The organism is Microvirga sp. GN3, from assembly GCF_055792825.1.
The window spans coordinates 56,117-113,787 of sequence record NZ_JBVVAK010000001.1 but is presented as its reverse complement, the minus strand read 5'-3'; the positions used below and the strand labels follow the sequence as shown (position 1 = coordinate 113,787).

At 59.7% G+C, this 57,671-nt stretch carries 47 protein-coding genes and 2 pseudogenes (2 of these 49 running past the window's edge); 19 read left to right on the top strand and 30 right to left on the bottom strand.

Features of this window, described 5'->3' with window-relative positions:
* Positions 1–739: the 5' portion of an endonuclease/exonuclease/phosphatase family protein gene (locus ACS5Q1_RS00500; RefSeq protein WP_473096355.1), read on the bottom strand. 35 nt of this gene lie to the left of the window's left edge; the window shows 739 of its 774 coding nt (coding positions 1–739); the start codon lies at positions 737–739; its stop codon lies off the left edge, out of view.
* Between the two features lie 147 nt (positions 740–886).
* Complete coding sequence (locus tag ACS5Q1_RS00495) at positions 887–2,023, bottom strand: O-antigen ligase family protein (RefSeq protein ID WP_473096354.1); 1,137 nt, start codon at positions 2,021–2,023, stop codon at positions 887–889.
* Positions 2,024–2,748: 725 nt separating this feature from the next.
* On the opposite strand from ACS5Q1_RS00495, the gene serA reads away from it, so the two are divergent.
* From serA to ACS5Q1_RS00480, 3 genes are all read left to right on the top strand, one after another.
* Positions 2,749–3,996 carry a phosphoglycerate dehydrogenase gene (gene serA / locus ACS5Q1_RS00490; RefSeq protein WP_473096353.1) on the top strand — a complete coding sequence of 416 codons (1,248 nt, stop codon included), beginning with the start codon at positions 2,749–2,751 and terminating at the stop codon, positions 3,994–3,996.
* 389 nt (positions 3,997–4,385) lie between these two features.
* Positions 4,386–4,691, top strand: a complete 306-nt coding sequence (locus ACS5Q1_RS00485; protein WP_203443199.1) for a hypothetical protein — start codon at positions 4,386–4,388, stop codon at positions 4,689–4,691.
* Between the two features lie 204 nt (positions 4,692–4,895).
* Positions 4,896–5,501, top strand: a complete 606-nt coding sequence (locus ACS5Q1_RS00480; protein ID WP_473096352.1) for a hypothetical protein — start codon at positions 4,896–4,898, stop codon at positions 5,499–5,501.
* A 15-nt stretch (positions 5,502–5,516) separates the two neighbouring features.
* On the opposite strand, the gene ACS5Q1_RS00475 is transcribed toward ACS5Q1_RS00480, so the two are convergent.
* The 6 genes and pseudogenes from ACS5Q1_RS00475 to ACS5Q1_RS00450 all read right to left on the bottom strand — a co-directional run.
* A complete protein-coding gene (locus ACS5Q1_RS00475; RefSeq protein ID WP_473096351.1) occupies positions 5,517–6,485 on the bottom strand; it encodes a Rossmann-fold NAD(P)-binding domain-containing protein in 969 nt (322 codons plus the stop codon).
* A 4-nt stretch (positions 6,486–6,489) separates the two neighbouring features.
* Entirely contained in the window at positions 6,490–7,452 is a 963-nt protein-coding gene (locus ACS5Q1_RS00470) for a pyridoxal-phosphate dependent enzyme (RefSeq protein ID WP_473096350.1), read from the bottom strand.
* The gene (locus ACS5Q1_RS00465) at positions 7,449–8,282 is read right to left on the bottom strand and encodes a M20/M25/M40 family metallo-hydrolase (RefSeq protein ID WP_473096349.1); all 834 of its coding nucleotides are present in this window, start codon (positions 8,280–8,282) and stop codon (positions 7,449–7,451) included. The genes ACS5Q1_RS00470 and ACS5Q1_RS00465 overlap by 4 nt, the downstream gene beginning before the upstream one ends.
* Positions 8,283–8,339: 57 nt before the next feature.
* Entirely contained in the window at positions 8,340–8,846 is a 507-nt protein-coding gene (locus ACS5Q1_RS00460; RefSeq protein WP_473096348.1) for a M20/M25/M40 family metallo-hydrolase, read from the bottom strand.
* 12 nt (positions 8,847–8,858) lie between these two features.
* On the bottom strand, positions 8,859–9,062 hold the full coding sequence (locus ACS5Q1_RS00455; RefSeq protein ID WP_473096347.1) for an aminotransferase class I/II-fold pyridoxal phosphate-dependent enzyme: 204 nt from the start codon (positions 9,060–9,062) through the stop codon (positions 8,859–8,861).
* A 122-nt stretch (positions 9,063–9,184) separates the two neighbouring features.
* Positions 9,185–9,949 (bottom strand): annotated as a pseudogene (locus ACS5Q1_RS00450) (pyridoxal phosphate-dependent aminotransferase); the annotation flags it as partial.
* A 203-nt stretch (positions 9,950–10,152) separates the two neighbouring features.
* Between ACS5Q1_RS00450 and ACS5Q1_RS00445 the strand changes: the two are divergent.
* Positions 10,153–11,268, top strand: coding sequence for an aminotransferase class I/II-fold pyridoxal phosphate-dependent enzyme (locus tag ACS5Q1_RS00445; RefSeq protein ID WP_473096346.1), 1,116 nt, complete (start codon positions 10,153–10,155; stop codon positions 11,266–11,268).
* Positions 11,265–11,906, top strand: a complete 642-nt coding sequence (locus ACS5Q1_RS00440; RefSeq protein ID WP_473096345.1) for a helix-turn-helix transcriptional regulator — start codon at positions 11,265–11,267, stop codon at positions 11,904–11,906. The genes ACS5Q1_RS00445 and ACS5Q1_RS00440 overlap by 4 nt, the downstream gene beginning before the upstream one ends.
* Here the strand turns inward: ACS5Q1_RS00440 and ACS5Q1_RS00435 are convergent.
* The 5 genes from ACS5Q1_RS00435 to ACS5Q1_RS00415 all read right to left on the bottom strand — a co-directional run bounded on the left by ACS5Q1_RS00435 (position 11,897) and on the right by ACS5Q1_RS00415 (position 16,673).
* The gene (locus tag ACS5Q1_RS00435; RefSeq protein WP_473096344.1) at positions 11,897–12,730 is read right to left on the bottom strand and encodes an inositol monophosphatase family protein; all 834 of its coding nucleotides are present in this window, start codon (positions 12,728–12,730) and stop codon (positions 11,897–11,899) included. The genes ACS5Q1_RS00440 and ACS5Q1_RS00435 overlap by 10 nt on opposite strands.
* A 31-nt stretch (positions 12,731–12,761) precedes the next feature.
* Positions 12,762–13,598, bottom strand: coding sequence for an aldo/keto reductase (locus ACS5Q1_RS00430; protein WP_473096343.1), 837 nt, complete (start codon positions 13,596–13,598; stop codon positions 12,762–12,764).
* Between the two features lie 105 nt (positions 13,599–13,703).
* The gene (locus ACS5Q1_RS00425) at positions 13,704–14,684 is read right to left on the bottom strand and encodes a S1C family serine protease (RefSeq protein WP_473096342.1); all 981 of its coding nucleotides are present in this window, start codon (positions 14,682–14,684) and stop codon (positions 13,704–13,706) included.
* A gap of 173 nt (positions 14,685–14,857) precedes the next feature.
* Positions 14,858–15,070 carry a hypothetical protein gene (locus ACS5Q1_RS00420; RefSeq protein ID WP_203443187.1) on the bottom strand — a complete coding sequence of 71 codons (213 nt, stop codon included), beginning with the start codon at positions 15,068–15,070 and terminating at the stop codon, positions 14,858–14,860.
* 268 nt (positions 15,071–15,338) lie between these two features.
* A complete protein-coding gene (locus tag ACS5Q1_RS00415) occupies positions 15,339–16,673 on the bottom strand; it encodes a protoglobin domain-containing protein (RefSeq protein WP_473096341.1) in 1,335 nt (444 codons plus the stop codon).
* A 283-nt stretch (positions 16,674–16,956) separates the two neighbouring features.
* Here ACS5Q1_RS00415 and ACS5Q1_RS00410 point away from each other — a divergent pair, with 283 nt between their 5' ends.
* A complete protein-coding gene (locus ACS5Q1_RS00410) occupies positions 16,957–17,142 on the top strand; it encodes a hypothetical protein (protein ID WP_473096340.1) in 186 nt (61 codons plus the stop codon).
* 546 nt (positions 17,143–17,688) lie between these two features.
* Here ACS5Q1_RS00410 and denD read toward each other — a convergent pair.
* The 4 genes from denD to ACS5Q1_RS00390 form a co-directional block, all read right to left on the bottom strand.
* The gene (gene denD, locus ACS5Q1_RS00405; protein WP_473096339.1) at positions 17,689–18,669 is read right to left on the bottom strand and encodes a D-erythronate dehydrogenase; all 981 of its coding nucleotides are present in this window, start codon (positions 18,667–18,669) and stop codon (positions 17,689–17,691) included.
* A gap of 117 nt (positions 18,670–18,786) precedes the next feature.
* Positions 18,787–19,797 (bottom strand): TRAP transporter substrate-binding protein, encoded by a 1,011-nt coding sequence (locus ACS5Q1_RS00400; RefSeq protein ID WP_473096338.1) that lies wholly within the window; start codon positions 19,795–19,797, stop codon positions 18,787–18,789.
* Between the two features lie 35 nt (positions 19,798–19,832).
* Positions 19,833–21,116, bottom strand: a complete 1,284-nt coding sequence (locus ACS5Q1_RS00395; protein WP_473096337.1) for a TRAP transporter large permease subunit — start codon at positions 21,114–21,116, stop codon at positions 19,833–19,835.
* Positions 21,113–21,655 carry a TRAP transporter small permease gene (locus ACS5Q1_RS00390; protein ID WP_203443182.1) on the bottom strand — a complete coding sequence of 181 codons (543 nt, stop codon included), beginning with the start codon at positions 21,653–21,655 and terminating at the stop codon, positions 21,113–21,115. Before ACS5Q1_RS00390 ends, ACS5Q1_RS00395 begins: the two co-directional genes overlap by 4 nt.
* A 441-nt stretch (positions 21,656–22,096) precedes the next feature.
* Here ACS5Q1_RS00390 and ACS5Q1_RS00385 point away from each other — a divergent pair, with 441 nt between their 5' ends.
* The 3 genes and pseudogenes from ACS5Q1_RS00385 to ACS5Q1_RS00375 form a co-directional block, all read left to right on the top strand.
* Entirely contained in the window at positions 22,097–23,296 is a 1,200-nt protein-coding gene (locus ACS5Q1_RS00385) for a mandelate racemase/muconate lactonizing enzyme family protein (protein WP_473096336.1), read from the top strand.
* A 37-nt stretch (positions 23,297–23,333) separates the two neighbouring features.
* On the top strand, positions 23,334–24,710 hold the full coding sequence (locus ACS5Q1_RS00380) for an FAD-binding oxidoreductase (RefSeq protein WP_473096335.1): 1,377 nt from the start codon (positions 23,334–23,336) through the stop codon (positions 24,708–24,710).
* Positions 24,711–24,740: 30 nt separating this feature from the next.
* Positions 24,741–24,965: pseudogene (locus tag ACS5Q1_RS00375) on the top strand (SDR family oxidoreductase); the annotation flags it as partial.
* Between the two features lie 605 nt (positions 24,966–25,570).
* On the opposite strand, the gene ACS5Q1_RS00370 reads toward ACS5Q1_RS00375, so the two are convergent.
* From ACS5Q1_RS00370 to ACS5Q1_RS00335, 8 genes are all read right to left on the bottom strand, one after another.
* Positions 25,571–27,679, bottom strand: a complete 2,109-nt coding sequence (locus ACS5Q1_RS00370) for a response regulator (protein ID WP_473096334.1) — start codon at positions 27,677–27,679, stop codon at positions 25,571–25,573.
* Positions 27,676–33,525 carry a hybrid sensor histidine kinase/response regulator gene (locus ACS5Q1_RS00365; protein ID WP_473096333.1) on the bottom strand — a complete coding sequence of 1,950 codons (5,850 nt, stop codon included), beginning with the start codon at positions 33,523–33,525 and terminating at the stop codon, positions 27,676–27,678. Before ACS5Q1_RS00365 ends, ACS5Q1_RS00370 begins: the two co-directional genes overlap by 4 nt.
* A gap of 362 nt (positions 33,526–33,887) precedes the next feature.
* Positions 33,888–34,238: a cupin domain-containing protein gene (locus ACS5Q1_RS00360; protein WP_473096332.1), complete on the bottom strand. Its 351-nt coding sequence runs from the start codon at positions 34,236–34,238 to the stop codon at positions 33,888–33,890.
* Between the two features lie 19 nt (positions 34,239–34,257).
* Positions 34,258–35,016, bottom strand: coding sequence for a 2-dehydro-3-deoxy-D-gluconate 5-dehydrogenase KduD (kduD, locus tag ACS5Q1_RS00355; RefSeq protein ID WP_473096331.1), 759 nt, complete (start codon positions 35,014–35,016; stop codon positions 34,258–34,260).
* 10 nt (positions 35,017–35,026) lie between these two features.
* A complete protein-coding gene (gene kduI, locus ACS5Q1_RS00350; RefSeq protein ID WP_473096330.1) occupies positions 35,027–35,863 on the bottom strand; it encodes a 5-dehydro-4-deoxy-D-glucuronate isomerase in 837 nt (278 codons plus the stop codon).
* 24 nt (positions 35,864–35,887) lie between these two features.
* On the bottom strand, positions 35,888–37,168 hold the full coding sequence (locus ACS5Q1_RS00345) for a TRAP transporter large permease (RefSeq protein ID WP_473096329.1): 1,281 nt from the start codon (positions 37,166–37,168) through the stop codon (positions 35,888–35,890).
* A 4-nt stretch (positions 37,169–37,172) separates the two neighbouring features.
* On the bottom strand, positions 37,173–37,712 hold the full coding sequence (locus tag ACS5Q1_RS00340) for a TRAP transporter small permease (RefSeq protein WP_473096328.1): 540 nt from the start codon (positions 37,710–37,712) through the stop codon (positions 37,173–37,175).
* Positions 37,713–37,785: 73 nt separating this feature from the next.
* A complete protein-coding gene (locus ACS5Q1_RS00335) occupies positions 37,786–38,766 on the bottom strand; it encodes a TRAP transporter substrate-binding protein (protein WP_473096327.1) in 981 nt (326 codons plus the stop codon).
* A gap of 190 nt (positions 38,767–38,956) precedes the next feature.
* On the opposite strand from ACS5Q1_RS00335, the gene ACS5Q1_RS00330 reads away from it, so the two are divergent.
* Positions 38,957–39,637, top strand: a complete 681-nt coding sequence (locus tag ACS5Q1_RS00330; protein ID WP_473096326.1) for a GntR family transcriptional regulator — start codon at positions 38,957–38,959, stop codon at positions 39,635–39,637.
* 15 nt (positions 39,638–39,652) lie between these two features.
* Here the strand turns inward: ACS5Q1_RS00330 and ACS5Q1_RS00325 are convergent, their stop codons facing one another.
* Positions 39,653–40,108, bottom strand: a complete 456-nt coding sequence (locus ACS5Q1_RS00325) for an Lrp/AsnC family transcriptional regulator (RefSeq protein WP_473096325.1) — start codon at positions 40,106–40,108, stop codon at positions 39,653–39,655.
* Between the two features lie 449 nt (positions 40,109–40,557).
* On the opposite strand from ACS5Q1_RS00325, the gene ACS5Q1_RS00320 reads away from it, so the two are divergent.
* The 4 genes from ACS5Q1_RS00320 to ACS5Q1_RS00305 are packed head-to-tail and all read left to right on the top strand — an operon-like array spanning position 40,558 to position 44,881.
* Positions 40,558–41,430, top strand: a complete 873-nt coding sequence (locus ACS5Q1_RS00320) for a MetQ/NlpA family ABC transporter substrate-binding protein (protein WP_473096324.1) — start codon at positions 40,558–40,560, stop codon at positions 41,428–41,430.
* 31 nt (positions 41,431–41,461) lie between these two features.
* Positions 41,462–42,862, top strand: coding sequence for an LLM class flavin-dependent oxidoreductase (locus ACS5Q1_RS00315; protein ID WP_473096323.1), 1,401 nt, complete (start codon positions 41,462–41,464; stop codon positions 42,860–42,862).
* Positions 42,863–42,896: 34 nt separating this feature from the next.
* The gene (locus tag ACS5Q1_RS00310; RefSeq protein WP_473096322.1) at positions 42,897–44,210 is read left to right on the top strand and encodes an acyl-CoA dehydrogenase family protein; all 1,314 of its coding nucleotides are present in this window, start codon (positions 42,897–42,899) and stop codon (positions 44,208–44,210) included.
* Between the two features lie 17 nt (positions 44,211–44,227).
* A complete protein-coding gene (locus tag ACS5Q1_RS00305) occupies positions 44,228–44,881 on the top strand; it encodes a methionine ABC transporter permease (RefSeq protein WP_473096321.1) in 654 nt (217 codons plus the stop codon).
* A gap of 49 nt (positions 44,882–44,930) precedes the next feature.
* Here the strand turns inward: ACS5Q1_RS00305 and ACS5Q1_RS00300 are convergent, their stop codons facing one another.
* Together ACS5Q1_RS00300 and ACS5Q1_RS00295 are read right to left on the bottom strand one after the other, a co-directional pair.
* Positions 44,931–49,232, bottom strand: coding sequence for a translocation/assembly module TamB domain-containing protein (locus ACS5Q1_RS00300; RefSeq protein WP_473096320.1), 4,302 nt, complete (start codon positions 49,230–49,232; stop codon positions 44,931–44,933).
* Complete coding sequence (locus tag ACS5Q1_RS00295) at positions 49,232–51,211, bottom strand: autotransporter assembly complex protein TamA (protein ID WP_473096319.1); 1,980 nt, start codon at positions 51,209–51,211, stop codon at positions 49,232–49,234. The genes ACS5Q1_RS00300 and ACS5Q1_RS00295 overlap by 1 nt, the downstream gene beginning before the upstream one ends.
* Positions 51,212–51,851: 640 nt before the next feature.
* Here ACS5Q1_RS00295 and coxB point away from each other — a divergent pair.
* Genes coxB through ACS5Q1_RS00270 form a run of 5 tightly spaced genes read left to right on the top strand, consistent with a single transcriptional unit; the run spans position 51,852 to position 56,280 of the window.
* Positions 51,852–52,658 (top strand): cytochrome c oxidase subunit II, encoded by an 807-nt coding sequence (coxB, locus tag ACS5Q1_RS00290; RefSeq protein WP_203443163.1) that lies wholly within the window; start codon positions 51,852–51,854, stop codon positions 52,656–52,658.
* A 60-nt stretch (positions 52,659–52,718) separates the two neighbouring features.
* Positions 52,719–54,500: a cytochrome c oxidase subunit I gene (gene ctaD / locus ACS5Q1_RS00285; protein WP_473096318.1), complete on the top strand. Its 1,782-nt coding sequence runs from the start codon at positions 52,719–52,721 to the stop codon at positions 54,498–54,500.
* Positions 54,493–55,197, top strand: a complete 705-nt coding sequence (locus ACS5Q1_RS00280; RefSeq protein ID WP_473096317.1) for a cytochrome c oxidase subunit 3 — start codon at positions 54,493–54,495, stop codon at positions 55,195–55,197. Before ctaD ends, ACS5Q1_RS00280 begins: the two co-directional genes overlap by 8 nt.
* Positions 55,198–55,211: 14 nt before the next feature.
* Complete coding sequence (locus ACS5Q1_RS00275; protein WP_473096316.1) at positions 55,212–55,934, top strand: heme-copper oxidase subunit III family protein; 723 nt, start codon at positions 55,212–55,214, stop codon at positions 55,932–55,934.
* A 10-nt stretch (positions 55,935–55,944) separates the two neighbouring features.
* Positions 55,945–56,280, top strand: coding sequence for a cytochrome C oxidase subunit IV family protein (locus tag ACS5Q1_RS00270; RefSeq protein ID WP_473096315.1), 336 nt, complete (start codon positions 55,945–55,947; stop codon positions 56,278–56,280).
* Positions 56,281–56,339: 59 nt separating this feature from the next.
* Here the strand turns inward: ACS5Q1_RS00270 and ACS5Q1_RS00265 are convergent, their stop codons facing one another.
* Positions 56,340–57,164, bottom strand: coding sequence for a DUF2189 domain-containing protein (locus tag ACS5Q1_RS00265; protein ID WP_473096314.1), 825 nt, complete (start codon positions 57,162–57,164; stop codon positions 56,340–56,342).
* Between the two features lie 187 nt (positions 57,165–57,351).
* On the bottom strand, positions 57,352–57,671 hold the final stretch of the coding sequence (locus tag ACS5Q1_RS00260) for a dipeptidase (protein ID WP_473096313.1). The gene runs 1,069 nt beyond the window's last position; only the last 320 of its 1,389 coding nucleotides appear in the window; its start codon lies beyond the right edge, outside the window — the gene reads right to left on this strand; its stop codon occupies positions 57,352–57,354.

Below are 57,671 nucleotides of genomic sequence, written 5' to 3'. Positions count from 1 at the left end.
CCGTGCCATGGGCGATCTGGAACTCGACCATGAGAGGCAGGTGATCCGAGGCAACCCGCGCGAGGGGTGTCCGCACGGTTTCCACACGCAGGACGCGGATCGAACGGCTGACGAAGACATGATCGATACGCACGAATGGCAGGCGGGAGGGAAAGGTTGCCTTGGGCCGCGGAAGCTGGGTCTGCACCTGCGCATCCAAGAGACATGAGGCGAGACGCCGATAGACCCTGGATCGAGGGGTGGCATTGAAATCGCCTGCCAGGATCACCGGTTCCCGGCAGGCCCGATGGCCGAGCCAGTGCGGGCCCAGCAGGGTATCGGTCTGCGCCAGCCGCTCGTGCCGGCGTAGGCCCAGGTGGGTGTTGATCACCTGCACCTCGCTCCCGCCCAGCTGGATCGAAGCCCAGAGGGCTCCCCTCGGCTCCAGCCGTGGCCTGCGGGCCCATCCTGGAAGCGCTTCCGCCTTCACCAGCTGCGATGGCCGGTGGGTCAGGATAGCATTGCCATATTCCTCTTCCAAAACCCGCAGGCTGGCATGGAAATGGACGTTCATCCCGAGCGCCTGCGCGATCGCATGGGCCTGATCGATCCCGCCGGTGCGGAGGCGTCCGACATCGAGTTCCTGAAGTGCAACCACATCCGGCTCATAGGCAGCGATCACATCCGCGATCCGTGAAGGGGAAAGCCGACCGTCCGTCCCGAGACAGCGGTGCACGTTGTAGGTCAGGATTCGCGGCACTTGGCCCCCTGTCTCATCCCTCCCCGCGCACGCGGTTTCTATCTGGAGGGTCCATTCAATCCGATTTGAAGCCAAACTCGGATTGGAGGGGATTGGATCCCACGAAGCCTGACAATTCAGGCAGAGAGGCCCTTCAATCGCTCGATGCTAATCCCGCGGCCTCGAATGGCCCGGATCGAGGGTCAGGAACGCAGTGGCAACGGCAATCGCGGCAATCCACCAGCCCTGCCAAGCGCCATGGCTGACAAGCGCGATCGCGCTTGTCGACATGAGAGTCATGAGGCCCGCGCGACGGATATCGGCTGGTGCGCCGGAAAGGCTCTTCAGCACCCAGAGGACGAGCGCGGACAAAAGGACAGCGCCGATTGCCCCCAGCTCGACCCATGCCTGCAGGAATGCGTTATGAGGATGACCGACTTTCAGCATTTGCCGGTAGGCGGGGTTGATTTCGGCTGCGACCGGATGGCTGCCCATATGCGGCGACGACGCGAAGCCGGTCCCAAAGATCGGGTAATGGCGGGCGACATCGCTGAAGGCCTGCCAGAGTTCGATGCGCTCCCGCGAGTGCCCTCCCTTGGTCGCCTCGATCGCCTTGTCGGGTACCAAGCTGGCGACGGCGTTTCCGAAGAAGGGCTGAATCCAGATTAGCCCGAGAAGGACGACCGCGAGAAAGCGTTTCACCCAGACGAAGGGAGCGTAGCTCAGCGCGAATGTCCCGGTAGCGGCCAGCAGGCCAAGCTTAGCAGCCTCGCTGTCGGAGACGATGATGGTGGCCACGATTCCGAGCAGGAGACCTAAGAAAAGCGCCCGCTGCCTGTGAAAGCCCACCAGGACGAGGACCGGCCCGAGCAGGAGAAACAGGGTCACGACCGGCCTGTTGTGAATGAAAGTACCGATACGCTCGGGGAGAAATCGTCTCAAAGGAAAGTCGAGCAGGAGTTCGGCGGCGATCAACCCTGCGGCGATCAGCATCGTCCTTGCAAGGGCTCCGACCATCCACCGGGGCGGGGGGGCTGCGCGCCAGCTCACGATAAGGATCGCGCTTGAGACGGCCGGGAGCACCGCTTCGCCCCAGGCAAACAGACCCAGGGCCGGCCTCATCGCCCAACTGAGTGAGATCAGAGGATAGGCAGCCGCACAAAGGACGAGAATGAGGACGCCTGTCCGCTGCCCTGCCAGCACCGCACGATAAGAGCCGATGGCGCCGGAGGCGAGACGCGAGGCAAGCACGAAAAGAGCGGCACAGGCCAGAAATAAAGGTGAGGAGCGATTGGCGACCGCCATCGCTATCGGCAGCAGAACAATCAACCCGTGGCCGATATTATCCAGATGAACGCTAAGATTTTTATGTTTATCAGAAGCCGAACAGAGAGATGTTTCTTCTGAATTTATATGATCAGGCACGCCGGCGGCATTTTTTTGCTTAAGACCTTCTCTATGCTCCGCGAACATGCACACTCTCGTTATTCAAAAGCCTAAAATCCGATAATCCCGTTTTCATGCGCATCTGACCGTCGCCAGACGAGCGGCGGCTATCAGTAAGCGAGACGCAACAATATTCATAGTCCAGCCAATCCTCCCTGAAACGGTGGAATGTCGCTCCTCGGCAGCATTCTACGATAACCGATCGGCCAAGTTCGCTGCAATGGAAGGGGGACCTGATGGAATACCAAGCAACGCTTGACATCTGTGGCATGTCGCCCCGGGACCGGGGCTCGCCCGCTGCAGGATCGATGATAGAGCCGACCGCGATGGCTGCGGCTCAGAAATGGAACGGGAGCCGTGCGTACATCCGGCAACGGCTCCCGCCTCCTTGACCGGTCGCCGCTGCAACCGGATTGGCTCATCATATCCCAGACCGACCCGGGCGGGACGGTGCATAGGAGGTATGGGAGTCCCTCGCCCGAGGGCGCCCTCCCCTCCGGGGCATAGGCACGATGCGCCAAAAGGGGCTTGCACCACCGCTCCCGCGCGGTATGGCATGCCAGCGCACGCCAAACGGAGCCGACATGTCCGAGATGTTCTCTCTGCAGAAAGACAAGATCCGCGTTCTTTTGCTCGAAGGAGTGAACGACAGCGCTGTCGAACTGATCAGAGGCGCCGGTTACACGAACCTGACCTATCTCAAGACTGCCCTCGACGAGGATCAGCTGATCGAAGCGTTGCAGGGTATCCATCTGCTGGGCATTCGCTCGCGCACGCAGCTGACGGCCAAGGTTCTGGAAGCCGCGAACAGGCTGATCGCCGTCGGCTGCTTCAGCGTCGGCACGAACCAAGTCGACCTGGAAGCCGCCCGGCATGCAGGCATTCCGGTCTTCAACGCCCCCTTCTCCAATACCCGAAGCGTTGCCGAACTCGTGATCGGCGAGATCGTCATGCTGCTGCGACGCACCTTTCCCAAATCCACCGCAGCTCACGTGGGACAATGGGACAAGTCCGCCGCCGACAGCCACGAGGTGCGGGGCAAGACGCTCGGCATCGTCGGCTACGGCAATATCGGTTCGCAACTCTCGTACCTGGCCGAGGCCATGGGTATGCGGGTCATCTTCTTCGACCAGACCGACAAGCTTCGGCACGGCAACACGGAGCCTGCCGACAGCCTGCATGCCCTGTTGAACCAGAGCGATGTGGTGAGCCTCCATGTTCCCGAGACGCCGGCTACGCACGGCATGATCGGCAAGGCCGAGATCGCGGCGATGAAGCAGGGCGCCTATCTGATCAACAACAGCCGGGGAACCGTGGTCGATCTCGACGCACTGGCCGAGGCTCTCAGCAGCGGACATCTGCGTGGTGCGGCCGTGGACGTGTTTCCGAGCGAACCGGCCTCGAACAAGGAGCCCTTCGTCACGCCGCTGCAAGGCCTCTCGAACGTTATTCTGACACCACATATTGGCGGCTCGACGGAGGAAGCGCAGGAGCGCATCGGCGCGGAGGTCGCAAAGAAACTTGTCGAATATTCCGACGTCGGCACGACGATCGGAGCCGTCAACTTTCCGCAAGTGCAGCTCCCGTCGCGCCCTACCGGTACACGCTATATCCATGTGCATCGGAACGTGCCCGGCATTCTCGGGCGCCTCAACAATGCCTTCTCTCAGCGCGGCCTCAACATCACGGGTCAGCACCTGCAGACGGATGGCGAGATCGGCTATGTCGTGATCGAGGCGGAAGGTCTGCCCGAGCAAAGCCGGGAGACCCTCGATGAGATCCGCACCCTGGACGGAACCATTCGAGCACGGCTGCTCTATGCAAGGGGATAACCTGTATCATTCCCCTAAGGAGCTTCCTGAAGCATTTGCACGGAAGTCATGGTACCGTCGGATACTCTCCTCTCCGAGGGATATGAGTGCATGCTGTTGGGAGCAGACGTGGAAACGTGATTGCCGATGTTCAGGTGAAGTTGCGTCGCTTCTTGCGGCAGATAGTGGCCAAACTCACCCGCGCAGCGGGTCTGCCTAAGATTGTCGCGGATGACTCGGAGGCCGTGCTTGGTCAACCGCCTTCCGCGAATGCCGACGTTCATTTGGACGAATCGGATCGCCTTTCATCCGCGCTTATCTCCGTCAGCAAGTCGCTCCGACGCCATGTTGCCGAAGACTTTCAGCCCCTCGCGCCCTCAAGCATTGAAGATTTGGGACGTCCGAACGACATGAACGCCTCCGTAGATACTCTCGCCGAACAGATGCTGACCCTGGTGGAGATCGTTTCGGCCCAGGAGAGAGACATCAAGGCTCTCAAGGAGCAGTGCCGCCGGCTCGAGGAACACGATCAGGCCATCGCCGTCGCCTTCTCGACCTTCTTCCACGTCCTTTCGGCCGGCCGCGTCGCCAAGCTGAGCGAGATCGCCCATATCCTGAACAACATCATCAAGATCGCCGAACAGGAGGGCCGCCCGCCCGCTTCCATCAAGTTCCTCCAGGACCTCGCTGCCATGCTTCCGGACGATCAGCGCTGAGAAGTGATCGAGACACGCGCCGAAGCGTCAGACAATTTCCCTAGCACGATGGAAATCGGCCCCATCATTAACCACCCGTTAACCATGCTCCTTCACCTTGAGGAAACTGCCACATTGGAGCTGCCGGTCGTTTCGGCCTGAGCATTTCGGTTCATCCACACGGCCCATTCGCAACCGAAGCACCAGAGGCGAAGGAAGCTGTTGATGTCGATGGACAGGGCCGAGGCTGCGGTCGAAATGGCGATCGTCAAGCACGTTGCGAATTCCTTTCAGCGGACCAGTCGGGACGGGACGACCGACACTATCGTCGTCCAGGTCCGCAACCGCATTACGGACAGCTTTCAACCCAGCGATTTCCAGACCGAACAGGACAACCAGCCGCCTGCGCTCGTGGCATTCTACCGCCGCATCGCTGCCGCTTTCACCCCGATTGCGCGGGAACCTGATACGTCGGAAAGAACATCGCGCCTGAGCGATATCAAGGGCTCTCTTGAAACCCTGCGCGGTGCTCTGCCCTCCATGGCACAAAGGTCCAGGCTCGACCATGCCAGAGGCCATCTCTTGATCGAACGGCAGCAATTGCTCGTGAAGAACGAATTGACCGAAGGTTTCGGACGGATAGAAACCTGGATCCTCTCCATCGCGTTTCTGGGTCTCGTTCTCCTGGATGCAGTCAGCATCCTTTGGGCCCTGCCCTTTCTTGGTCTGAGCATCTGCAGAGCCTGGTATCTCGACAGGCAATGCAAGCGCCGCCTCAAGAAAATCGCGGACATCGATGCTCTGCTCGGCCGCATCGAGCGGGCAGGCTGATCAGTGATATCGGCCTTATGATCCCTTCAGAATGGCCGATGCCATCGCGATATCCTGAACGGCCAATCCTGAGAAGGTTGAAACGGTAATCTGGCCTGCCGTCGCACGCCCTTGCGCCGTTCCCACAACAATCTCACCGATCTCGACAACCTTGCTTATGGCAGAGATATCAGTGCCGCAGGCGTGCCCCAGTTCCCCGCGTGATTGGGCCTGGTGCCTGCTGTCTGTCACAACAACGTCGGCGTTGCGAATGATGGCCTCATTCAGCTCCTGCTTGTCCGGACTATCGGCTCCGATGGCCGTGATATGAGTGCCGGGCCGAATATCACTCCATTGGAGGAGCGGCGATGGGCTGGCTGTTGCGGTGACGATCAGACGGCAGCGAGACGCAACCTCTGACGGCGATGACACGATCTCGACGGAAAAATCCTTGTCCCGCATCCGTCCCGCATAGGCCGATGCTCGCTCGGCATTGCGGCCCCAGACCACGATGCTGCGGCAGGGACGAATGGATTGCAGCAGTTGCACCTGCAGTTCCGCCTGGATGCCGCAGCCGAGGACACCGATCGCGTCAACTCTCTCAGGCGCAAGATATTTTGCGGCGACTGCGCCGGCTGCAGCTGTACGCAAATCCGTCAGTCGTCCGCGATCATTGAGCACTGCGGCCAGTTCGCCAGTTTCCTTCTTGAAGACGAGAAGCAGGCCGTCGCTGCTGCTGAGGCCTCTTGCTGGATTGTTCCAGAATCCGGAGGCGATCTTGATCACATAGGTGTCGCCGCTCGTCAGATATCCATACTTGATATGCACCTCGCCAGGCGGATCGGTCAGGAGCAGCTCACCGGGCGCCGGAATCACCGCTTCGCCACGGGAGAAGGCGGCGAACGCGCCCTCCATCAGACCGACCAGATCCAGACCTTTAAGGCGCTCCTCGATCTGCGGAAGATCGAGAAAGGTGATCGGAGATACAGCAGCGATAACGCTCATGATCCTAGCCGTTCAAAATGGAGAAGATCTTGTCGCGGTCAAAATTGGCACCGCAGAGCACAACGATGTTCGTCTGCCCTTTGCAGCACTCGGCAACTTTAAGGAAGCCGGCAAGAGCAAGGGCAGCCGCGCCCTCGACGATCTGGTTCTCCTTGAAGGCGAGGTCCTTGAGAGCGTCAACAATCTCGGTCTCCGTGCATGTGACGACCTCGTCGATGACGGAGAGCGCGAGCGGCAGCGTGATGCTGTCTTCGTCCATGCCCCCGGCAACGCCGTCGGCAAGCGTGTCGAGATGCTCAGTTTCGACCACACGTCCCGCCGCCATGGATGCAGCGAGAGCGGCCGAATTCTGGGCCGCCACACCGTAAATCCGCGTGTGCGGGCTGAAGCTCTTGAGCACGGAGCCGATGCCGCCGATCAGACCGCCGCCTCCCATGGCAACGAAGATATTGTCGATGCTCTCGGCCTGTTCGAGCAATTCCAGGCCTATCGTTCCCTGCCCGGCAACGATCTCGGGATCGTTATAGGGGGAGACATAAGCCAAGCCGTGTGAGACTGCCTCCTGCTGCGCGTAAGCTTCTGCCAAACCGCTCTCGGCGCCGTGCAGGATCACATCCACATTGAAGGAACGGATCCGTTCGAGCTTGGCCCGGGCAACATTCTCCGGCAGCACAACGGTCAAGGCCTGACCGATGGAGCTCGCAGCCTGGGCCGATGCGATGCCATGATTGCCGGACGACGCCGTGATGACCCTCTGGTCGAGCCCGAGCGATGTCATCTTGCTCACAGCGCCCCGGATCTTGAAGGAACCCGTGAGCTGAAAGTTCTCGGCCTTGAAGAAAACGGGGGATCCTGTGTCACGGCCGATCTGACGAGATGGCAGCAAAGGTGTCTCGAAAATATGCGGGCGGATGCGCCGACGCGCCTGGATTGACCGTGCGGCGGATTCGAGAACAATGTTGCTCATGGTGTCACTCCGTCTGCAGGATAGGCTGGCTCCAGGTTGGTCTTCGTCCTCAATGCGGCCGCTCGCTCCGCGAGCCTCTCGAAGAGCGCGGCAGAACATTCGATCATCGTCTCGAACTGCTCGATGATGATGTTTTCATTCGGCGAATGGAGCATGGCCCCGTGATGGGTGATGCCGATACCGACAATGTTCGCTCCGAGCTGCTCGACGAAGGGATGGGCCGTCCCGGAGGCCGGTGAACTCGGCTGCACGATGACGGGATGCCCGAAATGCTTCTCCAGAATCTCTTTCGCATCGCGAATGAACCAATGATCCGTCGGCGAGCGGACCGGCTTCACATTGGCATCGTGAACAATGAGTTCGATGTCTTCAAAGCCGTGTCGATCGAGATGGGCGCGAAGGAGGCTCACGACATGCTGCGGATCCTGATCGGGAACGAGCCGGAAATCGATTTTGACGGAGCCTTCGGCCGGCAGCACAGTCTTGGCCCCCTCCCCCACATAGCCGCCAGCGAAACCGTTGACGTTCATGCACGGTTCGAAATTCATCGCCTGATAGAAGTTCGCTTCGTCGATGCCGTCCAGAACCTGCTGTCCGCCCGTTGCCTCGACCAGGCTGTCGAATGAAAAGGGAGGTTTGGTCACGAGATCCCGATCCTCCTGTGCCGGCTGCCGGATAGCATCGTAGAAGCCATCGATCAGAATGCGGCCCGATCTGTCGCGCAGGGAAGCCGTTGCGGCGGATAGCCGCCACAGCGGGTTGTCGAAAACCGCCCCGAGGCTCGAATGCAGGTCCGCCTTGGCCGTCCTGCAGCATAGCTCCACAGCCATGACACCCTTGAAGCCGCAGAGGACGACGGGACGGCCACTCGAGTCGATCTCGCCGTATTACCACCAGCAGACATCGACCTTTTCGCCCGGAAAGTGCGTCCTGAGAAACGCTTCGAGCGAAGGACTTCCGATTTCCTCTTCACCGTCGACGAGCCAGATGATTCTGAAGGGCAAAGGTCCTGGATGCCGCTCCCGGAACAGGCGCCAGCCTTCAAGTCGGCTGATGAACTCACCCTTGTCATCCGCAACGCCGCGTCCATACCAGCGCCCATCGCGCTCGGTCATTTCGAATGGCGGACTGTGCCACAAAGAAACCGGATCCTCGGGCTGAACGTCGTAATGGTTGTACACCATGACGGTCAGCGGACCCTCGCCGATTTCTCCAACGACGAACGGACCAATATTACCGGGGTGAATCTCGGTTCGGAATCCGGCCTCGCTCAGCAGGTCATGCACGGCCTCAGCGCATTCAGAAAGAAATTCTCCTCGCGCACTCACCGATGGAATGCCGACGAGGCGCCGGAGATCCTCTCTTGCTAGCACCACATGTTCGTTCGGCAGCATCGCGTATGCTTTCTACGCTAAGCCACGCCGGGAGAGGAATGCATCCAGGCGAGCCAGCCCCTCCTCCAGATGCTCGGTCTTCACGCCGATGCCGATGCGGATATGACTTTCGATGCCGAACCAGCTTCCGGCGACCACGAAGACGCTCTCCTCTTCGCGCAGCTTGTTCGAGAGATCTTCCGAAGGCATGTCGAAATCATAATGAAGAAACGCCATGCCGCCGGCGGCCGGGCGCTGCCAGGACCAACGGTTCCGCTTCTCGACCCAGCGCTCGACGATATCGGCATTTTCGCGCAGCAGGGTTCGCCCCGTGCCAGGATGCGCTCGCGATTTTGCGGCTCCATGACGGCGGCGCCGAGGATCTGGCTCAAAATTCCGCTGCCGATGGTCGTGTAATCCTGTCGCTTGGCGGCTTCTTCGACAACGTCTTCAGGCCCGACGATCCAGCCGAGACGCAGTCCCGGGCAGGCGAAGGATTTCGACAGGCTGCTGGTGATGATGACGCGGGAGTAATCGCCTAAAAATGTCTCTGTCTCTGCCCCGTCGATCTCGCCGCCGCGATAGATCTCGTCGACCAGAAGCCAGGCACCTGCCTTCTCTGCTGCCTCCAGCAGAGCCTCGCGGCTCCGGCGCGACAGAACGGCGCCGGTCGGATTGCCGGGATTGGTGACCGCGATCAGCTTTACGCCGTCCAGTGCTTTCTTGAGAGCAACCGGATCGACCTGCCAGCCCTGATCGGCGAGCAACGGAAGACGCTGGATGTTCATGCCGAGCGCGCGTCCGAGCCCGTCCACCTGCATGAAGTTGGGAACGGCGAAGAGCACCTTGTCGCCGGGATCGATCATCGCCATCAGCGTGATCATCGTCGCCTCCGACGAACCGTTCGTCACCAGCACGTTGGAGGCAGAAGCTCCCGGATACCAGCTCGCAATAGCGGCCCTGAGATCCGGGCGCCCATCCGTCCAGCCATAGCCGAGCGGCAGGCGCAGCAGGGCCTGAGCCTGATCGGCAGGCAAGATTTCCTCGATGGAACAGGGATGAACCCCGCTCTCGGTGAGATTGATCTCGACGCCGTTCTCGAACAGCGTCTGGTTCCGCTCCATCAGGAATGTATCGAACTGCACCCAAAGGCTCCAATCGGGAATGGGGTAGATGTGGCCAGTTGCACCGAGCCACCATTGTGGCACCCGGCGGATCGGACCATGGCAGCGCGACAATTAAACCGTCAAGTCCAATTTGGACTATAAAGTCCAATTTCTTGGTGCTACAGACCCTGTGACTTGCTTTTCGCAGCGCGGGGATTGCCATGAAGATCGAAGAGTTCACGCTCGAGCGCATTCAGTCGCTCTATGAGAACACAGTTGAGTACAACCTGTCCGACAGCGGCGTGCATCCCTATTCCCTGCGAGAGCTTCTGACGCCCGAGCAGCAGAACCAGGTGCTCGATGTGGAACTCGGCTATGGCTGGACGAACGGCCGCGTGGAGCTGCGGCAGGCCATCGCCAATCTTCACCCGAACCGCGATCCGGATCATGTGATCGTCACCAACGGCTCGGCCGAGGCAAACTTTCTGCTCGTGATGTCCCTGCTGGAGCCTGGTGACGAGCTCGTGGTCTTCGTCCCGAACTACCTGCAGATCTGGGGCTGGGCCCGCGCCATCGGCGTGACCGTGAAGGAAGTCCTGCTCCGCGAGGAACTCGGGTGGACGCCGGATCTCGATGACGTGCGCAAGGCCGTCTCGAGCCGCACGAAGATGATGACGATCTGCAACCCGAATAACCCGACCGGCAGCGTTCTGTCACGCAAGACGATGGATGGTCTCGTCGCGATTGCCCGCGAGCACGGCATCTATCTCCATGCGGACGAGGTCTATAAGGGCGCGGAGCTGGAGCAGGATGAGCCCCCGAGCTTCGCGGATCTTTATGAGAAAGCCATCATCACGAGCGGCCTGTCGAAAGCGATGGCGCTTCCGGGCCTGCGTATCGGCTGGCTCGTTGGTCCTGCCCAGGAGATCTACGCCTCCTGGCAGCGCAAGGACTACACCTCAATCACCACAGGCGCGGTGAGCGAATTCGTGGCCGAGATCGCCATACAGTCCGCCAAGCGGCAGGAGATCTTGTCCCGCAGCAAGCGCATCCTGCGCGAAAACCTCGCCCTGCTGCAGCGCTGGGTCGATGCCAACAGCGATCTCTTCTCCTTCGTGCCACCCAAGGCCGGCGGCATGGCCTTCATCCGTTATGCCATGCCCATGAATTCAACCGAGCTGGTGCATCGCCTGCGCGAAGAGCGCGGCATCATGCTCCTGCCGGGCGATGTCTATGGCATGGACAAATACATCAGGATTGGCATCGGAGCGCCCGCCCATCATCTGGAGGCGGGACTGGAACGGCTTGCCGCTTTCGTGCGTGCAGAGGTGAAATGAACCAGACGCGCCAAACCAGTAGCAAGGTTGCGCTGTCGCCCGACTTGGCGAGCTATGCGCCCGTCTGCGACGCCATCGCCCTGCTCTTCCAGCCCTATGCGGAAGTGGTGCTCCACGATCTTGCGACCGAGACCGTGGTGTATCTCTCCAATCCCTTTTCCAAGCGCGATCTCGGCGAGCCGTCCCTCCTGCACGAGATCGACTTCAAGCCGTCCGACATCATCATCGGGCCCTATGAAAAAGTGAACTGGGACGGCCGGCGCATCAAATCGGTCAGCGCCGTCCTACGTACGAATGAGAAGGCTATCGGCATTCTCTGCATCAACGTGGATGTGTCGCATTTCCATGCCGTGATGCAGACGCTCACCGCACTCGTTGCCGTGCCGCACTCGTCCGAGAAGCCTGCCTCGCTGTTCAAGGAGGACTGGCATGAGCGCATCAACGAATACATCCAGTCATGGACCCGCGAGCGCGGCCTTACCATCGCCGAGATGAGCCGCTCACAGAAGCAGCAGCTCGTCACGGATCTCGCCGGCGACGGCGCGTTCGGCGGGCGCAATGCGGCGGCCTATATCTCACGCGTGCTGGGTCTCGGCCGTGCGACGGTCTACAACTATCTCAAGAAAGATCAGAGCTGAGGCGGGAGAAGCGCATCGCGCAGAGCCTGCCAGCTCTCCTTGTCCGGCGCGCTAATGAGGCCGCCACCGCGATTGACGGGGCGGTAAGGCGAACCGTCGAAATGCGCCGTATAACCGCCAGCCTCGCGGTGGATCAGCCAGCCCGCCGCATGATCCCACGGCATCACGCTCGACGAGAACGAGAAGTGAAGGTAGCCGGCGGAGGTTTGGCGATAGGTATGGGCCGAGCATCGGAGATCGGCCGCCATCGCAACCTTCGGCAGATTTCCCGTCACGACAGGGCGAAGGTCCTCCGGCAGATACCGCCAAGAGACGTTGCCCGTCATTTGGGGCAAGGGCACCGGCGGTGCAACGCGAAGCGGGATGGTGCTTCCATCCGGGCGCTGGACCCAGGCCCCCTCCCCGCGAACGGCCATCGCCCAATCGTCCGAGATCGGGTCCAGGATCACACCACAGACGATCTCACCCTTCATCACCACAGCGGCCATGACGCCGAAGAGCGGCAGGCCTGAGGCAAAATTCAAGGTGCCGTCGACAGGATCGAGGATAAAGGCGAGTTCAGCATCGCCGATGCCATCGAGCAGGCTCGCATTCCGGCTGACACCCTCCTCGCCGACGACAATCGCTTTCGGAAACCTGCGCAGAAGCTCGGCCTCGATGACATGCTCGGCGGCCTCATCGGCATCTGTCACAAGGTCGAGCTGCGAGGATTTCGTCCGGATGGCATCGGCCGACAGATTCCGGAACCGTGGCAGGATCTCCGCCTGGGCAGTGGTTCTGAGAATGTCCGCAACAGCGAGTGCGTCGGCTCGGGTGAAAGTCATCAACCTGCAGTGTCCTTGTTCTCGGGATGGATCAGATCATCTCAAGCGGGCGCTTGCGTCTCGGTGTTGGAAACTCGGCATCGATGGCCTCAAGATCCTCTTTGTCGAGGCGGATCTCAAGCGCTCGATGATTGTCCCTTACGTGATCGGGACTTGAGGCCTTCGGGATCGCGATCACGTCAGGCTTTTGAAGGAGCCATGCCAGGGCAATCTGGAACGGGCTTGCTCCATGCTTCTGTCCGGTCCTCTGCAGAACGTCGCCGCGCGGGAACCTGCCCTGTTCGATCGGGCTGTAGGCCATAAGCGGCATGCGCTGCTCGGCCATCCAAGGGATCAAATCGAATTCCGGGCCTCGTCGCGTCACGTTGTAGAGCACCTGATTGGTGGCGCAGTTTTCACCGTCAGGCACCTGAAACAGCTCTTCCATGTCATCGACATCGAAATTGCTGACGCCCCAATGACGGATCTTGCCGGCGCGGCGAAGCTCTTCGAGCCCAGCCACCGTCTCCTCCAGCGGCACACCTCCACGCCAATGCAGCAGATAGAGATCCAGACGGTCCGTCCTCAGGCGCTTGAGACTGCGCTCGCAGGCCTGCGCGACACCCTGGCGGCTCGCATTGTGCGGATAGACTTTGCTCACGAGGAACAGCTGGTCGCGCTGATCGGCAAGTGCCTCTGCGACAAGTTTCTCCGCGGCTCCCTCTCCATACATCTCGGCGGTATCGATGAGCGTCATGCCAAGTTCGACGCCAAGGCGGAGCGCTTCAATCTCCTGAGCCCGCCAGCTTGCCGTCTCAGCGATCTGCCAAGTTCCCTGGCCCAGAGCTGGAACGGCATCGCCACTTGGCAATGTAACCTTCGGACTCATGTCTCAACCTCCATCTGAGGGACGAGTGTCCGTTCACGGTCTGCTCGATTGATCCCCGGAATGGTGCCGCCTCGGCTGTTGCAAAGCCGTGCTACAGGCCTTTGGCTATTGCAGGCGCGGTCCCTTCATGAAGCGGCCACGGTCGGCCGATCTCACCGTCACATCGAACGTATCACCCTCCCGTTCGAGGGTTAGCGGCACATCGACACCGGCGGCGCCCAGGCCCCAGATGGCGCGATAGAACTCCGCCAGCGATGTCACGGGCTGGCCCGCGACCGCATGGATCTGATCTCCGGCCCGCAAGCCCGCGCGCTGCGCCGGAGCATCCCCGGCCAACCCGATAATCGTAATCTGATCATCCTCCGCCTCTGCAACATAGAATCCGAGCCAGGGCCGTGGCTGACTCCTGGTCCGCCCAAGAGTCAAAAGGTCGTCCAGGATCGGCTTCAGGAGGTCGATCGGCACGCTCATGTTGAGGGGCACCACGGTGCCGCCGGACGCCTGATGCTGGAGTTGGAGCGAACCGATGCCGACCAGATCGCCGCGCGGTCCGATCAAGGCGGTTCCGCCCCAATTGGGATGGGCCGGCGCGGTAAAGATGGCGGGATCGATGAGATATTCCCAATAGCCCGCGAATTCCTGGCAGGCGACGACTTGTGCGGCGAGAGAATGGCTCTGCCCTCCGCTGCCTCCGACCACCACCTGATCGCCAGGTTCCAGATGATGGGAATCGCCCAAGGCCAGCACCGGCACGTCGAGGGGTTCGAGCGCCTGCACCAGTCCGAAACCGCTCTCATAGTCGTAAGCGAGCACATGGGCCTGAACGACCCGACCCTTGTTGGTGGTCAGCCAGACTTCCTCGGCCTCGGCGATCAGATAGCCGATGGTGACGACAAGGCCGTCATCCCGGATGACGACGCCCTGTCCCGCCCGTTCCGTCCCGAGCGTCTCGGCCGTGAAGGCGTCGTCAGGAACTCGCGCACGCAGGGAAACCACGGCGGCCAGGGCATCCTTGAGGTCATAGCCGAGGGTTCTCGGGTCAGGCTGGTACTCAGGAGGAATTTCCCATTCGTCGGGTGGTTGCATGAAACGCTCCTCAGACCCTCGGGAGAGAGTCTGCACCCTTTCAAATTGGCAGGAAACGCGACGCCTTCAACAGGCCTCCCCCTTTTGGCGCACAAAAAGCCGTGATGTCCGCCCATGCCTGGGGAGCAATCTCGAAATAGACTTTGGCCTTTTTCAACGCTGGAGAGCTTCCGTCATGCGGCCTCGAGGGAGGGCGCCACTGTCATCTCACGGCTGTCACCCCAGACCTGCTCCTGCTTTTTTTCGATCATGCTCAGAGCATGTCGCGCATAGAGGCGAAACTCGTGCTTCAGGACCCGCGACGCAGTCTCCCAAACCCCGGTTTCATTCCGAGCGGCAAAGAACGCCCGAGCGATATGCTCGATTTCCTGGTCCGTCTGATCCATCTGTGTCCCCCCACACAGAACCCGCCTTGTGGCTGTACCAGAAACAGTTCCGGCGACAGCTATCTGCAAGGTGTCTGATTTGCGGGATCGTGTCTGTACCCAAAAAGACACGGTTCAGCGGCAAAAACTGACTTCAGCCGACTTCGCGGGATCAGGCACGACAAGTCAATCAATCACCGCCCAGATCAGTTTCTCTCCATTAGTTTAGACTGTTCAAGACGAGCCTGGGAAAGACCGACAGTATTCAGGCTTTCCCCGCACGTTCAGTTTAGGCGGCTCTTGCGGTCGCGAGGAATTGGTCGATGTCCTGTCTCAGGCGCTGAAGCTGTTGGTTCAAGGTATGCTTGGCGCTTGAGACACTCTGCGCCGCGGTTGCTGCAGAGGCTGTCGATCCGGTGAGGGCCTCGATGCTCCGGACCACGGCATGGGTATGATCATTGGTCTGGTTGACGTTCACGGCGATCTCCGATGTCACCGCAGCCTGCTCTTCGACGGCCGCGGCAATTGCCGTGGCAATACCGCTCATTTCCTCCATGATACGACCGATATTGTCGATATCGGACACGCTTCGCTGCGTAGCCTCCTGGATCGCGCCGATACGGGAACCGATCTCTGTTGTTGCCTTGGCAGTTTGGTTGGCGAGGGTTTTGACTTCCTGCGCCACGACGGCAAAGCCCTTACCCATCTCTCCAGCACGGGCTGCTTCGATCGTCGCATTCAGCGCAAGCAGATTGGTTTGAGCTGCAATCCTCTCGATCAGATCAACCACGTCTCCGATCTGCTTGGCCTGTTCAGCCAGTCCGGTGATAGATTCCTTTGTGCGCTGAGAGTTCTCCAGGGCATGCCGCGCGACATCAGCCGAACGGCTGGCCTGCTGCCCGATCTCCCGAACGGACGATGCCAACTGCTCCGCCGCAGCTGCTCCAGACTGCATGTTCAAGGCCGTCTGTTCGGCAGCGACCGTGACCTGAATGGCAAGATTACTGGCGCTTCCGGTTGCCTCATCGAGGGCCGTCGCACTGTCCGACAAGGCGCCGCTCGCCTGCCCTGAAATCTGCAGGCTCTCTTGAACGGCATCGGAGAAGGCAGCGACAGCCTGTGACAGGAGTTCACCTTTTTTCTGGCGATCCTGGACGAAGGCCTCCTCATACACGGAAATCGCAAAGTCCATGTCCAGCATGACAGCCCGGTTCATCACCGTCAGCTTGCGGGCGAGCATTGCTCCTTTGAAGCGGTGCTTCTTCGAAAGAGCACCCACCAGTTCATTGAGAATGAAGGCATAGCCTCCGATATACCACCGGGGCTCCAGGCCGATCTTGTTGTGAATGAGGCCGATGCGTCGAATTCCGTCAACATAAGAGGCATCGAAGTTACCGCTGAAGAGCCTGCTCCAATGCTGCAACTGGGCCGAAGCGAGCCGGGACTGCTGCGTCCCGATCAATTTGGAAAGGCGCGGCTGCCGGTGCATATGCGCGTAGAACCGTTCGAGGATCTTCGGCAGCTCAGGAGATATCTCCTGCCAGATCGTGCGAAGATCGCGGCAGGTTCCGTCATCGATGCCAATGAATTCAAGCCGCTCGGCAAGCAAAGGGTCGTTTCGCAAAGCTCTTCCCCACCTCATATCCTGGGGAGCTCTAATGGGGAAAGCTTGATCCAGGCTTGCCGAACAGTCCCGCAAATGACGCGGGCTGCCTGCGTCAGTTTGTGCCAATCGTGACTGCAACCAAGTCATCGGCCGCGCGTTAACCTGAGCAGTTCTGCGGGGCCAATCGATGTTTGATAACATTGCGCAACATCAAGGAACGAGCCACTTGAGCTCTCCGACGCTACCGGCACGCCATAGTGTTCTGCCGCTTCCACCCTCGGTTCGGGAGCATCTTGGGCAGATGCTGAGGTCAGATTACTACGAGCGAGCGGAGAAGCCGCGTTATCCCGGCGACCCTGCACTACCGCTCGAGTTCGATCCCTACCTCTACCGCCTCGAGCAGAAAGAGCGGGCTCTCAGGATCATGCGGGTTCGAGAACAGGGGACACAGGCGGTCGCCGACGCGCTTTCGGGTCTCAATCTCTAAGCCCGCCTGTGAGAAACTGAACCTGTTCTCCTGGCGTACAGGCTAGGCGACAGGATGCCGATTCAGCTCGCGTTCAATGTCCATGATGCAGAAAGGCTGCCCTGAAGGAGCTCCCAGCCACTCTTAGGGCTTTGACGGAGCTCCTATCGGCCATGGATATTGCGAAGAGCATGAGACACGAAAGTGGAAGAGCGGTTCTAAGGCAGGCATTCAGGCGTCTGGAGCATGAGGTGCCGGGCAAAGTCGCGCGTGTCCTTCGCAGCCTTCGCCACCCGGACTCGCGGTGGGTCAGACTTCCAATGGGTGTTCTTCTCATCCTTGGCGGGATCTTCTCGATCTTGCCGTTCCTCGGATTGTGGATGCTTCCCTTGGGCCTGCTGTTGATTGCCTATGACATACCCTTTCTGCAGAAGCCCGTAGGACGCTTCACGCTCTGGGCAATCCATCAATGGGCATCTTTTCGGCAGAGATTCTTTTCGGAGCGGCCCCGAGGCTGAGACTTCCGTCGACGGCACATCCTCCGCATTGCGCCGTGGTGCCCCCCCATCACCTCGGGATGACGCCACCAAGCTCATCCTCGATATAGATGGATATGATCTCGTCGAAGCTTCCCTCGGCACGGAAGCCTAGGCTCTCGGCACGACTGGCATCGAAGCGGCGGGGCCAGCCCTCGACGAAGCGGATGATATCCAGGTCGAGCTGATGACGGATTCTGGCAACCGCCTGATCGCCAGCAATACGCCGCAGCGCGTCGATCTGCTCACCCACAGTCACAGACACACTCGGCATCGTCAGATTGCGCCTCGGGCCGATCTTCGACGTGTCGAGGGTTGCCGCATGAACAAGGAAATTCACGGCGGATCGTGGCGAGGCATGGGCATGGCGCACATCCATCGAAACCGGCAGGACCGTCTCCTGACCGTTCAACGGTTCACGAATAATGCTCGAGAAGAAGCCCGACGCCGCCTTATTGGGCTTCCCAGGTCGGACACAGATCGTAGGAAGCCTGATTCCCACACCGTCGAAGAACCCACGTCGCGTGTAATCGGCGAGCAGCAGCTCACCCATCGCCTTCTGCGTGCCATAACTCGTGAGCGGCGTCAGGAAGAATTCATCTCCGATCGCCTCCGGGAATGGAGCTCCAAAAACAGCAATGGAGGATGTGAAGATCACCCGCGGCTTGTATCCATCTCCAATGGTCCGGATGGCATCGAACAGAAACCGGGTGCCGTCGAGATTGATCCGATATCCTTTGTCAAAATCCGCCTCGGCCTCACCGGAAACGATGGCGGCAAGGTGGAAGATGACATCGGGACGTCTTGCAATGAGCTTCTCCGCTTCTCCAGGCATGGAGAAATCGGAGGTCAACGTATCGATGGCAAATGAAGCCTCGGGGCGCTGGGGCTCAACCACGTCATGCAGAGCAAGGCGCGTGATCGCCTTTCCGCCCAACTGGCCTTCCTTCACCAGTCGTTCCGTAAGCTTGCGGCCGACCATCCCGGCCGCTCCGAGAATGAGGATCTGCATCGATCGAAACCTTCTCCACGTTCAGGTATCTGCAGGCTTCTTGGATATCAAAGGGCGAACCGCGCCGATCGCGTGCATAGCTTCACGAGCCGCGCGGTTCCTGGCGAAATCCAAAGCTTACTTCGGGCGAACCTTGTCCAGTTCCGCCTGCATCAACTTCACCGTCTCCGGGCCAATGGTTGCGGAATGCTTTTCCCAGACCGCCTTGGCCTGCTCCCGCATGCGGTTGGCTTCCTGAGCGTTGAGCTCGTTGACGACAATGCCCTCTCCCTTGATCTTGTTGAGGGAGGCCTGCGAGAGCTCGCGAGAAACCTTGCGCTGCTCGTCCCGAGCGACAACGGCGCAGTCCCGCAGAGCCGCCTGCTCATCCTTCGACAGCCCGTCCCACAGCTTCTTGGAATAGAGAACGAGGAATGGGGTATAGGCGTGACGGGTCACGGAAAGGTATTTTTGTACCTCATAGAATTTGGAGGTATCGATGGTCACGAACGGATTTTCCTGGCCGTCGATGGCCTTGGTCTCAAGGGCCGTAAACACCTCGCCGAACGCCATCGGCACGGCATTGGCACCCATGTTCTTGAACGTGTCGAGGAACACGTTGTTCTGCATGACGCGGACCTTCAGGCCTTTGAAGTCCTCCCACTTTTCGACCGGCCGGCGCGAATTCGTAAGATTCCGGAAGCCGTTCTCCCAATATGCCAGATTGACGAGGCCTACCGTTTCGAGCTTGCCGTCGACGTACTTGCCGAAGGCACCGTCGAGAACGGTATCGGCTTCCTTCTCATTGGCGAACAGGAACGGAAGATCGAATACGCCGAGATCCGGCAGAATGCCAATGAGCGGCGAGCTCGAAGTGACGACCATCTCCTGGGTGCCGGAACGAAGAGCCTGCGTGGCTTGAAGGTCTCCACCCAGGGCGTTGCCCCAGAAGCCCTGCACCTTCAGCTTGCCTCCGGACTTATCGGCGAGGCAGGCCCGGAACTTCTCGACGCCCTTGCCGTTGGGGTGATCCTCGTTCACGCCATTGGACAGGCGGATGTTGCGCTCCGTGAACTGGGCATAGGCCGGAACAGCGGCCATAACGGTTGCTGCGACACCGGCAGCAAGAGCGAATTTGAAAGCATTCATGATTGTTTCCTCTCTCTTTTAGTTTTTCAGCCGGCTCATCGCCCTCTCAACCAGGAGAAGGGCACCATAACCAGATCGGGGAAGATGATGAGCAGGAAGAGCACGATAAGTTGGGCGATCAGGAATGGGTTCACGCCGCGGATAACGGCTCCCATTGGCACGCGGGCGACACCGCTCACGACATTGAGCACGATTCCCACCGGAGGCGTGATCAGTCCGATGGCATTGTTGATGATGAACAGCACCCCGAAATAGACGGGATCGATGCCCGCCTGTTTGACGATCGGCATGAGAACGGGCGTCAGGATCAGAACGGTCGGGGAGAAATCCAACGCAGTTCCGACGATAACGACAAGGAACATCAGAGCGAACATGAGCAGGGTCTTGTTCCCCATCAGAGGCTCGATGAGCCCGCTGATTTCGCCCGGTATGTTCGCCTGCGTGATAAGCCAGGCGGAAACAAGTGCGGCGGCGACAAGGAACATCACCACAGCCGTCGTCTTCGCCGCCGTGAGGAACACGCCATACAGCATCGACGGCTTCAGTTCGCGATAGACGAACATGCCAATGATGAGCGCATAGACGGCAGCAAGAACTGCGGCCTCGGTCGGCGTCACGATACCCCATTTGATACCGCCCAGGATCATCACGGGCATGAGGAGAGCATAAAACCCATCGATGAAGGCTTTGCCGCGCTCACGCATGGTGGCCCGGGGCGCCGTCTGCATCTTGTCTCTTCTGCTGACGATGGCCCACGCAACGACAAGCGACAGTCCCATCATCAGTCCAGGGGCGACACCTGCCAGGAAGAGCTGGGAGATCGACACATTGGCGGCAACGCCGAAGACGATGAAGCCGATCGACGGCGGTATCACCGGAGCGATGATGCCGCCCGCGGCAATGAGACCCGCCGACCTTGGAATGTCATATCCCGCATTCCGCATCATGGGTATCAGGATGGCTGCGAGAGCAGCCGTATCCGCAGCAGCAGAACCGGACAGCGCCGCAAGAATGAGTGCCGCCACGATAGCAACGTAACCCAGTCCGCCGTGAATGTGTCCGAGGCACGCCAGAGCGAAATTGACGATGCGCTTCGACAGGCCTCCGACATTCATCAACTCACCGGCCAGCAGGAAGAACGGCACGGCCAAAAGCTGAAAGTTATCAGCACCGATGATCATGTTCTGAGCCACGATCTGGCTGTCGAAATTGCCGAGCCAGAGCATGAGCGCGAGAGCGCAGACAATCAGAGCAAAGGCAATCGGCATTCCGAGAGCCATGGCTCCAAGAAGCGAGGTGAGAAAGACAATGATTGTCACTCGAGTCGCTCCCTCAGAGCATGCGCTTCATCATCGCTGTAGTCTCCGGCGAACGCCTTGAGTTCATGCTCGCTCACTCGCCCGGTCACGACACGCAGGATCCGCAAAGCAGCCATCACGCCCAGCCCGATGCTCGTGAAGAATCCTACTCCGTAGACCCAAAGCATCGAGATTTCGGTGATAGGCGCGTAATTCGTGGCGTTGATCTCGGCCTGCTGCCAGGTTCCCCAAAAGAAGACGACGCAGCAGCCGATGATGAACAGGTCGGACAGAACCATGCAAACCTTGCGACCATTGTCGCCAAGGCGCGCCACAAGAGTCTCGACACCCAGATGAGCATTTTCGCGCCCCACCACGACGGCACCGATGAAGGTCAGCCAGACGAAGAAGAAGCGGGATAGTTCCTCGGATACGTCGATCCCGGTATCAAAGAGATAGCGCAACACGACATTGCCAAAGACCATGACAACCATGCCCGCCAGCAGAAGCACCAGCAGACCTTCCAGGCCCCTGAAGAAGAAGGAAATTATCCTGCTCACTGTCTCTCCCTGCCTTGGCCGCCCTGTTGGACGCCGTTTAATCTGTTCGTCCTCAAGGCCTCTTCAAGCCCAGGGAAGACCAAACATGTTACCCGATCTAAGGCGCAGTCTTATGGGGTGTCAATTCAGCGGAAAGACAAGATGCGAGTTCAAACCGTCAGCGTATGACAGCCGACATTCCTTATGCGAGACTGCGTGCCACCATTCTGCATCCAAGACAGAACCAATTGTCTGGCTTATGACGGTCTCTTTTGGATCAACCGAGATAAAATTGTGCCCCAGTCAAATTGCATCTTTGTTTCATATTAGACTTATGAATAGCTGCTCGGGCTGACTATTTCCGTGGATATCGGTGTGAAGCGGCGGCATCTCACCGAACAGACTATCGTTCCGTTTTGCCCCTGCCCTCAATGACGAGGGCGTAGCCGCAACGAGGATCCCATGAAGATCACAAGCGTGGAAACAATCCGTCTCCAGGAATTTGCAAACATCATCTGGGTCCGCCTCCACACCGATGAAGGACTTGTCGGGCTTGGCGAGTCATTCATGGGCGCTGCAGCCGTGGAGGCCTATATTCACGAGACGGTCGCGGCGAAGCTGATCGGGCGCGATCCTCTTCAGATTGAAGGCATCAACCGCGATCTTCAGAATTATCTGGGCTGGCGTTCCGCAGGCGTCGAAACTCGGGGCAATTCGGCTGTCGATATCGCCTTATGGGATCTTTTCGGTAAAGCTCACGGCAAACCCGTCTGCGATATGCTGGGAGGCCGCTCGCGGGACAAGATACGGGTTTACAACACCTGCGCCGGCTACAGGTATATTCGCGACAACCGCGCTCAGAAAGTCGCCAATTGGGGCATCGGCGGCACGGAAGGAGCATACGAAGACCTGGATGCATTTCTGTACCGCGCGGACGATCTGGCTCATTCTCTGCTTGAGCAGGGGATCACGGGCATGAAGATATGGCCCTTCGATCTCGCCGCGGAGCGCAGCCACGGATACGATATCTCGTCCGATGAACTTCGGACCGCGCTTGAGCCGTTTGCCAAGATCCGTAAGGCCGTCGGGGACAAGATGGACATTATGGTCGAGTTCCACTCCCTGTGGAGCCTGCCGATGGCCAAGAAGCTTGCCTCGGCCCTCGCCGAGTTCGACACCTACTGGCACGAGGATCCCTTCCGTCTCGACAATATCGGCGACCTCAAGGAGTACGCGCAGCATTCGAAAGCCTGGGTCTGTGCTTCGGAAACCCTTTCCTACACCCACGCCTTCCGCGAATACCTCGAGACCGGCGTCGCCGGTGTCGCCATGCTCGATCTGTCCTGGTGCGGCGGCCTGACGGAGGCGCGCAAGATCGCGGCTCTGGCGGAAGCCTGGCATGTCCCTGTCGCGCCTCACGACTGCACAGGCCCCGTGGTTTACGCCGCATCGTGTCACTTCTCGCTGCATGCACGGAATGCCTTGATTCAGGAGAGCGTCCGGGCCTTTTACACGGGCTGGTATACCGAACTCGTGACGGAGCTACCGACCGTCACGAGCGGAGAGGTCACGGTGAACATGAAGCCAGGTCTCGGACTGGAGTTGCCGCCGGATCTTTGGAAGAGACCAGATGCAATCGTCAGGCTGACCACTGAGCCATAGCAAGCCACGCCCTCTCCACAGTTCAAGTTAGAACACCATGAGCAACGTGATCGATGCCCTTGTGGCAGTCCTGGGATCTCAGGTCCGAATCGGGGCAGATATTCCCTCCCGCAATCATGCCGATGCCAGCGGACTCCTGCCGACAATCCCTCAAGCCTTGATTCTGCCCCAGACCACTGAGGATGTCTCAAAGGCGTTGAGGATCTGTCATGAGCATCGCCAATCTGTCGTGACGCAAGGGGGGCTGACAGGATTGGCTGGTGGTGCCCATCCGCAAGCCGGGGAGTTTGCGCTATCCCTGGAGCGGATGAACGGGATTGAAGAGATCGACGCGGCAAGCGCGACACTCACCGCTCTCGCAGGAACCCCACTCGCAGTCATCCAGCAGGCCGCGGACGACGCAGGCTTTCTGTGCGGAATCGATCTCGGCGCCCGCGGAACCTGCACGATCGGCGGCAACATCGCGACCAATGCCGGCGGCAATCAGGTGCTGCGCTATGGTATGGCTCGCCGCAATACCCTTGGCCTCGAAGTCGTGCTTGCGGATGGCACCGTGGTTCGCTCGCTCAACAAGATGTTGAAGAACAATGCCGGATACGATTGGACACAACTCTTCATCGGCAGCGAAGGAACGCTCGGCGTCATCACGAAGGTCGTCATCGGCTTGCACCCAAAACCCCAGGGGCTGCAGACAGCTCTTTGTGCGGTCAGCAGCTTTGAGGACGCTCTCGTCGTCCTGCGCCGGTTCCAGCAGGCTCATCCCGGACGCCTGCTTGTCTTCGAAGCCATGTGGCGGGAGTTCATGACGGTTGCGACCCAGATCTGTGGCCTTCCACCTGCTTTCGACGCGGAGCACGATGTGACGCTCCTGATCGAGGCCGATATGGGAGCAGATCCGGAAGGAACGGAAACCTTCTCTCTGCTTCTCAGCGAGTTCTACGAGGAGAACCTTATCAAGGATGCCGTGGTCGCCCAGTCCCGTGCTGATAGGAACCGGTTCTGGGCCTATCGGGAAACACCCTACGAATATGGACGTTTCCTGCCGGAGGAGATCCGCTTCGATGTCAGTGTACCCCTGGACCGTATGACCGCAGCCGTCGCCCATCTGCGTCAGGAAATGCCGAGGCAATGGCCGGATGCCGTATATGTCGTCTTCGGACATGTGGCTGACAGCAATATTCACATCAACGTGGCAATCCGCGACATGAACGACACCATCAAGAAGGGCGTTCAGGGTCTCGTCTACGACCTCGTCTCCAAGCTCGGTGGATCCATCTCCGCAGAACACGGTATCGGACGCATCAAGCGTCCTTATCTCCCATTGAGCCGGACGGAGCCCGAACTCGCCTTGATGGCAAAGATGAAGCAGACACTCGATCCGGAGGGCATCCTCAACCCAGGACGCGTCCTCTAAGAGCGACTTTGGCTCCGGCATCCGATGGAGATCAAGGAAGGCATGGCGATCGACTGGAGTAAGTGCGGTCTTCAGGTCAATGGCATCGGACCTGGCTACTTCAAGACGGAACTCAATCGAGCCCTTGTCGATGACACGACCTGCTCTGACTGGCTGATTGCGCGAACCCCATCCCGGCGCTGGGGCGAGTTAGAGGACTTAATTGGAGCAGCGATCTTTCTCGCCTCAGATGCCTCGAACTTCGTCAATGGATAGATCCTCTATGTGGATGGCGGCGTTACGGCATCACTCTGCATCAACCGTGAAACCGATCCTTAATCCTTGAACCATAAATCGTCATTCGTGGTTGCCTTCTCCCTTTAGGATGGTTAGCAACTGCAGCTGTGATTTGCCAGAAAAGCTACTTGGGAGGTGCTTCATGCCCCACGGAGCGTACTGCGTTACTTTCAAGCATAATCGTTGGACGGTTTCTCAATTCGGCCGGGACCTCGGCTCGTTCCATTTTCGTGCAAAGGCTTTGAAATTCGCCGTCGAATCAGCCTGCTGGTCGGCCATGTCGAGTAAGCCGACTGTTTTCGTTCTGGATCGCACTGGCGACTTCTATACCGCCTGGTGCGATGGAAGGGATAGTCTCTGCGCTGATCTCTAGATCATTCTTGGCGAAATCGATCTGGTTCACTCCCAAGAAATGCGACAAAGCGAAGGAGATGATTCCGTGAGAGTAAAATCATCTCTAATGTCGCGTCTTGACATATCGTGAGAGAGGAAGAGAGTTCCACTCTGAGATTGATAATGACCGAGATCTAAAATCCCGGTCATTCAAAACCCAATGCCCCTTTCCACACAATATTGCAGAGAGGCTATGCAACGGCCGCGGTCCGGTGCATCGCTGTGTTCTCAAATTCCACGGATCTCGGAAGCTTCATCAGGGACTGGATCCTTTCTGCAAGATCCGTTGCGCGATATGGCTTGTAGAGAAGATTGAGATCTTCGAGCTTACCTTCCCCATCGAAATAACCGGTGGTCAGGAGAACTTGAATTTCCGGTCGCTCGTGTTGAATGAGACGAGCCAAGTCGACACCGCTGAGCTCTCCAGGCATTCTCACGTCGGAGAGAACGAGATTGATATCATTCCTCGTCTTCAGGAGTTCAGCGGCCTCATCGCCTGTCTCGGCTTCCAGCACCTTGAAGCCGAGGGAATGAAGGGTGGAGAGCGCCACCTGGCGAACGGCTGGATTGTCCTCAACGACAAGCACCGTATGCCCTTCTCCGAAGGGATGAGCAACGCCTGATTGATTCTCGGAAGCACTTTCTGCAGCTTCATAAGAGCGGGGCAGGAAAATACGGATCGTCGTACCCGCGTTCGGCACGCTCTCAACCTCCACATGGCCATGGCATTGCTGAACAAAACCATAGACCATGCTAAGTCCCAAGCCGGTACCTTTTCCACTTTCCTTGGTGGTGAAGAAGGGTTCGAAAACTTTCTCCAGCACTTCAGGCGCCATGCCGATCCCGGTATCGGTCACGGAGATCACGACGAATTCTCCGCTGGGTGCGGATCGTCCCTCCTCAATAAACTGGTTTTCGAGACTGATCGTCAGATCGCCGCCATCGGGCATCGCATCGCGCGCATTGACCGCGAGATTCAGAAGGGCCGCTTCAAACTGCGCACGGTCGACTTGAATTGGCCATATATTGTCGCTTGACTGCAAGCTCGCATTGATATGCTCACCAAGCGTTCTGCGCATCAGTTCCAGCAGGCTCGGCATCACGCTCGTCACGTCGATCGTTGATACCTGCAATGCCTGGCGTCGTGAGAAAGTCAGCAGTCGATAGGTGAGATCGGCACAGTGCTGAGCGCTCTCCAACGCCATCCGTACCCGCCGCTCGGCCTTCTCATTCCCTTGAATGGACTTCTTCAGGAGATCGAGATTGCCGATGACGACGCTCAGCATATTGTTGAAATCATGGGCAATTCCGCCGGTCAGGCGCCCGACAGCTTCAAGCTTGCTGGCATGGAGCAGGTTCTGCTCCATCTGTTTGCTCTCGGTGATATCGAACCACATCCCGAAGAATTCGCGTGGGCGGCCGTCTTCATCTCTCATGAGAACCGTCTGATCGAGGAAATGTCTTTCAACGCCATCGGCGCACCGCCAGCGATACTCGAGATTGACGGATCCCTCTTCCTCCAACCGCCTCAGTTGGAGCAGCACGCGTTCCCTATCGTCCAGGTTGATCCGAGACGACCAGAAATCGGGACGCTCGAGGAAAGCTCCCGGCCGGAAACCTGTAATGCGTTCGATACTCTCATTGGTAAAATGAAGCTGCCGATGATCCTCCTCAACGGACGCCGTGTACAATGCAATCGGCAACGACTGGAGAATGATCGACTGATGCTCCTCGCGGCGGCGCAGGGCTTGCTCGGCCTTCAGCTTCTCGCTTCGGACATGAAGGTTGTCCATCAACAAGCGGCGCTCCTGCTCTGCCTGCCGGCGGATCTCCTCCGTCTTGCGATAAAGATCGACGAAAATGTCGACCTTGGATCTGAGGATCAAGGGCTCGATGGGTTTGAAGACATAGTCGACGGCGCCGGCCGAATACCCCTTGAAGACATGCATGTCGTCCTTGTTGAAGGCGGTCAGAAACAGTATCGGCACTCGTGAGGAACGCGGCCGGTTCCTGATCAGGCTGGCAACCTCGTATCCGTCGAGGCGCGGCATCTGCACATCGAGAAGAATGACGGCGAAGTCATCCTTCAAAACATGGCGCAAAGCGCTCTCACCGGAATCGGCGGTCACGATCTCCACACCGGGAGACCGGAGCACCTCCTCGACGGCTACAAGGTTTCTCGGGTCGTCATCGACCACCAATATCTTGGCGGGGATCGGATCCGCCAGCGGGCGGGCCGAGACCAGATGAAAATCATCCAAGTTCAGGCCCGACTCGCCTTGCCTCAGATCGTCCGTCATGAGTTTAGCCCGGTCTCTGCCGCACCATTGGGAACCACGTGCCCATCTGGGTTATATGTGCTTCGACTGAGTTGAACGCGCAAGACCGCAAGAAGTTGATCGATGTCGACGGGCTTCGACACATAATCGGTCGCTCCCGCCTCAAGGCACTTCTCACGATCCCCCTTCATGGCCTTCGCCGTGACCGCCACCAGAGGGAGCTCACGGTAACGCGGAATGTTCCTGATTTCCCGCATGGTCTCATAGCCGTCCATCTCCGGCATCATGATATCGACCAAGGCGACATCGACATCCGGATTGGCTTTCAGCATCTCGATGCCTTCCAAGCCATTTTCAGCAAAGAGAACCGAAATCCCATGCTGTTCCAGTGCGCTAGTCAGTGAAAAGATGTTGCGCATATCATCGTCGACAATCAGCACCTTCCGCCCTTCGAGGGATCCATCGGCTGGCCTCTCAACAATGATGTGTTTTTCCTCGGGAAGAGCACTGATCGTCCGGTGTAGGAACAGAGCGGTATCATTGAGGAGGCGCTCGGATGAGCCCTCGCCTTTGACGATGAGCGTCGCGGCGATGCTTTGCAGCCTACGCTCCTCGGCCTTTGTCAGGTCCTGACCCGTATAGATGACGATTGGCAGTTCCTCACTGCCTTTGATCTTACGGATGCGTTCGATGAGTTCTGTCCCGGGGAGATCCGGCAGGCCGAGATCGATGACGGCGCAATCGAATTGGCGGACTTGAATAACCTCCAATGCACTCTCAGCCGTCCCGACTGCCGTGACATCAACCTGCTCGCTCTTCATGAGTTCTGACAGGCTCATGCGCTGGTTGTCGTCATCTTCGACGAGAAGAAGCTTCTTCACAGGTCGATCGATGAACTCCTTCGTGCGGTTGAGCGCTCCCATGAGCGCCTCCCGGTCGACTGGCTTCTCCAAGAAGCCGAAGGCGCCAGCCTTGAGACCGCGCTTCTTCTGGTCATCGACTGAGATCACGTGGATTGGCACATGTCGGGTTCTCGGATCATGCTTCAAAAGATCGAGAAGTGCCCAGCCGTCCATATCGGGAAGTCCGATATCGAGAGTGACAGCATGCGGCTTGTAGCGATGTGCGAGGGCGAGCGCCGAGGCACCGTCCATGGCGATCAATCCCCTAAAGCCTTCCTCTCGAGCAAGCTCAAGCAGCACCGATGCGAACATGGCGTCGTCCTCGATGATGAGAACGACCCGGTCACCGTTCGTGATCGCATGGCGATCATCGAGTGAAGCCGACAGCGCCATTGCGGCGGACGGCTGACGGATCATCGACCCTGCCGGGTCGTCGGAGCCGGTATACTGTCCTGCACCATCGCCATTTGGCTTCGCAAAGCTTCCCGACCCTGCGAGGCCATGGCTGGCCGGCGGCTCGACCGGGACGAAGATGGTGAAAGTCGAACCGCTTCCCGGCGTGCTTGACACCACGATCTCACCACCGAGCAGCCGGGCGATTTCACGGCTGATCGATAGGCCCAGACCGGTCCCACCATATTTCCGGCTCGTCGTCCCGTCCGCCTGCTGGAAGGCCTCGAATATGATGCGTTGCTTCTCTTCCGGAATACCAATGCCAGTGTCGGTCACCGACATGGCGATCCACTGGCTGCCGGCTCGCAGCGGCGTTCCCTCAGCCGAGCCGATCTGCAACGTGACCCCCCCACGCTCCGTGAATTTGAAAGCGTTAGACAGCAAGTTGCGAAGCACCTGCTGCAAGCGCTTCGAATCCGTCCTGATTGCCGGTGGCAGTTTCGGATCGACCTCCACATGGAACTCGAGCTTTCTCTCTTCCGCAACCTGGCGGAAGGTTCTCTCCATATTTTCGACGAGATCCTTGAAACCGACGCTCGATACTTCCAGGCTAACTGTTCCGGACTCGATCTTCGACAGATCTAGAATATCATTGATAAGCGAGAGAAGGTCTGAACCTGCCGCGTGGATCGTCTTGGCGAACTCCCTCTGCTTGTCGGTCAGATTGCCGTCTGAATTCTCGGTTAGCAGCTTCGAGAGAATAAGGAGCGAGTTCAGCGGTGTCCTCAGCTCGTGGCTCATATTGGCCAGGAACTGCGACTTGTAGCGCGATGTCAGCGAGAGCTGCTCGGCTTTTTCCTCCAGGGCTGTCTTGGCGATAGACACTTCCTGGTTCTTCGCCTCGACTTCCCTCTTCTGGAGCTCAAGCAGTCGCGCCTTGTCCTCAAGCTCCTCGTTCGTCTTCTGCAGCGCTTCCTGCTGCTGCCGCAGGAGCTCTTCCGATTGACGTAGCGTTGCAGCTTGCTGCTCCAGCCGGTCGTTGGTGTTTCTCAACTCCTCCTGCTGGCTCTGCAGCTCGGTTGTCAGAAGCTGGGATTGCTTCAGCAGGCCCTCTGTCCGCATGTTTGCCGCTATCGTATTCAGGACGATACCGATCGACTCGGTGAGCTGCTCGAGGAAGGATTGATGTGTTTCCGAGAACCGGCTGAACGAAGCAAGCTCGATCACCGCCTTCACTTCCTGTTCGAATAGGACGGGCAGCACGATGATATTAAGCGGAGAGGCCTCGCCGAGAGCCGAACTGATGGTAATGTAGTCGCCCGGCACATTGGTGAGTAGAATCCGCTTCTTCTCGTATGCGACCTGGCCAACCAAGCCTTCGCGGAGACGGAAGCGGTTGTTGAGATGCTTTCTTTCCGTGAAGGCATAGGAAGCGACCATCTCCAGCACGGGCTCGCTGCCGTCGCGTTCGGCGGTATAGAACACACCCTGCTGCGCATTCACGAGAGGCGCGATCTCCGACAGGATCATGTTCGACACAGTGGTGAGATCGCGCTCGCCCTGCAGCATGCGGGTGAACTTGGCAAGGTTGGTTTTCAGCCAATCCTGCTCCGCATTTTTGAGCGTCGTATCGCGCAGGTTGCGGATCATTTCGTTGACATTGTCCTTGAGCGAGGCCAGCTCGCCCGAGGCTTCCACTGAAATCGATCGTGTGAGATCGCCCTTGGTCACGGCGGTGGCCACATCGGCAATGGCTCGCACCTGGGTGGTCAGATTGGCGGCAAGTTGGTTCACATTGTCCGTGAGGTCGCGCCACAGGCCGGCAGCACCCGGCACCCTCGCCTGTCCACCGAGCTTGCCTTCGACGCCCACTTCGCGAGCGACGTTCGTCACCTGATCGGCAAAGGTTGCCAGGGTGTCGATCATTTCATTGATGGTTTCGGCGAGGGCTGCGATCTCGCCCTTTGCGTCCACAATCAGCTTACGCTTGAGATCGCCTTCGGCGACCGCAGTCACGACGCTGGCGATGCCCCGCACCTGACCGGTGAGGTTGTTCGCCATCATATTCACATTGTCGGTCAGGTCCTTCCAGGTACCGGCCACGCCGCGCACCTGCGCCTGTCCACCGAGCTTGCCTTCGATGCCCACTTCGCGGGCCACACGTGTCACTTCCGAGGCAAAAGAGTTCAGCTGGTCCACCATGGTATTGATGGTCGATTTCAGCTCCAGAATTTCGCCGCGCACATCCACGGTGATCTTCTTCGAGAGATCCCCGTTCGCGACCGCAGTGGTCACCTCTGCGATGTTACGAACCTGGCCGGTGAGGTTGGCGGCCATCATGTTCACGTTATCGGTGAGGTCCTTCCACACACCGCCGACACCGCGAACCTGGGCCTGTCCACCAAGTTTACCTTCGGTACCCACTTCGCGGGCCACACGGGTCACCTCGCCGGCGAACGAATTGAGCTGATCCACCATGGTATTGATCGTGGATTTCAGCTCAAGGATTTCACCCTCGACCGCGACAGTGATTTTCTTGGAAAGGTCGCCATTAGCCACAGCGGTCGTGACTTCCGCGATGTTACGCACCTGGCCGGTCAGATTGGCCGCCATCATGTTCACGTTATCGGTCAGGTCCTTCCACACACCGCCGACACCGCGAACCTGGGCCTGTCCACCCAACTTTCCTTCCGTGCCCACCTCACGCGCCACACGCGTCACTTCGCCGGCGAAGGAGTTCAGCTGATCGACCATGGTGTTGATGGTTGACTTCAGCTCCAAGATCTCGCCGCGCACATCCACGGTGATCTTCTTGGACAAATCGCCATTCGCGACCGCTGTGGTGACCTCGGCGATGTTACGCACCTGACCGGTGAGGTTCGCCGCCATCAGGTTCACGTTGTCGGTCAGGTCCTTCCAGGTGCCGGCAACGCCCTCCACCCTGGCTTGACCACCGAGCTTGCCTTCCGAACCAACTTCCTTCGCGACGCGCGTCACCTCGCCCGCAAAGGAGTTGAGCTGATCCACCATCGTATTAATCGTGGACTTGAGTTCCAGAATCTCGCCTCGTACCTCCACGGTGATCTTTTTCGAGAGATCGCCATTCGCGACCGCGGTCGTGACTTCGGCGATGTTACGCACCTGACCGGTGAGGTTCGCCGCCATCAGGTTCACGTTGTCGGTCAGGTCCTTCCAGGTGCCGGCGACGCCACGAACCTGCGCCTGGCCACCCAGTTTGCCTTCCGAGCCGACTTCCTTCGCCACACGCGTCACCTCGGAGGCGAAGGAGTTCAGCTGGTCCACCATCGTGTTGATGGTGTTCTTCAGTTCCAAAATCTCGCCGCGGACTTCGACCGTAATTTTTTTGGACAAATCGCCATTCGCGACCGCAGTCGTCACCTCCGCAATGTTACGAACCTGCGCGGTGAGGTTCGAGCCCATCATGTTCACGTTCTCAGTCAGATCACGCCAAACACCGCCGACACCTTCGACCTGTGCCTGACCGCCCAGCTTGCCTTCCGATCCCACCTCTTTTGCGACGCGGGTCACTTCCGAGGCGAAAGAATTGAGCTGATCGACCATCGTGTTGATGGTGGACTTGAGAGCCAGGATCTCGCCCTTCACATCGACGGTAATCTTCTTAGAGAGGTCGCCCCGTGCGACGGCCGTGGTCACTTCCGCGATATTGCGCACCTGACCGGTGAGGTTCGCCGCCATCATGTTCACGTTCTCGGTCAGATCCTTCCAGACGCCACCGACGCCACGCACCTGAGCCTGACCACCCAGCTTGCCTTCCGAGCCCACTTCCTTCGCCACGCGGGTCACTTCCGAGGCGAAGGAGTTCAGCTGATCGACCATCGTGTTGATGGTGTCCTTCAGCTCCAGAATCTCGCCTTTCACATCGACGGTGATTTTCTTGGACAAATCGCCATTCGCGACCGCGGTCGTGACCTCAGCGATGTTACGCACCTGACCGGTGAGGTTCGCCGCCATCAGGTTCACGTTCTCGGTCAGGTCCTTCCAGGTGCCGGCGACACCTTTGACCTTCGCTTGTCCACCAAGCTTACCTTCCGAGCCCACTTCGCGGGCCACGCGGGTTACTTCTGAGGCAAAGCTTCCGAGTTGCCCTACCATGGTGTTGACCACTTTGCCGATGCGCAGGAACTCGCCCCGAAGCGGGCGACCATCCGACGCGAGATCGATCGTCTGACTCAAGTCGCCTTTCGCGACAGCGCCGATGACCCGCGCGACTTCGACAGTCGGTTGTACGATATCGCCGATCATGGCATTAACGGAGTCGACGCACTCACTCCAGCAGCCGGTCGCCCCGGCGAGACGTCCGCGCTCCTCGATCCGTCCCTCTTTGCCGACGACCTTTGCGACGCGCTCAAGTTCTTGCGCGAGGCCTTGATTCAAATCGGCGATGTCGTTGAAAGCTTCTGCAATCTCGCCGTCGATGCCGGTCAGATCCGATGGCAGACGGATCGAGAAATCGCCTTTTCGAAAGGCGCGCAATGTCTTGAGGAGCAGCTTGGGATCAAGCTGCGAATTGACGGTTTCGACTTGTGACATAAGGCCCCCCGTTACGCTGTCCCAGGCTTACTCTCGCCTGGATCCCCATATGTCGACGTCCCAAAAGCTACCTTGTTCGTCTTCAGATGGAATTCGACCCCGTTTAACGCATTTCAAGACCCGGAGTTCCGAGAGGGGAGCGAATTTTATCGGCCGCAGTCAAAAATGAAACAAAGCATCAAAATGAATATGCGGGCTATCGGGACATACGGGCGAAAATAAGCAGGCTTTTGGGACTGCCTCGCGCCTACTCCATGACGCAACGTCAGTTACATAAGATAAGAGCTAGGGCACACAAAGCATGAACAAATCAAGCCGCATCGGGAGATGCGGCTTGAACGATTGGAAAATGTTGATCGGCTTCAGGGCTTAAGGCCGACGAAATCTTCTCGCATCGGCGTGAACACGTCGAGAAGCATGCCAGCTTCGATGGCGACCGCGCCATGAACTGCATTCGGTGGGACGAGAAAGCTATCCCCCCGCTTGAGACGCTCTGTACGCCCCGCAATGGTGATATCAAAGACACCAGCCTCGACAAGACTACACTGGATGTGCGGATGCGAGTGAGGCGTGCCAATGGCACCCGCCTGAAAATCCACGCGAGCCATCATCACCTCCGCATTGTAGGTCAGGATCTTGCGGTGGATGCCTTCGCCCGCGGGCTCCCACTCGACGTCGCTGTCGAAGGCGAAGGGTTGGTCAATTCGGTTCATAGGGTTCCTCCAGAAATTGTCAGCGGGCAAGCCAACCGCCATCCACCGGCAGAACGATGCCGTGGATGTAGTTTGCTGCAGATGATGCCAGGAAGACGGCAGCGCCACCGAGATCGGTCGGCTCGCCCCAGCGTCCTGCCGGAATCCTGCCCAAGATCTCGCTGCTCCGTTTCGGGTCGTTGCGGAGCGCCTCGGTGTTGTTGGTCACGAAGTAGCCGGGCGCGATGGCGTTCACGTTGATGCCCTTGGCCGCCCATTCGCAGGCCAGCAGCCGTGTGAGGCCGGCTAGTCCGCTCTTGCTGGCTGTGTAGGACGGAATGCGGATGCCACCCTGGAAGGACAGGAGCGAGGCAATGTTGATGATCTTGCCGCCCCCCTCATCCGTCAACATCCTGCGCGCCACGGCCTGAGACAGGAAGAAGGTGGATTTGAGATTGACGTTCATCACGTCGTCCCAATCCTGCTCCGTGAAGTCGATGGCATCGGCACGGCGGATGATCCCGGCATTGTTGACCAGAATGTCGATGCGCCCGCAGGCCGATATGGCCTCAGCGACGATGCGCTCGATGGGCTCGAGACTCGACAAATCGGCCTGGACAGGGTGAAAGCGAGCACCGGCCTCGCGGCACAGCCGCTCTGTTTCATCCATGCTTGAGCGGCCAACACCGACAACGGAGGCTCCGGCTTGCGCCAATGCCCCAGCGATTGCCTGGCCGAGCCCGGTGTTGGCCCCAGTGACGACCGCATTCTTGCCGGTCAGATCGAACGAGAACGTCATTCCTGGCTCCTCACCGCAATGCATCCATAGGCACTATGTCCATGTCGGTGAAATCCTGATTGTCGCCACCCATGGCCCAGACGAACGTGTAATTGCTGGTTCCGACGCCGGAATGGATGGACCACCCGGGGGACAGGATCGCCTGCTCGTTGGCGACGACGAGGTGCTTCGTCTCGTTGGGCTCGCCCATAAAATGGAACACACGCGTGTCGGGCTGCATGTCGAAATAGACATAGACCTCCGAGCGGCGGTCATGCACGTGCGCCGGCATGGTATTCCACATGCTGCCGGGCTTGAGCTGCGTCATGCCGAGGACGAGCTGGGCCGAGCGGCACACCTCCGGATGGATCATCTGGAAGATCGTGCGGACATTCCCGTTCGCGGCATCACCCAGATCGACACGCCGGGCACGGTCAAGACCGATCTTCACCGTCTCGAAACGGGCATGAGCCGGCGTACTGACGAGATAGAATTTTGCCGGGGTATCTGCATCGCGGCTCTCGAACCGGACCTCCTTCGTGCCCATGGCCACATAAAGAGCATCGCGCGGCCCGAGATTATGGACATCGCCATCGGTGTGAACGCGCCCCGGGCCGCCGAGATTAACGACGCCGAGTTCGCGGCGGTCCAGAAAATTGGGCGAGCCAATCTGCTTGTGCGACTCCAGTTTGATCGCTCTCGAAGTTGGAGTCGCACCGCCGACTACCAGTCGGTCGATATGACTGTAGGTCAGCTTAACCTCACCGGGAACGAAGAGGCTCTCGATCAGAAAGTGACGGCGCAATTCGGCCGTGCTGAAATGGCGGACGGCTTCCGGATGGCATACCTGCCGGATGTCGATGGTCATGGGTGCCTCTTTGAACGGGAACGATCAACGGAACAGGGCCGGAAGCCAGAGCGACAGGCCGGGAATGTATGTGACGAGCAGCAGCACCATGATGCTTGCGCCCAGGAACGGCCAGATCGTCTTCATGGCTTCGCCGATGGTGATTTTGCCGACCGCGCAGCCAACGAAGAGCACCGAACCCACCGGCGGGGTGTTGAGGCCGATGCCGGCGTTGAGGATCAGGATCACGCCGAAATGCACGGGATCGATGCCGAAGGCCTTGATCACCGGCAGGAAGATCGGCGTGCAGATGATGATCATCGGCGCCATGTCCATGAAGGTGCCGAGCACCAGCAGGATGATGTTGATAAGCAGGAGGACGACGATGGGATTGTCCGACACCGTCTTCATGAGAGCGATGGTGGCCTGTGGCACCTGCAGGAAGGCCATGAGCCAGCCGAAGGCACTGGCGGTGCCGATGACGAGGAGAACCATCGCCGTGGTACGCACGGCGCCGAGGGTCGCCTCGACAAAGCTTTCCCAGTTCATCTCGCGATAGACAAAGAGTGTGACCAGAAGGGCGTAGACGACGGCGATGCACGAGCTCTCGGTTGCCGTGAACACGCCCGAGCGGACGCCCCCGAAGATGATGAAGATGAGCAGGATGCCCGGTATCGCCGAGACGAAGAAATAGGCCAGCATCCGGAAGCCCGGGAACGGATCGGCGGGATAGCCGCGCCGCACAGCCACCACATAGGCCGTGATCATCAAGGCCGCGGCCAGCAGAAAGCCGGGAATGATGCCCGCGGTGAACAGATCCGCCACCGAGATCGTGCCGCCGGCTGCGATCGAATAGATGATCATGTTGTGGGACGGCGGGATGAGCAGCGCGATGATCGCGGCGTTCACCGTCACGTTGACGCTGTAATCCTTAGCATAGCCCCGCTTTTCCATCTGCGGGATCATGATGCCGCCGATGGCGGAGGCATCCGCGATGGCGGAGCCAGAGATGCCACCGAAGAGCGTAGAGGCGACCACGTTCACCTGCCCCAGGCCGCCGCGCAGGTGTCCGACGAAACCGGCGGCAAGGCGGATCAGCCGGTCGGCGATGCCGCCGCGCATCATCAGGTCGCCGGCATAGATGAAGAACGGGATCGCCATCATGGCAAAGGCGTTCATGCCGGAATTGAGCTGCTGGAACACCACAATCGGCGGCAGCTGCATGTAAAGAACGGTGGCCAGCGATGCGATCCCAAGGCAGAACGCAACCGGCGTGCCGATGATGAGCAGGAGCGTGAAGACGCCGAAGAGAACCCAGATCTCCATGACATCAATCCTTCACGGCAACGAGATGAGGCTCGTCCACGCGCACCATCGGGACATCTTCGCCAACGAGCAGCAGGCGAACGAGCTTTTCAAGGGAAAAGAGAGCAATCAGAACACCGCCCACGGCGAGAGGCACGTAGTCGAACCCCTGCGGGATCGGCATACCCGGCATCAGCGCGGACCAGGTTTCGACCGCCAGGGATGTGCCATACCACGCCATGGCACCGCCGAAGATCATTACCAGCACCTCCGTGACGGCGAGCATGATCTGGCGCAGGCCCTGCGGCGCATAGTGGAGGGCGATCTCGAAGCCGAGATGATTGCCGTCGCGCACGCCTACGGCGGAACCCAATAGGATGAACCAGCTCATGAGGAGCAGGGAGGCGGGCTCGGTCCAGCTCGGCGTTTGGTTCAGCACGTAGCGACCGAACACCTGCCAGCCAACGAAGACGGTCATAAGAATGAGGCCGATCCCGGCAGTCCACAGAGCCAATCGATTGACGACGGCGAGAATGCGGGATAGCGCGGCAAGTTCAGCGCGCATCGGTAAAGGTCTCCAGTGAGGCAAGAGACGGACCGGCTGGAGCTGATCCGGTAGCATATTGCCGTCGCGCGGCTCAGTCCATCGCCTGGATGCGGGAGACGAGCTCCTTCACCTTCGCATCCTTGGCGTATTTCTCGTAGACAGGCTTCATCGCATCGATGAAGGGCTGCTTGTCGACATTGTTGATCTGATTGTTGTTCGCGCGGATCTTCTTCTCGGCATCCTTCTCGCGCGCCTCCCAGAGCTCGCGCATCTTCGCGACGGATTCCTTCGCCGTTTCGCGCACAGCCTTCTGGTCTTCGGGCGACATCTTGTCGAAACTCTTCTTCGACATCACCAGCACTTCCGGCGACATGGAATGCTCGGTCAGCGAATAGAATTTCGCCACCTCGAAGTGACGGAAAGAATCGTAGCTCGGCCAGTTGTTTTCGGCCCCATCCACCACGCCGGTCTGCAGTGCTGAATAGACCTCGCCCGGAGGCATCGGCGTCGCGTTGGCGCCGAGCGCATTCACCATGTCGAGGAAGAGATCGGACTGGATCACGCGTACCTTTATGCCCTTAAGATCGGCGGGCGTGTTGATGGCGCGCTTGGAATTGTAGAAGGAGCGCGCACCCGAATCGTAGAAGGCAAGCGCCACGAGCCCGTGCGGCTCGAAGGACTTCAGGATCTGATCGCCGACCGGACCATCCATGGTCTTGCGCATATGGTCGACCGACCGGAAGATAAAGGGCAGCGAAGGAACCAGGGTTTCAGGAATGAGATTGTTGAACGGCCCCATATTGATGCGGTTCAGGTCGATCACGCCGAAGCGGGTCTGTTCGATCGTGTCCTTTTCCTGGCCGAGCTGGGCCGAATGGAAAACCTGGATCTTGTATCGGCCATTCGTCTTCTTCTCGAGTAGAGAACCGAAATACTTGACCGCCTCGACGGTCGGGTATCCATCCGGATGGATATCGGCGGAGCGCAGGGTCGTCTGCGCCCCTGCCGTGCCGCTCATGAGCGCTGCCCAAAGACCGAGGGTAGCAGCCGCGAAAGTTCTTTTCGTCAACATCGTTGTCCTCCTAGGCTTCCTCTGATGTTCTGTTGTTTCCCCGGCTTTGTGCCGGTTTATCCTTCACCCTCGGCGCATCGGCTGCGCCAAAGGCGAGACCAAGTTTTGCCCTCGCGGCTTAACTGGTCGACTCTTGTATGGTAGTATGCACTTATATATAACGCAACCCGTCGAAAGAATGAGATCTGTTGTGAACACGCCCTTCCCTGTCGGCCATGGCTCTGCGGCTCTGCGCATCGAGAACGAGTTGCGCCGCCTGATCATTGCTTTGGAACTTCCACCCGGGAGCCGCCTGTCCGAGCAGGACATCGCCGAGCGCCACGGGGTCTCGCGGCAACCCGTACGAGAAGCCTTGATTGGCCTGGCACGCACGCGTCTGGTTGAAATCCAGCCCCAGCGAGGCACTACGGTCGTCAAGATCTCAGTGAGGAAGATGATGGAAGCCCGGTTCGTCCGGGAAGCCATCGAGACGGCGGTCGTGCGCCGCGCCTGCTCATCGTTCGATCAGCAGAGCCGGGAGCGGATCAACGATCTTCTGGAGATGCAGGATCAGGCGGCCCGCAAGGACGACCATACAGCCTTCCAGCGCTATGATGAGCTGTTCCACATCGCCCTTGCCGAAGGCGCCGGCTGCCCGCTTGCATGGGAAGCGGTCCAGGACATCAAGGCCCATATGGACCGGGTGTGCCAGCTCACCCTGCCCGGGCCGGAGGCGATGCTGCCATTGATCGATCAGCATCGTGCCATCATGGCTGCTATCGATGCGCGCGACGAGGAAGCCGCCGCGGAGGCCATGCGCCGGCACCTCACCGAAATCCTGCGCGCTTTACCACGGGTCGAGGCCGAGCATCCGGAACTGTTCAGCTCCTGAGCACACCGTAGAAGCTTAGGACTTCAGGACGAATGCAGTCGTCGACTTGATCCGCTCCATGGCAAACCGCGACGTGACGTTCTTGAGCGGGATCGCCTTGACGAGTTGCTTATAGAACAGGTCGTAGGCCGCCATATCGGGCACGACAACACGCAGGATGTAGTCCACGTCGCCGGCCATCCGATAGATTTCCATGACCTCGGGGATCGTCGTGACAAAATCCGCGAACCGCTGCATCCAGGCCTCGGAATGGTCATAGGCCTCGACCGCCACGAAGGCCGTCAGGCTCAAGCCCACCTTTTCCGGATCCACAAGAGCCACGCGCCTTTTGATGACCCCGGACGCCTCCAGCCGCTGGATCCGCTTCCAGCAGGGCGTCTGAGACAGGTTCACCCGTTGGGCGAGCTCCGCCACGGAGATGCTCGCATCCTCCTGCAGAAACCCCAAGATCTTGGCATCGATTGCATCCATCGGCAGATCCGCATTGCGTTCGCTAATCCCTTTATGTTCTTTATAACGAACATGGTCAAGAGGCCGATGCTATCGGCCGATCATCCTCAGCGTCTCCAGTATTCCTAAGCTTAGGCATTAGCCCGGAATTAGCTTGAATTTTGCATGCCGAACAGCGCGTCGAAAATTTTTCGCCCTACATCGGACCACGAAGAGAAGTTTCTTCCTTCCCTCCATGTTCTAAAAAAAGAACATCCTAATTGACCGGGACCGATGCCCTGGGCACCATTCCTCAAGTCTCCGAGATGCGAATTGAGGTGGCGTCTTCTGATGAAGACCCGCGGCAGGACATGCAGCGGCACCCACAAGCGAAACTCATGACGCGTCCGGCTGAACGCTTCCGACAAGTGTTCGGCTCATCGGGAGACAAGGGTGCAATTCGTTTTTCTTCTGAACCAAGGTCCTGTCCCATGCTGATGAAATCATTGACCACCTGGCACCGTCGCCGGTCGAACACGAAATTTTTCCCGGTCCTGGCGCTCCTTGCCGCATCCACATGGGCAATGACCTCCGGCTCCGCACAGGCGGAAGGCCCTTTGAGAGTCGGTATCAATTCCGGCCTTTCGGCCGATGCCGTTCATCAGGCTGCGAAAGAAGCGAAGGAGCAAGGCCTCGACGTGAAGGTGATCGAGTTCACGGATTGGGTCACGCCCAATGCCGCGCTCGCCAACAAGGACATCGACGTCAACTACTTCCAGCACATCCCCTTCCTTGAGGATGCAAAGAAAGCGCGAGGCTATGACTTCGTGTCCATCGGCGTCGGCACGATGTCGAAGGTCGGTCTCTACTCGAAGAAGTACAAGAGCGTCGCGGATCTGCCCAACGGTGCGAAGGTTTCCATAGCCAACGATCCCGTCAATGGCGGCAGAGGCCTCGTTCTTCTCGACCGCATTGGCCTGATCAAGCTGAAGGAAGGCCTGGACTACAAGGCCACCGTTGCCGACATCGTCTCGAATCCGAAGAACATCAAGATTACCGAGCTCGTCGCCCAGCAATTGCCGACAGCCCTCGACGACGTGGATCTGGGACAGGGCTATCCTGCGGCTCTCAAGCAATATGGCGTCGACCCGAACTCGGCCCTGATCTTCGATGATGTGCAAAAGCGCTTCGCCATTCAGTGGGTGGTCCGTCCTGCCGACGCGAAGGATCCAAGGATCAACAAGTTCGTCGCCATCTACCAGAACTCGCCCGAGGTCAAAGCCATCCTCAAGAAGCATTTCGGCGACATGACCGTTCCTGCGTGGGAGCCCGCGCAAGCGTCCGCGACCAATCCAACGAACTGAGCATCAGCTGACGATCAAGCCGGGTGAGACAATGACCAAGAAGATCAACATCTACGCCTTCGACATGAACTGCGTGGACCACATCAATCACGGAATGTGGACCCACCCGCGCGATCAGTCTCCGTCCTATACAAGCCTCGATTATTGGGTGAACCTCGCGAAGATCGCCGAGCGCGGCAAGCTCGATGGCATCTTCCTCGCCGATATCGTCGGCGTCTACGATGTCTACAAGGGCGGGCCGGAGGCGGCCATCACAGCAGGCGCTCAGGTTCCCGTCAACGACCCGATGCTTGTCGTACCGGCCATGGCCTATGCGACGAAGCATCTGGGCTTCGGCGTGACCGTGAACACCACATACGAACAGCCCTATCTTCATGCCCGCCGCATGTCGACGCTCGATCATCTCACGAAGGGCCGGATCGGCTGGAACATCGTTACCGGCTATCTCGACAGCGCGGCCCGTGGCATGGGTCTTCCCGAGCAGCTCGATCACGACCACCGCTATGACATCGCGGACGATTACCTCGATGTGCTCTACAAGCTCTGGGAAGGCAGCTGGGATGACGATGCCGTCATCAACGACCGCGCCAGGGGTATCTATGCGCAGCCAGAAAAGGTCCGTGCCATCAAGCATAATGGACCGTACTATCAGATCGACGCCATCCACTTAAGCGAGCCATCGCCGCAGCGCACACCCGTGCTGTATCAGGCGGGCTCATCGACACGCGGACGGGAGTTTGCCGCGAAGCATGCGGAATGCGTGTTTACAGGCGGCCCGAACCCGATCGTCGCGCGCGACATCATCGCCGATATCCGCGCCCGGGCGGCAAGCTTCGGCCGCGATCCTTATGACGTGAAGGTCTTCGTCGGCATGAGCCTTGTGGTCGGGCGGACGGAGAAGGAGGCGCAGGACAAGCTCGAGGAATACCGGCGTCACGCCAGCGTGGACGGCGCCCTCGCCCACTTCTCGAGCTCGTCCGGCGTGGACTTCTCGAAATACGATCTCGACGAACCGATCCAGTACGAGAAGAACAATGCCAACAACTCGACCCTGGAGGCGATCACCACCCGCAGTGCCGGCACGGTCTGGACCGTTCGCAAGCTGATCGACCAGATGATTCTGGGAAGTCGCCAGAAGCCTTTCGTCGGCACGCCGGAGCAGATTGCTGACCACATCGCTTCATGGGTCAATGACGCGGACATCGATGGCATCAACTTACCTCGCACAATAGCGCCCGAAAGCCTCGCGGACTTTGTCGATCTGGTCGTTCCCGTGCTTCAGGAGAGAGGCCTGTTCAAAGCCGATTATTCAGAGGGCACGTTGCGCGAAAAGCTGTTCGGCGGAGGCCGGAGCCGACTTCCCGCCGCGCATTGGGGCGCTCGCTATCGTCCCGGCACAGACCAGACCGTTCCCGCTAAGGAAGTCGCTTGATCGCCCTCATTTTCCGACCCGAATGGAAATAACAATGTCTGCCGCCACGAGTCTTTTCCCGACGGATCCGCGTGCCGAATCCAGCAACACGCTGCATCGGTTCGCGTCTACGCCTGTCTCCTATGAGGGACTGGCAGAGCGCTTCCGGCCTATCTTCAAGAAGATTGCTGAAGGCGCTGTTGCTCGCGAGCAGTCGCGCACCCTGGCCGTCGAGCCTGTGGCATGGCTGCGTGAGGCCGGTTTCGGCGCTCTGCGCATCCCGCAAGTTTATGGCGGACTTGGCGCCAGCCTGCCTCAAACATTCCGACTTCTCATCGAGTTAGCTGAGGCGGACTCGAACCTGCCGCAGATCTTCCGCGCGCATTTCGCATTCGTCGAAGAGAGGCTCAACAGCAAGGAAGAAGCCGATCGCGAGCGCTGGTTCCCCCTGATCGTCGACGGCGCGATCTTCGGCGCAGCCATGGCCGAGAAGACGGAGGGCACGGAGACGACAGTGACCCTCACGAAGGAGAACGACCGTTGGCTTCTCGACGGCTATAAATTCTATAGCACCGGGACGATCTATGCGAACTGGATCGTTGCCGTCGCCCTGGAGGGAGCGGAATATGTTTCCCTCGTCCTTCCTACCACGGCTCCGGGTGTCGTCGTCGAAGACAATTGGGACGGATTCGGACAGCGCCTGACAGGTAGCGGCACGACGCGATTCAATAGGGTCGAGATCAGGGCGGATCAGATTCTGCGCCGGCTCTCCGTCGAACAACCTCCCAAGACGTCCTACATCATCGCCTATTATCAGCAGTTCCATCTCGCCGCTCTCGCGGGCATCGCGCGGGCGGTTCTGAAGGATGCAATCGCATTTACGCAAACCAAGACGCGGACATTCGGGGTGCCCGGCAAGTCCAGTCCGCGTCATGATCCTCTAGTGCAGAGTGTCATCGGTCGTCTTGCCAGCCTCTCTTTCACAGTGGATTCGCTGGTTGAAAGTGTCTCTGCATCCATCCAGGAGGCTTATGAGGTCTCTATCAAAGGCGAGGATGCAGCCGATTTCATCACAACGGCGAACATCAAGGCCTATCAGGCGCAGCAGATCGTGATCGAGCAGGTGTTGGAGGCCACCACGCTGCTCTTCGAGATCGGCGGTGCATCCGCCGTGAGCGAGACGCGTCGTCTCGACCGCTACTGGCGCAACGCGCGCACGCTCGCTTCGCACAACCCCGCTGTTCACCGCGCGCGTGCCATCGGCGATTACTGGCTCAACGGTACGCCGCCGGTCGGCGTCCTCCAGGCCGTGATCCAGAGCGAAGCGCAGGCGAAGAACGCCGCCGAAGCGTCGGCACGAAATTCATAACCAGGGGATCGTCAGACATGCCCACAAACTTTCTTCCCATGTTCTGGGATGCCTTCCTCGAGAGCCTGATCATGGTCGGCACGGCGGGTCTCTTCGCTTTCGCCGCCGGAATTCCGTTGGCCGTTGTTCTCGTCACCACAAGTATCGGAGGCATCTATGAGATGCCCCGCCTCAACCGGGTGCTGGGCAGCATCGTCAATGGCTTCCGCTCAACGCCGTTCATCATTCTGCTGGTCGCCCTCATTCCCTTCACGCGCCTGATTGTCGGCACATCAATCGGGCTTTGGGCCGCCGTCGTGCCATTGAGCATCGCGGCAACGCCGTTCTTCGCCCGCATCGCCGAAGTCAGCCTGCGAGAGGTGGATCATGGCCTGATCGAGGCGGCTCAGGCCATGGGAGCGAGTCGCTGGCAGATCATCGTCCATGTGCTTCTGCCTGAAGCCCTGCCGGGGATCATCCGGGGCTTCACCATCACGCTGGTGTCGATGATCGGCTCGTCGGCCATGGCCGGTGCCGTGGGCGCCGGCGGACTGGGCGATCTCGCCATGCGCTACGGCTATCAGCGCTTCGATACCAGCGTGATGATCAGCGTCATCGCCGTCCTGATCGTCATCGTCACGGTTGTTCAGTCCACGGGCGACCTCATCGCCAGCCGGTTCGACAAGCGTTAGAAAAGGAAGAGGGACGGCATAACCGTCTCTCCTGTTCCGACTGAGAGCCCTAGTATTCCAGCTCGAATCCCAACCCGACGGAGCTGCCACCCTCGGCATTGATCTCCCCCTGGGCCTTCAGGCGCCGAGTCAGATCAATATCGACCGTCACGCCGCTCTCCTCGGGCAGAGCACCGGCTTTCACACCGACGCGCACATTGTCGCTGATGTAACGTGAGACACCCACCCCCGGCCCACCACCAGCACCGACGGTGATGTCGAGGCTGTCGACGCCGAGAGAGCGGCGCAACTGCTCAAACGCATCGTTGCCGGAACCGCCGGAGAGCTGCGCAACAGCCTGCGCGAGCTGCAGCGCCTGCCCCGCAGACAATCCGCCTGACGGCCTCTGGAACAGGATACGGGACAGGACCTCGTCCTGAGGCAGATTCGGTTCGGAACTGAAGGTGAATTGAGGGCTCGAGGCCGGGCCCGTCACGCCGATGCGTGCGGTGACGTCCCCTGACTGTGTTTCGGCCAGGAAGTCGAGCGAAGGCGTGAGATCGCCGGTAAAATCCAGACGTCCCCGCACGAATTCGAGCCTCTTACCCAAAAGATCGAAGCGGCCGCGCCTGAGCTCGAAGGCGCCGATGGCGATGGGATCCTGCGTCGTGCCCTGGAGCCGCAGATCGCCACCGAGTTCGGCGTTGATGCCGCGCCCTCGCACGAAGATCCGGTTCTGCGCCGTCACTGTCAGATCAAGTTCCGCTCGGAACGGAGTGCCTCTCGCGGAAGCGGATTGCCGCCGCTGCGCCAGAGCAAGCCGCGCCGCAGCGGTCGGCGTCGGCCGCACATGCCGGGTTCCCGGGAGCGGCCTTAAGGTGGTCGGCAGTCGGTCGGGCACGGAGACGTTCATCGAGATGATGTTGACGCTGCCCGCAGCGCGCGGCCTGCTCAAAAGTGGCCCCGATATAGTCAGATCCAGATCGGCGGTTGCGTCAACGGTCTCGTTGGAGACGAGCTGGGCGCGGCTGCCCGTGATGCGGATATCGCCGGGCAGTCCCGCAGCAGGATTGATCGTTACTTGCCCTCGGGCAGCGAGAGAGCCACCGCTCGGCGTCTGCGCGGTGAGGCTCTCAATGGTGAGCACCTGCCCGCGCGCAACGAACCGCCCTGCAATCCCGTTCAGCTGGACGCCCTGCAAAGAGTCGACGAAGCTTCCATTGGCAAGAGTAACCGTGCCTTCGATGCGTGGATTGGAAAACGTGCCAGCAATTGACAGATCGAGATTGGCAGCTCCTGTCACACGTCGACCAGATGCGGACAGGAGGGAATTGGCAATCGCAAGATCGGTGCGCCCCGACACCCTGAGTGCAAGCTCCTCGGCCGGGCTGAGAGGAACGCTTCCGGACACTTGCAAGGTTCCGCCACGTCCGATCGCAATCCGCGCATCGATGCCGGCCCGCTGATCAGCAAGGCGCCCCTGCGCCTCGATGTTAAGCGGCGGCAAGCCCGCTTGGCGCGTCTCTGCCGTGGCAAAGCCTGATACGTCGATGCGATAGTTTCCAGTCGGGCTTGCCATCGTTCCACCGATGGAGGCATTTCCGTTGACCGTGCCGGCAAGGCCGAGATTCGGCACCACGATATCGGCAACCTGAAGCGGCAGGCTGCGGACATCCACAGTGAGGTCGAGCCTGTCGGAAATCGTGCCGTTGACAGTGACCCGCCCCTGATCCGCTGCGATCACGAAGTTTGATAAGGTAACCGCACCGCTCTGCAGCGTGATGGCTGCAGGTTGTGCGAGAGCCAGGCGCCTGCTGCCGCGGCGTGCCGTGAAGCTCGCAAGCTCGATCCGCGTCGCATCGCCCGGCACGAGGCGGCCCTGCGCGTCGAGATTGAATCCCTGTCCGACGGCGGATGCGGTAAATTGTGAGGCAGAAGGCGTGCCGTCGGCCACGAAGCGCACGGTTCTATAAGTCTGGCCGCCAGCCGTCAGGGCGTCGGCGGAGACGTTGCCGTCGATGATGGGACGGCGGTAGAGATCCTGGATGCTCAACCTTGCATCAAAGTCTCTCACCGACGTGCCCGCCACGGCAAAGCGCGTGCCTCGTGCCGTAATCGTGGCATTCTGACCACCACCGCTCGCATCGAGCGAGATAACGGCATCGAGCGAACCATCGAGCTTCGTCAGCACGAGCGGAGACAGGTCGTCGAAGTTGCTGCCGGAGAGGGAGATCTCGCCCTGCGCTAACTGATCAGAGCCCAGGCGAAGATTTCCATTGAGGGCCACCGAGCCGATATCGATATCGAGCCGGTCCAGGAGCCACCCGCCTTCCGGCGGCTTCGCCAGATGAAGGGAGCCCGTTGCAGGCTTGCCGTCGACCTGTCCGTCGAGAGTGAGAGCGGCATCGAGCGCACCCGTCACGTCCTTTGCGTCGACGCTGACCGCAAGGCTTGGAATGGAACGGTTCAGGGCGCGCACGTCGGTGAGCGTTGCAACGCCTCTCACGTCCGGCCTTTCGAGAGAGCCACCGAGACGAGCCATGACATTCGCCCGGCCGGCGGTCACCCGCGGATCCACATGCCTCAGTTCGTCGATGGTGATGTCGAGCCCAAGATCAGCCGCGGATTGCGTAGCCCGCCCATCGACGCGGGCATCGAGATGGGCGCCGTCGACACGAAGATTTTCGAAGGCGAAACCATTGGGGATGCGCCGCACCGTTCCCGCCGCAGTGACCGTGCGCCCCAGAAGACCGTCTGCAGCCGGCATCCCGGTCAAGAGGTCCCGAAATCGGGCATCGATGGCTGCCGCCATGTCGTATCGGCGGGGATTGCCTGACAATCGTGCCGTCAGATTTGCGGAACCCTGCATCGGTCGGCCTGCGATGCCAGAAAAGGATGCCAGTGCCGGGATGTTGGCATCGAGCGTGCCATCGAGGACGGTGCCACCGACCTGTCCGGTGAAACCTGCCCGCGCCGTGGCGGTCTCGATGCGCGCCGTTTCGACATTGGCGACGCCGTCCAGACCGAAAGATCCGCGCGAGGTGATCGCGAGCGTCGGGCCGATCGCCCGGGCGAGCGCCCGGTCGGCAGGTCTGATCCCTCCAGCGTTGGCGTCGATGGCAAAGGAGAACTGGCTGGGTGGCGATGGACCGTCGACCGGGTTCATGGTCACGCGGGCGGTCAGCGTATCGAGCGCGCCCTGAGGCAGCCTGATCTCGGCAGCATCGAGCACCCCGTTGATGCGTGGTGCCGTCAGCGGACCTTGCACCGTTCCGTCGAAATTGAACCGGGCGATCTCCGCCTCCCCTGCGCGGGTTTTCGCACCGTCGGTCGGCAGGGCGCGGGCGTTGAGCGTCAGATCGAGAACCTGGCCGGAGCTGACGGTTCCGGTCATGTCGAAGCGCGCGACATTCGATGTGATGCGCACCGGCTGGAAGCGCAGGCTGCTGTCGTCGCCGACGGTCACGTTGCCGACGAGCTGGGTAGTCCCGCTGAAGACCGGAGCGGCCGGCGCGGGCAGCAATCCGTCGATGCGGGCCGCAAGATCCAGGTTCACATCGTAGGCGGCCGTAGCGCGCCTGACGGTCGCCGTCCCTGCAGCCCCGATCGTCGGCCCGGCGGAAAAGTCGAGCCGGGCGGCGAAGTCGCTCATGGGCCCCTGACCGGCCAGTTTCAGGTCGACGGGCGGAAGTCCGGGCAGATCCATCAGCCGGGCGGCGATGCCGCCGGCGGGCTCCTGATGCGTGAGGTCGAGGGCGAGACGGTTCGTCTGCGGCACATAGGTGAGATCGATCGAGAGCTGACCGGGAGCATCGAGACGCTGCGCCTGGAAATTCAGATCGAGGCCTTCGGACGGATTGCCGAGTTGGGCGGAACCTGCCGCGGAGAGCCGCGCCTGCGTGCCGAGCACCGGCTGACCGAGGGTGAGTTCCTGCAGAGCGAAGCGATCCACGATCACCCGCACCGGCAACTCGGGCAGGATCGGCGCGTCGGAAACAGGTGCATCCTCTTCAGCTGGCAGCGGCCGGCGCGAAATCTGCAGACGGTCGATGGTGAGCTCATCAACCTGAAGCCGTCCGGTCAGCAGCGCCGTACGGCTCCAGACCAGGCGGGCACGATCGAGGTTGAGCCACACGCCATCCCGGTCGGCGATGCGGATGTCCCGAATGACCGCATTCGAGGAAAGCGCCCCCTCGATGCTGCCGATGGTGACGCGCGTGGTCGGCGTCGACAGAAGCCGCGAGATCAGGCTGGCCAGAACACCCTGGTCGCTCTGCGCCTGGCTCGGGCGGCCCGTAGCCAGCCACAATGCTGCAAACGCCAGCGTGATGATGATCGAGACAAAGGCGAGGGAGCGGATTGGCTTGTTCATCAGAAGGCCTGCCCGATTCCGACGTAGATGGCATAAGAGGGGTCGCCGGGTCCCGGATTGACCGGGATCGCGACATCCAGGCGGATGGGGCCGATGGCCGTGTAGTAGCGCAGGCCCAGGCCCGCGGCGACGCGGATGTCCTCATCGAAATCCGGGAAGCTCGACTCGAAGGCCGTTCCGGCGTCCACGAAGGGCACAATGCCGATGGTATTGGTGATCTTGATGCGGGCCTCGAGCGAGGCTTCGAGCAGGCTCCGCCCGCCAATCGGTTCGCCGAGGAATGTCGGCCCGAGCGTCCGGTAGCGGTAGCCGCGCACCGAACCGCCGCCGCCGGCGTAGAAACGCCGATTGGCCGGGATCTCATCCAGATCCGCACCGACAATCGAACCCAGACCAATGCGGCCGGCGAGGATGTAGCGGGCCTCTTCGTCGAGCGAGTAATACGCCGAGGCCGTTCCCTTCGCGATGGTGATCGGCACCGACGAGCCGAGGAATTCCGGGTAAGGCGCGACTGAGGCAATCACCCGAATGCCTTCCGTGGGATTGAGCGGATTGTCGGTCGAGTCGTAGCTCAGGGAGAAAGGCAGGCCGACAAGCGTGTAATCGATCTGCCCGAGAATGTCCGTCGCCTGCCCCTTCTCGTATTCAATTCCGCCCTGGATCGAGAACTTTTCGCTGAAGCGGTGGCGGATGCCGGTGGTCGCGTTGACGAGCCGGCTCGTATAGCCTTCCGTCCGGTCGCGTTCGACGAGACCGTCGATCAGCCAATCGTTACGGGTTCCCCAGAGAGCAGGCTTGAGGAAGCTCGCACGGAACCGCCCCCCGAGATTGTCCCAGGTGAGATCCTGATTCCGGTCGGGGTCGCCGCCATCCTCGGTGAGATAAAAGATGCTGCCCTCGAACCGCAGCCGCTCGGCGCCGCCAAACAGGTTCCGATGCGCCCAATAGGCCCGTACGGCCGGTCCGTCGGTCGTCGAATATTGAACCGAGGCGCCGATGACCCGCTGCGGGCGTTCGGTCAGCTCCACGAACAGAGGCAGGTTGCCATAGGCGTCCAAAGCCTCGCCTTCGCGAATGCGCACAGATGACAGCGCCTCGATCTGAGAGATCGACTTGCGCATGGAGGCGAGTTCCGCGGGCGAATAGGGATCGCCCGGCTCCGTGTAGATGAAGGAGCGCACCACGGCCGGATCGACATTCTCCGCCCCCTGGATCGATATCGCCCCGATCCCCGCCCGAGGACCGGGATCGACGGCAAGGCTCACGTCCATCACTTGCGCCGGATGAACCACCACAGGATCCTGTCGCCGGACTTTGGCGAAAGGACGTGACTGGGACCGGAAATAATCGACGATCCGCGCTTCCGCGGCGACGATGTCGGCGGAACGTGCCGGGTCTCCAGGCTTGATCTGCACGACCCGGGGCGGGAGCTCGCCCGGCGAGAAGGGACGGCCTGTCCTCGCATCCAGAACGGCAATATCCCGCAAGGCAAATTGCGGACCTGGATCCGCGATGATCTGAATCGGCACGAGCGCACGCGCGAGGTAGCCTGAGGCTGCTCGGGTTGCAGCATCCGTGCGGGGAGCCTGCAGCATCATCGGAACGCCGGCGACATTGATCGTGACACGGGCGTTGTAGTATCCGGCGCCCCAGAGCGCATCGATCAGACGAGGCAGATCGGCTTGTGCCCGGCTGGCCAGAGCCGCCGCATCGGGCGGTGGATCCGATTGCAGGCTTTGAAGGGTCGAGGCGTCCTTCAGAACCTGCTTCAGGTCGCTGCTGTCCGCACCTACCACGATGTCGAGGGAATAAGGCAGGGCCTGCGGGCTTGGAGGCGGCGGCGCATCGCCTCCCCCGCGAAGCCAGCCGAAGAGATCGAGTGCGACGGCAGGCGCAATCGGCAGTCCACTGAGCAGAACGCCTACAAGAACGGGGAACGCGACCCGTCGTTTGTTACTCAGCCACCGCAATTGAGGCACGATCTCCCTGATGAAGACGGACCAGTAATCTCTTGGTCACACAGCAGACCCCGCCCGGCCAATGCGCCGGGGTTCGGATCAGCTCAGTTTATCGAGAGGCACCTAATCACAGTTTCCCCAACGGCAAAACCCTGGCCGTTCGAATTTGGGTTGATAGTTGATGAAAGATCACACGTGGCATCAAGGAAAATATACTTCAATAGACTCTGTTTAATCGCTCAATCAAATGCCATTCCGACAGTGTTTTTACCAGCAAGCCAATAACATTCTATCTTGCCGCAAAGCCAATTCGACCGACGATTGCTCGACTTCGATAAATGTGGCGGAAGTGAGGACTAACTGTGACCAGGAGGAGAGCGACGTTCATCTTTGTCGACCACGAGCCCGATTTACCGACAGGAGCCGATGGCCAAGGCTCATTGACCAACCGGTCGGCCCGGTGTAATTTTTTAATTTAGCTATTGGCTTATTCCGAAGTTGCTCCGATGTAGAGCGACCAATATCAAGCCAATGTTGCTTATAATTTTGTTTTGGTTGAGTCCTCTTGTAGAGTTTCCCGACCAAAAACATTGTAATGGCGTACAAGAGTTATTGCCTTCTGCTTCAAATCCGAGGCCTCTAACGGCAAGGATGGTGAGGAATGGCTGTAGCGCTCATATTGGTTCTGGTCGCCGTCGGCTCGGTCGTATTCCACCTCGTGAGCCCTTGGTGGTGGACTCCGATTGCCTCGAACTGGCGCTATATCGACAGCACGATCATCATCACCTTCTGGATCACCGGTGCCGTCTTCGTCGCCATCGTTCTCTTCATGGCCTATTGCGTCTATAGGTTCCGCCATCAGGCCGGCCGACAGGCCCATTACGAGCCTGAGAACAAAAAGCTCGAATGGTGGCTGACCGTCGTCACCGGCATCGGCGTAGCCGCCATGCTGGCGCCCGGGCTGTTCGTCTGGCAGCAGTTCATCACCGTTCCGGAAGATGCGACCGACATCGAGATTTTCGGGCAGCAATGGCAGTGGAGCTTCCGCCTGCCCGGAGCGGATGGTCAATTGGCTACCTCGGGCGCGCATCTGATCAGTCCCGATAATCCCCTCGGGCTGAACAAGGACGATCCGAAATCGCAGGACGATGTCGTCATCGAAGGTGGGGAATTGCATCTGCCGGTCGGCAAGTCGGTCAAGGTGCTCCTGCGCTCGGTCGACGTCCTTCATAATTTCTATGTGCCGGAGTTGCGAGCCAAGATGGACCTGGTCCCGGGTCAGGTTTCCTATATCTGGTTCACGCCGACACGAACGGGGACGTTCGACATCCTCTGCGCGGAACTCTGCGGCGTCGGTCACTCGCAGATGCGCGGGAAGCTCGTAGTTCAAGAGCAGAGCGAATATCAGGCTTGGCTGCAGGATCAGGTCGCGCGCAGCTTCGCGCGCCTTGCACCCGCGGCCAACTGAAGAGGCGGTTGCGCCTCATGAGACGGAGAAGGAACGGAATACACCGAGGAGAGCTTTCTGATGGTCGATGTGCCGCTTGGTCCGGCCGGAGCCGTTGCACCGGCCGATGTTGAAGATGTCGAGCTCTATCATCCTCATAGCTGGGTGACGAAGTACGTCTTCAGCCAGGATGCGAAGTTCATTGCGATCCAGTATTCGTTCGTCGCTCTCTCGGTGGGACTGGTCGCCCTCGTGCTGTCATGGCTGATGCGGTTGCAGCTCGGCTTCCCCGGCGCCTTTTCCTTCATCGATGTCAATGCCTATTACCAGTTCATCACCATGCACGGCATGATGATGGTGGTCTACGTGCTCACCGCCTTGTTCCTGGGAGGTTTCGGCAATTACCTCATTCCCCTGATGGTCGGCGCGCGCGACATGGTCTTTCCCTATGTCAACATGCTGAGTTTCTGGGTCTATCTGCTGGCCGTCCTGGTTCTCATCGCGAGCTTCTTCGCGCCGGGTGGCCCCACGGGAGCCGGTTGGACGCTGTATCCGCCGCAGGCCATTCTCTCAGGCACGCCGGGAGGACAGGAATGGGGCATCATCCTGATGCTCGCTTCCCTGATGATCTTCATCATCGGCTTCACCATGGGCGGCCTGAATTACGTGGTGACGGTTCTGCAGGCGCGCGCGCGCGGCATGACGCTGATGCGCATGCCGCTGACCGTCTGGGGCATCTTCACCGCGAGCTTCATGGCTTTGCTGGCCTTTCCGGCCCTGTTCGTCGGCGCCGTGATGATGCTGTTCGACCGGATTTTCGGAACCAGCTTCTTCATGCCGGCCATCGTCGAGATGGGCCAACCGCTCGATCGCAACGGCGGCAGCCCCCTTCTCTTCCAGCACCTGTTCTGGTTCTTCGGGCATCCGGAGGTCTATATCGTCGCCCTGCCCGCCTTCGGCATCGTCTCGGACCTGATCAGCACCCATGCACGGCGCAACATCTTCGGCTACCGCATGATGGTCTGGGCACTGCTCGCCATCGGGGCCTTAAGCTTCGTCGTCTGGGCGCACCACATGTATGTGAGCGGCATGAATCCCTATTTCGGGTTCTTCTTCGCCACGACCACGCTGATCATCGCCGTGCCGACGGCGATCAAGGTTTACAACTGGATCCTCACGCTGTGGCGCGGCAACATCCACCTCACCGTTCCGATGCTCTTTGCCCTCGCCTTCATCGTCACCTTCGTGAACGGGGGCCTCACGGGCCTGTTCCTCGGCAATGTGGTGGTGGACGTTCCCCTCTCGGATACGATGTTCGTCGTGGCCCATTTCCACATGGTCATGGGCGTGGCTCCGATCCTCGTGATCTTTGGCGCGATCTATCACTGGTATCCGAAGGTGACCGGGCGCATGCTGAACGACACGCTCGGAAAGCTCCATTTCTGGGTCACGTTCCTCGGCGCCTATGCGATCTTCTTCCCCATGCATTATCTGGGGCTGATGGGGATTCCACGGCGGTATTACGACATCGCCGACATGTCCTTCGTTCCGCCATCGGCTCACACGCTCAATGCCTTCATCACCATCGCGGCCCTGATCGTCGGCGCGACCCAGTTGGTCTTCGTCTTCAATCTCTTCTGGAGCCTGCGCTACGGCAGGCCGTCCGGCGGCAATCCCTGGCGGGCGACCACACTGGAATGGCAGACACCCGAGACGCCACCGCCCCATGGCAACTGGGGGAAGGACCTGCCGGTCGTCTATCGCTGGGCTTACGATTACAGCGTGCCCGGAGCCGATCAGGATTTTCTGCCGCAGAACCAGTCCGGAATCGCACGCACAGTGCCGGGATCGTCCCATGGGTAGCATCCTCCTGTTCCTGAGTGTGCTGGCCGTCATCGGCGCCTGGTGGCTCTCACGGCAGGGGCTGGCATCCAAGCCCTGGCTGGAACAGGGAACGGCAAGCGCTCTGCCGGAAGGAAATATCACGCCAACTCCTCCGTCCAAGATCGGATTGAACGTCTTTCTCGCCGTGGTCGGATCGTTGTTTGCGCTCTTCATCAGCGCCTACGCGATGCGGATGCAATTGCCCGACTGGCGCACAGTGCCAGTGCCGACCATCCTGTGGCTCAACACCGTGATGCTTGCCTTGAGCTGCGTTGCCCTGCACGGAGCAAAACGTGCCGCTGCGCGTGGAGAAATGCCTGAACTGAGGCTAGGTCTGCTCGCAGCAGGAATATCCGCGCTGGCGTTTCTCTCAGGTCAACTTCTGGCCTGGCGGCAGCTGAGCAACGAAGGCTATCTTCTGGCGACCAATCCGGCGAATGCCTTCTTCTATGTCCTGACCGGCATGCACGGCCTTCATCTGCTCGGCGGATTGGTGGCGCTGGGCAGGACTGCCGAAAAGGCATGGCGCGAAACGGTCGCGGAGCGTTTGCGACTGTCCGTGGACCTCTGCGCCACATACTGGCACTTCCTGCTCCTGGTCTGGCTTGTCTTCCTCAGCGTGCTGACGGGTTGGGCTGGTGAATTCGTGGATATCTGTCGGCAGTTGCTGACATAGGAGGAGTTCTGCGCATGGCGGAACAAATTCTGACGGATTTACGAACGGCTCATACCGAGCCCTCGGGCCTGCGCAGCGTCGCGGCCGACTTCTCCTCGGACCGGCAGGCCTTCAGGAGCGTGTCCTGGGGCAAGGCCATGATGTGGATCTTCCTGCTGAGCGACACCTTCGTCTTCAGCTGCTTTCTGATCTCCTACATGACCGCGCGCATGTCCACGACCGTGCCGTGGCCCAATCCGAGCGAAGTCTTCGCGCTCACCATCGGCGGCACGTCTCTTCCCCTGATCCTGATCGCGATCATGACCTTCGTGCTGATCAGCAGCAGTGGTACGATGGCAATGGCGGTGAATTTCGGCTACCGCCGGGACCGTAAGAAAACCGCCATCCTGATGCTGGTGACGGCGCTGCTCGGCGCCACCTTCGTCGGCATGCAGGCCTTCGAGTGGACCAAGCTGATCCATGAGGGCGTCCGCCCCTGGGCCAATCCCTGGGGCGCGGCCCAGTTTGGCTCGTCCTTCTTCATGATCACGGGCTTTCACGGCACCCATGTGAGCTTCGGCGTGCTGTTCCTTCTCATCATCGCCCGGAAGGTCTGGCGCGGCGATTACGATCACGCGCGAAAAGGCTTCTTCACGAGCCGCAAGGGCAATTACGAATCCGTCGAGATCATGGGACTCTACTGGCACTTCGTCGATCTGGTCTGGGTCTTCATCTTCGCCTTCTTCTACCTTTGGTGAGAGACACGTCATGGCACAGGCAACGGCACATGCGCAGGGGCAGCAGCATCCGATCAAGCTTTATCTGGTCGTCTGGGCCTGGCTGTTCATCCTGAGCGCCTGCTCGTATTTCGTCGATTACTTCCAGCTCCAGGGCCTGCTCAGATACTCCCTCATTCTTCTCTTCATGATGCTGAAGGCAGGGCTCATCGTCGCCGTCTTCATGCATATGGCCTGGGAGCGTCTGTCGCTGGTCTATGCCATCCTGGTGCCGATCAGCGCCGTTCTAGTGTTCGTCGCGATCATGGTTCTCGAGGCGGACTACACGCTCCTGTCTAGGGTCATGTTCTTCAATTCCGGTTCCTGAACAGCATGAAGGCGGCCCGATCACCGGGCCGCCTCCAGATTTCTTCGCCTGAACGTCGTTTACCGCACGGGATGCGCCTCGTCAGGATGAGGAGGTTCCACGACCCGGCGATAGAGATGCCAGGTTGCGTGTCCAAGCACCGGCATCACGATGGCAAGGCCGACGAAGAGCGGGATCGATCCGATGAGGAGCGACACCGCGACGATGAGGCCCCACAAAGCCATGGTGAGCGGGTTCATCGCCACTGCCTTGATTGAGGTATAAACCGCAACGGCCGCGCCGACATCGCGGTCGAGAAGAAGCGGGAACGAGATCACGCTGATGCTCAGCACCGCCACGGCGAAGACGAAGCCGATGATGTTGCCAAGCACGATCAATCGCATGCCTTCGGACGTCGTAAGGACCTGATTGGTGAGTTGCGCAAAGGATGTCGGCACCTCGTAGCCGAAGATTGACTGATACAGAAGGCGGGCCGTCGTCAGCCACACCAGGAAGATGGCCAGCAGCAGGACGCCGAGCGCGATGATCGACGGGATCGACGGGGACTTCAGGACGTTGAACGCGTCCTGCCAGGTGGTCGACAGGCCGAGTTCCCGCCGCCGGCTGATCTCGTAAAGACCGATGCCCGCGAACGGGCCGATCAGCGCAAAGCCAGAGGCCAGCGGATAGAGAAGCGGCAGCGCATTGTTGCTGAAGGTGAGCGCGGCAAGGCAAACGCCGACGATAGGATAGATCAGCCCGAGGAAAACCAAGTGGGACGGCATGGCCCAAAAATCATCAAACCCCTTCGTCAGGGCTTCTTTCAAATCGGCAGGTGTAATCTTTCGGACGACAGGATGTGCCGGAGCCTCGCTTGCGCCGGCAACAATATGAAAATTGGCCATAATCGCTCCTCCAGGGCTTTACCTTGGCAGTTGAGATCACGGCCATGCGTGCGTGTCATCCAGCGGGTCACGCGTAACCGTAACCTATGCCTTGAGTATAGGATGAAACGATCAGGCTGTCGCCATGGATCCGCGTAACGTGAATCCATGGCGTTGATTTCGACATACGAAATTCAAGCCACATTTCTTATTTCGCAAGCGCGGCCAATATTCGGGCCCATGAGCGGATGCCGTGATGGAAGCTTGACAGGTCGTATTTCTCGTTCGGCGAATGGACCCGGTTATCGAAGCGGGCGAAGCCGACCATGAGCGCATCCATGTTGAGCATGCGCTTGAAATCGCCGACGATCGGGATGGAACCGCCCGTTCCCGCCAGCGCCGCCTCGCGGCCCCACTCCTCCGTGAGAGCATCCAGAGTCGGCTTGAGCCAAGGTCCGTCCAGCGGCAGGCTGAGCGCCGGGCTGCCGCCATGCTCCTTGAACGTCACGGTGCAATCCGCCGGAATGC

What these genes read in the sequence shown, in the direction of transcription:
- ACS5Q1_RS00495 (WP_473096354.1), bottom strand. Translation starts at nt 2,023, where the DNA reads ATGGCGGTCGCCAATCGCTCCTCACCTTTATTTCTGGCCTGTGCCGCT.
- serA (WP_473096353.1), top strand. Translation starts at nt 2,749, where the DNA reads ATGTCCGAGATGTTCTCTCTGCAGAAAGACAAGATCCGCGTTCTTTTG.
- ACS5Q1_RS00485 (WP_203443199.1), top strand. Translation starts at nt 4,386, where the DNA reads ATGAACGCCTCCGTAGATACTCTCGCCGAACAGATGCTGACCCTGGTG.
- ACS5Q1_RS00480 (WP_473096352.1), top strand. Translation starts at nt 4,896, where the DNA reads ATGTCGATGGACAGGGCCGAGGCTGCGGTCGAAATGGCGATCGTCAAG.
- ACS5Q1_RS00475 (WP_473096351.1), bottom strand. Translation starts at nt 6,485, where the DNA reads ATGAGCGTTATCGCTGCTGTATCTCCGATCACCTTTCTCGATCTTCCG.
- ACS5Q1_RS00470 (WP_473096350.1), bottom strand. Translation starts at nt 7,452, where the DNA reads ATGAGCAACATTGTTCTCGAATCCGCCGCACGGTCAATCCAGGCGCGT.
- ACS5Q1_RS00465 (WP_473096349.1), bottom strand. Translation starts at nt 8,282, where the DNA reads ATGGCTGTGGAGCTATGCTGCAGGACGGCCAAGGCGGACCTGCATTCG.
- ACS5Q1_RS00460 (WP_473096348.1), bottom strand. Translation starts at nt 8,846, where the DNA reads ATGCTGCCGAACGAACATGTGGTGCTAGCAAGAGAGGATCTCCGGCGC.
- ACS5Q1_RS00455 (WP_473096347.1), bottom strand. Translation starts at nt 9,062, where the DNA reads ATGGCGTTTCTTCATTATGATTTCGACATGCCTTCGGAAGATCTCTCG.
- ACS5Q1_RS00445 (WP_473096346.1), top strand. Translation starts at nt 10,153, where the DNA reads ATGAAGATCGAAGAGTTCACGCTCGAGCGCATTCAGTCGCTCTATGAG.
- ACS5Q1_RS00440 (WP_473096345.1), top strand. Translation starts at nt 11,265, where the DNA reads ATGAACCAGACGCGCCAAACCAGTAGCAAGGTTGCGCTGTCGCCCGAC.
- ACS5Q1_RS00435 (WP_473096344.1), bottom strand. Translation starts at nt 12,730, where the DNA reads ATGACTTTCACCCGAGCCGACGCACTCGCTGTTGCGGACATTCTCAGA.
- ACS5Q1_RS00430 (WP_473096343.1), bottom strand. Translation starts at nt 13,598, where the DNA reads ATGAGTCCGAAGGTTACATTGCCAAGTGGCGATGCCGTTCCAGCTCTG.
- ACS5Q1_RS00425 (WP_473096342.1), bottom strand. Translation starts at nt 14,684, where the DNA reads ATGCAACCACCCGACGAATGGGAAATTCCTCCTGAGTACCAGCCTGAC.
- ACS5Q1_RS00420 (WP_203443187.1), bottom strand. Translation starts at nt 15,070, where the DNA reads ATGGATCAGACGGACCAGGAAATCGAGCATATCGCTCGGGCGTTCTTT.
- ACS5Q1_RS00410 (WP_473096340.1), top strand. Translation starts at nt 16,957, where the DNA reads ATGCTGAGGTCAGATTACTACGAGCGAGCGGAGAAGCCGCGTTATCCC.
- denD (WP_473096339.1), bottom strand. Translation starts at nt 18,669, where the DNA reads ATGCAGATCCTCATTCTCGGAGCGGCCGGGATGGTCGGCCGCAAGCTT.
- ACS5Q1_RS00400 (WP_473096338.1), bottom strand. Translation starts at nt 19,797, where the DNA reads ATGAATGCTTTCAAATTCGCTCTTGCTGCCGGTGTCGCAGCAACCGTT.
- ACS5Q1_RS00385 (WP_473096336.1), top strand. Translation starts at nt 22,097, where the DNA reads ATGAAGATCACAAGCGTGGAAACAATCCGTCTCCAGGAATTTGCAAAC.
- ACS5Q1_RS00380 (WP_473096335.1), top strand. Translation starts at nt 23,334, where the DNA reads ATGAGCAACGTGATCGATGCCCTTGTGGCAGTCCTGGGATCTCAGGTC.
- ACS5Q1_RS00370 (WP_473096334.1), bottom strand. Translation starts at nt 27,679, where the DNA reads ATGACGGACGATCTGAGGCAAGGCGAGTCGGGCCTGAACTTGGATGAT.
- ACS5Q1_RS00365 (WP_473096333.1), bottom strand. Translation starts at nt 33,525, where the DNA reads ATGTCACAAGTCGAAACCGTCAATTCGCAGCTTGATCCCAAGCTGCTC.
- ACS5Q1_RS00360 (WP_473096332.1), bottom strand. Translation starts at nt 34,238, where the DNA reads ATGAACCGAATTGACCAACCCTTCGCCTTCGACAGCGACGTCGAGTGG.
- kduD (WP_473096331.1), bottom strand. Translation starts at nt 35,016, where the DNA reads ATGACGTTCTCGTTCGATCTGACCGGCAAGAATGCGGTCGTCACTGGG.
- kduI (WP_473096330.1), bottom strand. Translation starts at nt 35,863, where the DNA reads ATGACCATCGACATCCGGCAGGTATGCCATCCGGAAGCCGTCCGCCAT.
- ACS5Q1_RS00345 (WP_473096329.1), bottom strand. Translation starts at nt 37,168, where the DNA reads ATGGAGATCTGGGTTCTCTTCGGCGTCTTCACGCTCCTGCTCATCATC.
- ACS5Q1_RS00340 (WP_473096328.1), bottom strand. Translation starts at nt 37,712, where the DNA reads ATGCGCGCTGAACTTGCCGCGCTATCCCGCATTCTCGCCGTCGTCAAT.
- ACS5Q1_RS00335 (WP_473096327.1), bottom strand. Translation starts at nt 38,766, where the DNA reads ATGTTGACGAAAAGAACTTTCGCGGCTGCTACCCTCGGTCTTTGGGCA.
- ACS5Q1_RS00325 (WP_473096325.1), bottom strand. Translation starts at nt 40,108, where the DNA reads ATGGATGCAATCGATGCCAAGATCTTGGGGTTTCTGCAGGAGGATGCG.
- ACS5Q1_RS00320 (WP_473096324.1), top strand. Translation starts at nt 40,558, where the DNA reads ATGCTGATGAAATCATTGACCACCTGGCACCGTCGCCGGTCGAACACG.
- ACS5Q1_RS00315 (WP_473096323.1), top strand. Translation starts at nt 41,462, where the DNA reads ATGACCAAGAAGATCAACATCTACGCCTTCGACATGAACTGCGTGGAC.
- ACS5Q1_RS00310 (WP_473096322.1), top strand. Translation starts at nt 42,897, where the DNA reads ATGTCTGCCGCCACGAGTCTTTTCCCGACGGATCCGCGTGCCGAATCC.
- ACS5Q1_RS00305 (WP_473096321.1), top strand. Translation starts at nt 44,228, where the DNA reads ATGCCCACAAACTTTCTTCCCATGTTCTGGGATGCCTTCCTCGAGAGC.
- ACS5Q1_RS00300 (WP_473096320.1), bottom strand. Translation starts at nt 49,232, where the DNA reads ATGAACAAGCCAATCCGCTCCCTCGCCTTTGTCTCGATCATCATCACG.
- coxB (WP_203443163.1), top strand. Translation starts at nt 51,852, where the DNA reads ATGGCTGTAGCGCTCATATTGGTTCTGGTCGCCGTCGGCTCGGTCGTA.
- ctaD (WP_473096318.1), top strand. Translation starts at nt 52,719, where the DNA reads ATGGTCGATGTGCCGCTTGGTCCGGCCGGAGCCGTTGCACCGGCCGAT.
- ACS5Q1_RS00280 (WP_473096317.1), top strand. Translation starts at nt 54,493, where the DNA reads ATGGGTAGCATCCTCCTGTTCCTGAGTGTGCTGGCCGTCATCGGCGCC.
- ACS5Q1_RS00275 (WP_473096316.1), top strand. Translation starts at nt 55,212, where the DNA reads ATGGCGGAACAAATTCTGACGGATTTACGAACGGCTCATACCGAGCCC.
- ACS5Q1_RS00270 (WP_473096315.1), top strand. Translation starts at nt 55,945, where the DNA reads ATGGCACAGGCAACGGCACATGCGCAGGGGCAGCAGCATCCGATCAAG.
- ACS5Q1_RS00265 (WP_473096314.1), bottom strand. Translation starts at nt 57,164, where the DNA reads ATGGCCAATTTTCATATTGTTGCCGGCGCAAGCGAGGCTCCGGCACAT.